Source organism: Dyella sp. BiH032, from assembly GCF_031954525.1.
Lineage (GTDB): Bacteria > Pseudomonadota > Gammaproteobacteria > Xanthomonadales > Rhodanobacteraceae > Dyella_D.
In genome coordinates, this window is record NZ_CP134867.1 from 3596975 (window position 1) to 3651054 (window position 54080).

A 54080-nucleotide genomic window follows, 5' to 3' on the forward strand; every position below is an offset into this window, starting at 1 on the left:
CGGTTCGCCGATCTTCATCGGCGTGAGCATCGACCACATCTGCTTCTGGCTGTCTTCCTTGAAGAGGCGCGCATCGCCACCCGGCAGCTTGCCGCCGGCGAGCTGCACGTTCATCCACTTGGCCAGGTCGTGCACGCTGGCGTAGATGCCGCCGGCGCCGGGGTTGTTGACCCAGGCCATCGGCGGCACGGGCTTGAGGTCCTTGAAGTCGAACTTGGCGTGGCCGACGGCCACGTTCATGCCCGGCTTGAGGTAGGTCATGTCGACCAGCGACTCGTCCATGCCCACCGGCTTGAAGATGTGGTCGCGCAGATAGTCCGCATAGCTCTGGCCGGAAGCTTCCTCGATCACCAGCGTGGCCACGGCGAACAGGATGTTGTCGTAGGCGTAGGCGCTGCGGAAGCTGGTGGCGAGCGGCACCTCGCGCAGGCGCTGCACCACTTCCTTGGTGGTGTACTTCGTCGGCGGCCAGTACAGCAGGTCACCCGCGCCCAGGCCCAGGCCGCTGCGGTGCGCGAGCAGGTCGCGGATGCGCATCTCGCGGGTCACGTACGGATCGGACATCTGGAACCAGGGCAGATGGTCGATCACATGATCGTCCATCTTCAGCTTGCCCTGCTCGGCCAGCATCTGCAGCGCGGCGGCGGTAAAGGCCTTGGTGTTGGAAGCGATGGCGAACAGCGTATGCGCGTCGACCGCGCCGGCCTTGCCGGTTTCCTTCGTGCCGAAGCCCTGCTCCAGCACCACCTGGCCGTCCTTCACGATGGCCACGGCGATGCCTGGTACGTCGAACTGCTTGCGCGCGCTGTCCACGTAGGCGGTGAAATCCTGCAGCTGTGCCGGCAGGGCCGGGCTGGCCGACAGCGCCGATTCCGGTGCGGTGTCCTGCAGAGGCGGCTGCGCCCAGATCGGGGCGGCAAAGATCAGCAGCGCGGCGCAGCAGGCCAGGCGCGGGGACAGGACTCGTCGGGACATCGTCGGCTCCAGGTTCTTTGGATTACTTTTTCTGCGAGTCAGAAAAAGTAACGCGGGCAAGGCGAAGCGGCCAACTATCGCGGCAAAGCCACGCGGACGCCAGCGCGGGAAGTCATGCGCCGCCGCAAGGCTCGACGGCTGCGATCCGGCCCGGGATGATGGCCCCTTTGGCCGAGAACCCCGCCGCCGCATGCCTTTCCGACCCGAATGGATCGCCGCTAATGCCCTGGCCCTCTGGGCCCTCGTCCTGCTGCTGGCGCTGCTCGCCGGCGACCTTGCCTGGCGACGCTGTGCCCGCCTGCGCGCGGACGCCGATACCGAAGGCCGCTACGCGCCATGGATGCGCCGCCGCACCGGCATCGCGCTGGTGCTGTCCCTGCTCTCGCTGTTCGGTGGCCTGGCCTATGCGGTGGGCGTAGGCGAACCGGGACAGCTCGCCGCGTTCGACGGTGCGCTAGCCGAGCAGTTGCGCACACACATGTCCAACGCAGCGCTGCGCGCGATCGCCCTCCTCACCCAGCTGGGCGGCACGCCCTGGGTGGCTTCCGCCTCGGTGCTGGTACTGCTGTTGCTGCGCCGCGCATGGCGACTCGCTGCCGTATGGGCGTTCGCGCAGGCCGGCATCCTGCCCCTGGTCAGCGCGATCAAGGCGACGATCCTGCGCCCGCGCCCCCTGCATGACCATGGCTTCGTCACCGAGGCCGGCTGGAGCTTCCCGAGCGGGCACGCGCTCGGCTCGGTGGTGTTCTACGGCATGCTCGCGTATGTCCTGCTGCGCACGCTGCCCGCGCGCTGGCATCGCGCAGTGGTCGCCGGCGCGGTAGCTCTCGTCGTTGCCATCGGCATCAGTCGCATCCTGCTGCAAGTGCACTACTTCAGCGACGTCATGGCCGGCTATGCGGGCGGGCTGCTGTGGCTGCTGCTGTGCATCGGCATCGCCGAGCGGTGGCACCCGCGCGCGGCGGCCTGATCAGCGCACCGCGACGGGCGCGTTCTTGCCGTGCCCATCCAGCCACGGCGCGAGCGAGACCGACCAGATGTTCTCGCTCGCGTTGTCCCAGGCCTGCATGCGCGCGAGATCGCGCTCGGCCTGCTCGCGCGAGCGCGGATAGCTCACGTGCTCGGCGCGGTGGCTGCTGAAATAGAGCGTGCGGCCGTCCGGCCCCAGATGCGATCCCCACGGATCGTCGACATTGATGCCATCGCCGAGATCGACCGGCTCGCCCCACTGCGTCCCTTCGCGGAAGGCGACATAGAGGCGGTCCGGCTTGCCCTTGCCGGCGTAGTTGGCGTCGAACACGATGAACGACTCATCCGGCGCGATCGCCGGATCGAGCTTGTGCGCGGCCGGGTCGCCCAGCGCGACGAGTTCCGGCGGCTGATAGGCGCCGTCGCGGTACTGCGAGCGGTACAGGCGGAAATCGTCGTCATCGCCGGGCCGCTGGAAATACACGCTGCCGTCCGCCGCGACGCTGGGCGCATAGACCCGCGAGCTGCTGTTGACCGCATCCGGCAGCCGCACCGGCTCGCCCCAGCCGTCCTCGCCCTTGCGATCGACGCGCCACAGGTGCCCGCCTGCGCCCGGCATGACCTTGCCGTTGGCCATCACCGCATCCAGCGCCTTGCCGCCGGGCGTGTCGGGACGATTGGAGGTGAAGATGAGGAAGGAGCCATCCGGCGCCATCGCCGGATCGTGGTCGAGCCATTGGCCCGAGAACGGCGCGATCTTCGGCTCCGACCAGGCATGCCCCATCTTGTGCGATTCCAGGATCACCGCGTTGGGCCAGCTGATGCGGTCGAAGAACACCGTATGGCCGTCCGGCGAGAAGGCCACCGAATCCTCGTTGGCCGCTCCGGAAATAACACCGGGCGCAAAGATTTCCGGAGCGGGCTCGTGCGTCTCGGCAGCGGCGGACGCCGCGAAGGAAAGCGAGAGCGACAGCAAGGCGTAAGCGATCGGCTTCATGGGCAGCTCCGGCAGCGCGATGCGCCTGGATACGCCGACGCTTCCGTCGCGGCGCGTGCCTGAAGTCACGACCCGCGTTTCACGGGGGCGCATGGCATGATGGCCCGCCATCGCTCGCTCACGGCCATGCCCACCGACGACCTGTTCAGCCGTGCCAGTCCCCGCTCCGATCGCATCCGCGTCGGCATCGGCGGGTGGAACTACGCTCCCTGGCGCAAGAACTTCTATCCCGACGGCCTGCCGCAGCGCCGCGAACTGGAGTACGCCAGCCGGCATCTGCGCGCGATCGAGATCAACGGGACCTATTACGGCGCGCAGAAGCCCGAGACCTACAAGCGCTGGGCGGCGGAAACGCCGGAGGGCTTCGTGTTCTCGCTGAAGGCACCGCGCTACGTCACTGAAGGCAAGCGCCTGGCCGCCACCGGCAAGGGCATCCACGGTTTCGTGCACGGCGGCCTGGCGGAGATGGGCGACCGTCTCGGCCCGATCCTGTGGCAACTCCCACCGTCACGCCCGTTCGACGCCGACGACCTCGCCGCCTTCCTCGACCTGCTGCCGCGCGAACTCGACGGCACGCCGCTGCGGCACGTGCTGGAAGTGCGCCACCGCAGTTTCGTGAGTGAAGCCTACGTGGCGCTGGCCCGCGAGCACCGCATCCCCACCGTCTACACCGACTCTCCCGATTACCCCAACCTCGCCGACCTCACCGGCGACTTCGCCTACGCCCGCCTGATGCGCAGCGCCGACGATATACCTACCGGCTACGCCGCCGACGCACTGGACACATGGACCGACCGCGCGCGGCAGTGGTCGAACGGCGAAGACTGCGAAGCCCTTCCCCACGCCGCCGCACCGCTTGCGAAAGGCAAGCCACGCGATGTGTTCGTCTATTTCATCAGCGCGGCGAAGCACCGTAACCCTGCGGCGGCAATGGCGTTGCAGGAGCGGGTGGATCGGGGTTGAGAAAAGGTGTGAGAAGCGGCGTGTGGTTGTTGGGCGTTGCGATGGACCGCATCGCTTGTGATGGAAGGTAGATCTTCTTCGTAGATGCGTCGGGGCGAGCACCCGCCCCTCATCCCGCCTTCTCCCCGGAGGGGAGAAGGAGAAGTGCGGTACCGCGGCAAGCAGCCAACGACCACACAAGAGCGAGCGAAGCGACGCTCCGAATGCTCTTGATCTCCCGGGTTCCCTTCGCGGCGGTGAGGGCTGGACGATCAGGCCCGCGAAGCGGGGCGGGGACATGGATGTCCCCGCCTTTTCGATCAGGGCAGGATGCCCTGTCGAAAAGCCCGGCCAGCCCTCAACGCACCCGCAGCAGCGAAGGCTGCGGAGGGCGCCGCGCAGGGGGGCCTTCTTCTTGGTTACTTCTTCTTGGGCAAGCAAGAAGAAGTAACTCGCTCTCCGGCAGGAGAGCGAAACCCTCGCCCCGCACGGGGCGAGACACGGCTGGCGACCACCTCGCACCGGGTCCCGCCCTACGCCGCAATGACGAAACAGACAGCGCGACAGCCAACCGCAACATCAGCGCCAGCGTCCCAAGCTACGACGCCAACTCATCGCGCACCGCCGCCACCAACTCATACGACCGCCGCCTCAACCCATGCTCAAACACATTCGCCGTCACCATCAACTCATCCGGCCGATGCCGCGCGATAAACGCCGCCAAGCCCTCGCGCACCGAACGTGAATCCCCCACCACCGAACACGCCAGCGCGCGTTCCACGCCGAACTTCTCCGTCGGCGTCCAATACGTTTCGATATCGTCGATCGGCGGCGGGATCAACCCTGGCATGCCGCGGCGCAGATTGATGAAGCTCTGCTGCTGCGTGGTGAACAGACGCCGCGCCTCCGCATCGGTTTCCGCCGCCACCACATTGATGCCGAGCATCGCGTGCGGCTTCGCCAACCGGTCCGAAGGCCGAAAATCGCGGCGGTACAGCGCCAGCGCCTCGTCCATCGCGTCCGGCGCGAAATGCGAGGCGAAGGCGTACGGCAGGCCCAGCGCGGCGGCAAGACGCGCGCCGAACAGGCTGGAGCCCAGGATCCACACCGGCACGTCGATGCCCGCTCCGGGCACCGCGCGCACCGGCTGGCCGGGCTGCGCCGGCTCGAAGTACGCCAGCAGTTCCTGCACGTCTTCCGGAAAGGCGTCCGCGCTCTCGTAGTAACGACGCAGGGCACGCGCGGTCGGCTGGTCGGTGCCGGGCGCACGGCCCAGGCCGAGATCGATGCGGCCGGGATACAGCGAAGCCAGCGTGCCGAACTGCTCCGCCACCTGCAGTGGCGCGTGATTGGGCAGCATGATGCCGCCGGCGCCGACGCGGATGGTCGAGGTGCCGCCGGCGATGTGCCCGATCAGCACCGCGGTCGCGGCGCTGGCGATGCCCGGCATGTTGTGGTGCTCGGCCAGCCAGTAGCGGCGATAGCCCAGGCGTTCGGCCAGGCGGGCCAGGTCGAGACTGTTGGCGAAGGCCTGCGCCGGCGTGCTGCCCTGGGTCACCGGCGCCAGATCGAGTACGGAAAAGGGAATCATGGAACGTCCTCGCGGCGAAGCTCCCGATCTGGGGGCGGGCACGGCCTTTCCCACCCTGGCGCGGATGTGCCGGACGTAGCAGTACGGAACATCGGCACGGCGCCGGGCCTACAGTTTTTGCCCGGGTGGCCGATATCCCGTCAGGGGAGACCGCGTCGCGGTCGTGGGGAGAACATGACGATGTCCTGGCTGAGGCGTTTCTTCGCCCCCGCGCCCGCGCGGCCCATGCCGCGGGCTTCCTTCGAGCGCCCGGCGCCGCGGCCGTCCGCTCCGCCTGCCGCATCCGCCTCGCCCACCGAGCCATCGCTCGACGTCCTCGCCGAGCGCTTCCAGCGCTTCATGCTCGGCCTGCCGGACCATCGCGCGGAAGAGAACGCGGGCGAAACCGCCCTGCTGCGCCGGCTGCAGATCGTCGGCGAGCGCTTCGACGTGCGCAGCCTGCCCCGCCTTCCTGCCGTGCTGCCGCAACTGCTGCATGCGCTCAAGAACGACGACGTGGCCGGCGCCGAACTGGCCCGGCTGGTCGGGCGCGACCCGATGCTGGTGGGCGAAGTGATGCGGGTGAGCCGCAGCATCTACTACCGCACGCTGCATTCGATCCAGAGCCTGCAGCACGCGGTGGTCCTGCTCGGCCAGGACGGCCTGCGCCGCGTCGCCACCCAGCACATGATGAAGCCCATCCTGCAGGCCAGCGCCGGCGCGCACGGCCTGGTGGCGGGCCAGCGGCTGTGGGATCACGCGGAACGCTGCGCGCACGCAAGCGCATTCCTCGGCCGGTTCGCCGGCTGCGATCCGTTCGAGGCCTATCTCGCCGGCATCGTGTGCAATACCGGCACGGGCGCGGTGATCCACCTGCTGAGCCTGGAGGACGTCGTCTCGCCGGAAACGCTGAGCCCGATCTTCCTCGATGGCTGCGCCGAACTCGGCGCGCGCCTTACCCTCCGCGCCGCTCGCCACTGGGAGCTGCCCGGTGCGGTGATCCAGGCGCTGCGGGAACATGCCGGCGAGGATGCGTCCGAAACACCCTCCCCGCTTGGCCGGACACTGCAGGTCGCGCACGTCCTGTCCATGGCGCAGCTGCTGAGCGACCACCGCGTGATCGATGCCTGCTCCGATCTCAGCCAGGCCTGGCCGGGGCGTTTCGCGCCCACGCAGATCGCGCGCTGCCAGCAGGACCTGCAGCATCAGTTCGGCGCGGCCACGCGCGCCTGACGGCCGTGGTCAATCCGCGGGCGCTTCCGGATGGCGTTCGAGCCATGCGGCCAGCTCGGCCTTATAGCGGTCCAGCGCTTCCTCGTAGAGATCGTAGACGCAGGGCACGCAGCCTTCGCCGCAGCAGTCGAGGGCATCCGGCTCGACGGGCTTGAGCGGACGCGGGTCGGCGGGAGACGGTCCGGCGCCTCCCGCGGGCTGGCGGCTGTCGTCCCGATCCGTCAAAGGTTCATCCCGGTTTGCGGAAACGGTACACGAACTGGTCCGAGTGGCCGCGGATGGCCTTGTCGAACACTTTGATGTTGTGCGGATCGGCCGGGTTGCGCAGCAGGTCGCTCTCGCCGTCGAAGACGAAGCCAGCCGCTTCCACCTGCTTTTTCACGATGGCCGGATCAATGCGATGCAGCGTCTCGGTGTCGCGCATGCCGGAGCCCGCCTCCGCCACGTGGTCGACGATCACGTACAGGCCGCCCGGCTTGAGCGCGGCGAACACCTGCTTGTTGAGCACCGCCGGATCGATGCTGCCCATGAACTTGTCGGGATAGTCATGGTAGTTCTGCGAAGTGAACACCACGTCCACTGGCTGCGGCACGCTGAACTGGTTGCTCGGCTGCAGCAGCACGCTGACGTTCTTGTAGTGCGGCTGCGCTTCCAGCGCCTTGGACGCCTTGAGGTCGGTATCGGCTTCCTGCGCGTACTCGCTGGGCCATACGGCAAAGACATGCCCCTTGGCACCGACGGCTGCGCTGAATAGGCGGGTGAAATAACCGCCGCCGGGGATCAGGTCGACCACGCGCTGCCCGGTTCCAATCTTCGCGAAGGCCAATAGCTCGCCGCCCTTGCGGCGCGCGTCGATGGCGGCGTCGGCCTTGCGCGCCGGATCGGCAACCGCGGCGGCGATGTTCGCGGGCATCGCGCCGCCCGGTTTCTGGGGTGGGGCGGCACCGGCCGCCAGCGGCCATGCGAGAGCGATCAACGCAGCGAGAACGGTCTTAGGCATGACGGCACTCCGCGGCAGGTCGGGAGCGGCATTGTGCGCCCAAACGCGGCTCCGGGAGCCATGACCTTCGGCATTGCGCGATGGAGATAAACGCGATCAGAACAAATACGGCGGCTCAACCCGGGAGCCGCCAACTTTGCAGTGTCGTGTAATCGGCCTGGCCGACGATGCTGTGGATCAGCGCCAGTTGCTCCACGCGCCACGTCACCGGCCCGACCGGCCGCGGCGGCAGCATGTCGCTGCGGCTGTAGCCGAGCGTGACGTGCGGCGTGAACGTGCGCGACACCTGCCCGCCCTGCCCGGCGCGGATCAGGTGCTCGCGCAACGCCTGCCATAGCTCGCTCAGCGGCCTCGGCACCTCGTCCGAGCGCAGGACGCATGGCGGCTCGCGGCCGCGGAAGGTGGACAGGTTGTCGAGCGTCCAGTCGAAGGCGTGGGCGCGCAGCGCATCGCCGGCCTGCCGCGCGGCGCGCGCGATGTCCTCGCGCAGCATCGGATGGTCGCCCAGGAAATGCAGGGTGGCGTGGTAGCGCGACGGTGCCACCCAGCGCGCGCGGAATCCCGGCGATTCGCGCCTGAGCGCATCGGCGATGCGCGAGAAGGCGTCCCGGGTCGCCTCGTCCGGCATCAGTGCGAAGAACAGGCGATGGACCCGCGTCGGCCCGGCGGGGCCGCCGAGGAGATCCAGCTGAGGCGGGTCGAAGACGTTCGGCATCGTGACGGCAGGTTATAGACAAACGCGAACCTTAGCGCATCGTCGCCGGCAGGGCCCCACATGGCCGTAACAGGAACGCTACGCCACGGTTACCTTGGCCGGCGAACAATGCGATATGCACAGCTCCGAGTGCGCGGTGGCCAGGGCGACTGCCGCGCGCCGCCCGAGCGTACGCCGGATAACGGCGGGAGGTCGCCATGAAAACCCGTTGCGTCTTCAGCACGCCGGACCTGCAAGCCGCGCGTGCCGCCATGCGTGCCGCGCTGGATGCAGGCATCGACGACGAGGACATCTGTTTCGTCGCCCGCGACGACATCGAACTGGCGAAGATTCCCGATCACCGCATGACGGGGCGCACCGACTTCGTCCCTTCCGCCATCCGCGGCGTGGCCTGTGGTGGCGGTGCCGGCCTGCTGCTGGGCCTGCTTGCCGCGGCGGTGCCGCCGCTGGGTGTGACCCTGGCCGGCGCGGGTGCCGCGGCGGTGGCGGGCGCGGCGGTGGGCGGCTGGACGGGCGCGCTGATCGGCAGCGAAGTGCCGGACGTGATCCATCGCAAGTTCGGCGGCGAAATCGCCTCCGGCCACATTCTCGTCGTGCTGGACGGCAGCAAGGAACGGCTCGAACTCGCCGAGCCCGCGGTGGCACGTACCGGTGCCACGCTATTGCCGTTCCACGCCCACACCGCGCTGACGTAACGGCGGGACCGTGCCCCGCTCAGTCGGCCGCCGGCTCCGCGACGCGGTAGCGCCGATGGCGCAGCGTGACCTGCGCGAGCACCAGGGCGATCACCGAGCAGGCGGCGATGCCCGCCAGCATCGGCCGGGCCGTACCGTCGAGGAAACGCCCGACCACGCCGATCACGCACGCCCCCGTGGCGAACTGGATCGTGCCCAGCAGAGCGGAGGCCGTGCCGGCGATCTTGCCGTGGTCTTCCAGCGCCAGCACCGCCGAACTGGGCATCACCAGGCCGAGGAAGCCGTAGCCGACGAACAGCAGCGCCATCATCACGCCCAGGTTGTCCACGCCCGCCACGTTCAGCAGCAGCAGCATCACCATCACCACGCTGTAGCCGACCACGGCGGTGCGCACCAGCCGCGCCAGGCCGTAGCGCGCGCCCAACTTGCCGGTGAACTGCGCGGCGCCGATGAACGACACGGCATTCACCGAGAACGCCAACCCGTACAGCGTGGGCGACAGGCCATAGTGGTCGATCAGCACGAACGACGAATTGGCGAGATAGGCGAAGAAGCTCGCCACGCCGAACGAGCAGATGAAGACCAGCCCCAAGTAATGGCGATCGCGCAGCAGCGTACCGTAGGCGCCCAGCGCGGTGCGCAGGTTGCTGTCCACGCGCGCCTCGCGCGGCCGCGTCTCCTTCAGCGCGGTCGCCGCCAGCACCAGGCCCAGCACGGCGGCGCCGGCCACCGTCCAGAAGATGCCGCGCCAGCTCGCCAGGCGGATCACCAGGCTGCCGGTCAGCGGCGCGAGGATCGGCGACACGCTGAAGACCAGCATCAGCAGCGACATCAGCCGCGCGGCATCGTGGCCCGTATGCATGTCGCGCACGATCGCGCGCGGGATGACCATGCCCGCGCAGGCGCCAAGGCCCTGCACGAAGCGGAAAGCGATCAACGTGTGGATGTCCGATGCCAGCGCGCAGCCGATGCTGCCCAGCGCGAACACCACCAGTCCGAAGTAGATCGGCGCCTTGCGGCCCAGCATGTCCGACACCGGGCCGTATACCAGTTGCCCCACGCCCACCGCGGCGAAGAACGCCATCAGGCTCATCTGCGCGGTGTCCACGTCGGTGCCCAGCGCCTCGCGGATGGTGGGCAGCGCCGGCAGGTACATGTCGATGGCAAAGGGGCCGATGGCCGACAGCAGGCCCAGAATGAGCGCCGCCCCGAAGAACCGGGAATTCATGCGTCTGTTTCCTTGAAATCGAAAAGCGAGGAAGCCGGCGCGCAGCATCGGCGCCAGGCCCGTCCGTTCATCGCAGCGCGATGGCGAGGATGCCGGAGAAAGGACGAATTATTGAACCAACCAGTCTTGAAATACAAGCGCGGCGTTTGACGCGAGGTCGCGCCGCATTGCACGGCGCGACCGGTGCACTTTAGCGGAAGGCGCTCAGCGCCGCGCGGGTCCCTGCCCCGCCAGCGCGGCGCGGATCTCGCGCAGCTTCGCCTTCACCTTCGCCGCGTTCTCCGGGCCCAGGCGCAGCATCAGCTTCTGTCCGGCGGAAAGCTGCTGCAGGGACGGATCGACGAAGCGGTAGTACGTATCGGTGCGCACCAGGGCGACCGGCGGCGTGGCCTGCGGCGCGGCGAGCATGTCGTCGATGGCCACGATCAGGCGGTCGTTGAAGTAGCCATGCGGGTAGCCCAGATCCCGATAGGCCTGCTGGAACAGCGGGTAATAGCGGACGTACCACGCCACCGCCTTCTGCGCGTCCACCGCCTCGACCACGCGAAGGTACGGCGCGTAGCGCTCGGCATTGCGCGGCGACATCTCGATGCCGCCTTCCTGCTCGTCCACGGCGAACGGGCCGCGCGGCGTGCGCAGGGGCAGCAATCGCACGGCCACGCCCTGGCGCGGCAGCGCGTCGATGGTGGCGACGACGTGCGGGATGATCTGTTCGCGCAGCAGCAGCCCGGCTAGATCGCTTCCGCCCAGTTGCGCCAGTTCGTCGGCTACCGTGCCGTCGCTGCCGTCCAGCGCAGGCAGCGGCGCGGTCGAGGCGGATGCGGGTGCCGCGTCCGCGATGGGGTGGCGAATGACCGAAGACGCCACCGCGGGTGCCGCGCCCGTCGCTGAAGAAGCCGGCGCGGACGGCGCGGGTGCGGGTCCCTGCAGCCCCTTGCGCCAGAGATAGACGCCTGCCGCGATCGCCGCCGCTACCACGGCCACCGCCACGATCCAGGCACCGAATGAAGTCTGCCGATCTTTTCTCACCATGCTTTCCTCTTGCACTGCCAACCAGGTTGAGACTGGACGATGGCCGGATGGTTCATCCCGATGCGTGCGCGCTGGCCGCAGTTCCCCCCGTGGCGGCGCCGATGGCGGCCGCAGTAACCTGCAGCCGTCGCGGCAATCCCCCATCGGCCGCGGCGTCCCCCACATCGTTGCTTCGCCCAGGAGGAAGAACATGGCTTTCTCTGTCCGTGCCGAAAGCAGTGCCATCTCCAACATCAACGTCACGCCGCTGGTCGACGTGCTGCTGGTGCTCCTGATCATCTTCATGATCACCGCGCCGGTGGTGACGCACCGCACCCACATCGACCTGCCCTCGCTCGGCGGCAAGCGCAGCGCTCCCCTCGCCGAACCGATCCGCCTGTCGATCCAGGCCGACGGCTCGCTGTACTGGAATGACACGCCCGTCGACGAAGCGCAGCTGGCGACCCAGCTCGCCGTGGCCGGCCAGCGCGCCGAGCCGCCGCGCCTGATCGTGCGGGCCGCGGACGGCGCGGCCTACCAGGCCGTGGCCAGGGTGCTGGCCCAGGCCAAGGCGCAAGGGGTGACCGGCATCGATTTCGAGCAGTAGCCCGGCCCTGGGCCCGGAGGCGAGCGCTGCTCCGGGCCCCGCGCGAAATTTTTCGGCGCGCTTTGTCGATTCCCCGTTTTCCCGCTCGTCGTCTGCATGGAATGCCTCCCGGACGCCGGGATAGGCGTCCTTTCGACTATCCACGACTGAGGACTCAAGCGATGACCACCCGATTCCAGCGCATCACCCCCTTCCTGTGGTTCGACCAGCAGGCCGAGGAAGCGGCCAAGTTCTACGTGTCGCTGTTCGAGAACTCTCGCATCACGCACGTGGCGCGCTACACCAAGGAAGTGGCCCAGGCGGCCGGACGCCAGGAAGGCGACGTGATGACGGTGGCCTTCGAGCTGGACGGGCAAGCCTTCACCGCGATCAACGGCGGGCCGGTTTTCCAGTTCAACGAGTCGATCTCGCTGGTGGTGCATTGCCACTCGCAGCAGGAAATCGACCACTTCTGGAAAGGCCTTTCCGCGGGCGGCGCCGAGAGCCAGTGCGGCTGGCTGAAGGATCGCTACGGCCTGTCCTGGCAGATCGTGCCCGAGGAACTCATCCAGCTGATGACGGGGCCGGAACAGGACAAGGCGGCGCGCGCCATGGGCGCCGTGATGCACATGCAGAAGATCGACCTGGAGCAGATCCGCAAGGCCGCCGCCTGAAGGCGCTCGCGCGGGCGCGGGCGCGCGCGCGCGAAGGCTCTGCGCACCCCGCCTTACTGCGCGTGCACCCAGTGCACGTAGATGCCGTGTTCCTCGTCTTCGGCGCGGGTGCCCTTGCGCCCGTCGGCCACCACGCCCCAGATGCTGCGCAGGCCGGTCGGCGTCATGCGGTCGATGCGTACCTTCTCTTCCTTGGCGATCGGAAACTGGGTCTCCACCACCAGTGCCTGCCCGCGCTCCCATACCAGCAGCGCTGGCCGGCCGCCGCCGGCGCCCCAGCCGATGTGGATCTCCACCTGCTGCGCGCTGAAGCTGCCGCGGTTGTCCAGCGTCCAGCTCTCGGAACGGTCGAGCAGCGCCTTGAGGTCCGGGTCGCTCCAGTCGACCTTGTTGGCGTTCCACTTGGATGGCGGCTTATGGAAGGACATGGCGTGTCACCCCGAAGTCAGTGACGGCGCGCAGCGCGCGCCGGCGTTGGGGCGATTGTGCCGGCTTCGAGGCGTTTTTGGGTGAACGGCGCCGCCGCTTCCGTCACAGCAGCACGAAGCGGTGGGCCGTCAGCGGCGGGGGCAGTTCCATTTCGCCCAGAGCTGCGCGCAGATCGCGCTCGATGAGGCGCGTCATGGCATCCAGCGGCAGGTCGTTGGGTTCGCGCCCGAACGGGTCCTGCAATTCGTCGCTCAATGCGTCCAGGCCGAAGAAGGTGTAGCTGACCAGCAGCACCGGCAGCAGCGTCCACCAACCCAGCGATCCAGCGAACGCGAACGGCAACGCCAGGCAGAACAGATGTGCCGTGCGGTGCAGCAGCAGCGAGTAGGCGAACGGCAGCGGCGTCGCCGCGATGCGTTCGCAGCCGCCCTGCACGTGGCCGATCTCCGTCAGCTGGGCTTCGAGCACCGAGTAATGGATCTCGCCAATGCGCCCTTCGTCCGCCAGCCGGCGGCATTGCAGCCCGATATCCGCCAGCACCGCATCGGTGGGATTGGGCAGGGTCTCCCAAGCGCGCGCCGCGGACCACGCCGCCACGCGCGGTGCGTCGGGCTCGCCGCGCAGGCGCGCGTTCAGCCCATGGGCGAAGCCGCACAGCGAGTAAAGCAGCTGGCGGCGGGTCTCCGCATCGAGCGACGCGGTCTGCCTGGCGAACGAACGGCTGGCGATGATCAGCTGTCCCCAGAGCTTGCGCCCTTCCCACCAGCGCTCATAGCAGGCGCTGTTGCGGAAGCTCATGAAGATGGACAGGGCAATGCCGATCAGAGTGAACGGCGTCGCGCTCAAGGGCGCGAACACCGCAGGACGCCAGCGCGCCAGCCACACCGCACCGACGCTCAGCGCCGCGATCACCACCAGCCGACCGGCAATGCGCGGCAGGATCGAGCCGCGCATCGCGAACAGGATGTCGTAGAGACTCGGGCGCTCGCGCACGATCATGGCGCGCAACGCTCCGCGCGGACATCCGCGCCCACCGGTACGAAGGCGAATGGCAGGCTTCCCGCTTCCGCGATCTCCACCGTCACGTGCGCCAGCTCCTCATGCACCGCCAGGCGTCCGCGCACCGCCGCCGCATTCAGCGGCCGCGCGCTCACCAGGGCCAGGATGCAAGCGTAGCGCCCTTTGCCCACCCGCCACACATGCAGGTCGCTGATAGCGGTATAGGGAAAGTGTTCCGCCACCACCTCGCGCACTTCCTGGACCACCGGCGCGTCCATGTCCGCATCCAGCAGCACCTTCCCGGATTGCCGCAACAGGCCGACCGCCCAGTTCGCCACCAGCGCCGCACCCACGATGCCCATGGCCGGATCGAGCCAGCGCGCGCCGAAGTACTTGCCGCCGAGCAGCGCCAGGATCGCAAGCACCGACGTGGCCGCGTCCGCGATGACGTGCAGGTAGGCCGAACGCAGGTTGATGTCGTGGTGATGGTGGCCGTGCTCGTGGTGGTGCTCGTGATGACGATGCGCACCATGATGACCATGGCCATGATGATCGCGGCCGTGATGATCGTGGGCATGACCGTGGTGGCCATCACGCAACAGCCAGGCGCACAGCAGGTTGACGAACAAGCCGAGGACCGCGATGGCGATCGCCTCGTCGTAGTGGATCGCGCTCGGCGCGAACAACCGCTCTACGGACTGGAACAGCATCAGCGCCGCGACCACCGCCAGCAGCAGCGCGCTGCTGTAGCCGCCCAGCACCTCGATCTTCCAGGTGCCGAAGGCGAAGCGCCGGTCCCCCGCCAGCCGTCGCGCCAGCGCATAGGCGCCCAGCGACAGGCCCAGGGCGAGCGCATGCGAACTCATGTGCCAGCCATCGGCCAGCAGCGCCATCGAATTGAGCAGGTAGCCGCCGGTGATCTCGACCACCATCATCACCGCCGTGATGACGGTGGCGCGCAAGGTGTTCTTTTCCGCGAGGGGATTGCCGTCGTTGAAACGGTGGTCGTGCACGTAGGGGGAGGCGTCGGGGGCGGCGTTCATGGCGACGGGTGGTTTAGGATACCCCCCCATACTATCCAGGCCTGATGGAGGACGCCATGGCACACGTCGCCGGCAACAAGAAGCAACTGGTGGCGCGCGTGCGCCGCATCGGCGGGCAGCTCGCCTCACTGGAGCGCGCCATCGAAGCCGACGAGGACTGCGGCGCGATCCTCCAGCTGGCCGCATCCATCCGCGGCGCCATGCAGGGACTGACCCTCCAGCTGATGGAGGGCCATCTGAAGGAACACGTCGCCGGCACGCGCCAGCGCGACCAGGAGCTGGAACCGGTGCTGGCCGTGCTGCGCGCCTATCTGCGCTGAGCCGTCGGGCGGCTCAGCGCAGATGCAGCCAATGCACCCAGGCGCCGGCTTCGCGGTCCTCGGCGCGAAACCCTTCGCGTCCGTCCGCCACCACGCCCCAGGCGCTGCGTACTTCCTCGCCGGCATAGCGGTCGATGCGCACGTGTTCGCCGACGGGGATCGGAAAGCCGGTCACGACCACCACGGCCTGCTCCCGCTCCCACACCAGCATGGCGGGGCGTCCGGACGAGGCGCCCCAGCCCACGTGCAGCTGCACGTCGCGCGGTTCGAACGTGCCGCGGTTGTCCAGCGTCCAGTCTTCGGTCTTCTTGAGGAGAGCCGCCAGGCGGTCGTCGTCCCAGTCGACGCGGTTGCCGGTCCAGCGGGCGTGCGGCTTGTGCATGGGAAGGTCGGGCTCCGGGCGGTTTCCCGCCCTATCGGCCGCTGCGCCGCTTTCTTTAGCGGCGGATCCGTGACGCGAACCGCAGCGCGGCCCGTATTCAGGCCTTGCGCAGGAAGCAGACCTTGAGCACAAGGCCCTTGATCTTGTCCGAATGACCTTCGATGTGCTCCGGATCGCCCTCGACCAGGCGGATGTTGCGGATCACCGTGCCCTGCTTGAGGGGGATGGAAGATCCCTTCACTTTCAGGTCCTTGATCACCACTACTGAATCGCCGGCCTGCAGCACGTTGCCGTTGACGTCGCGCACCACGGGGGCGTCCTCCTCCGCGGCCACGGCGACCATCGGCCATTCGTGGCCGCAGTCCGGGCAGATGTACTGGCCGCCGTCGGGATAGGTGTTCTCCATGCCGCAGAGCGGGCAGGCGGGGATGTCGGACATGGCGGGATTCCTGCGGTGGACGATCGCCGATTATAGCGGCCGCGCCGCCCCGCCCTTGGCGCGCATATCGTCGCGGCCTTGGCTACCATCGCGCCCAGCCCCGCCGCTGCCATCGCCCGTGCCGAACGCCGAACGCCCCTGGTTCCTTTACCTGATCGAGTGCCGCGGCGGCTCGTACTACGCGGGCATCACCAACGACGTCGATGCCCGCTACCGCGCCCATGCCGAGGGCAAGGGCGCGCGCTACACGCGCTCGCATCCGCCGCTGCGGCTGCTGGGCGCGCGCGCCTATCCGGACCGCGCCGCCGCCTCGCGCGCGGAGTGGGCGATCAAGCAGCTGCCCAAGGGCAAGAAGCTGGCCTTCCTGGACGGCGACGGCGAGGACGCCACCGGAAGCAAGAGGGCCGCCCTGCTTCCGGTCGAAAAGCTCCCCATCGGCGACTGAGGCAAGCCCGGTGAAACGCCCGGCCAGGACGTAGAGCGCGACGCGCCGGCGCTGTGCCCGACCTTCACCAGGACATTGCGACCGGTCTCATCGAGCGCCAGGCGCGCATATCGCTCCGGCTTCACCGGCAACTTGCCGGAGGCGTTCGTCCCGCCCACCGTGGGCAATGTGTTCGCCTGGCCCGAGAAGTCGCGGCGGTCTTCGGTGCCGTCGCGGTGGCGGCGTCCGGCTCGTCGCTAGAGCCACCGATCGACAAGGCGTACGGCAACCCTTGCAGCCGCGACGTCGACGCATTCCGCGCGGGAAATCTCTATCGATTGGAGAAGTCTTATCGCCGTCGCCCGTGCACCCGTACGCGCCTTGACCACCGATAGTTGACATATCCGATAGGAACCACTCCTGTTTTCTTCGGCTGCAGTTTGTACTCCTACGAATTGCATCGACCTGCGCGGATTTCGCCTTGTCGCTGGCCGTGGCGCGTGGAATAACGCCGAGCCACTTCGTCAACGCCGTGCAGTCGCCTTCGCCCTCCCCACGCGCGGCCCAGCCAGGAACGATTACCGATGGCTCGAGCCACACGCTCTCACCTCGCCCTGTTTCCGCGTGCCCTGCTTCCGCTGGCAGCGATATTCGCCACGCATGCCGCTTCCGCCGTGCAGATCAACGACCAACTCCAGCTCGGCGGCGCTTTGCGCGGGCGCCTGGATCACGATGCAAAGCGCGATATCGACGAGGCGGGCTTCGATACGTTGATGCTCAGCGGCGCCTACGACGATGGGCAATGGAGCGCCGCCGCACGCTACCGCTTCTATGGCGAGGCTTTTCCCTATCACTACGTCCGCTTCGGCAAATTGCGTTTCACTGAGTACGCATGGGTCGTCTGGCGCCCCGACGACAACCGGCAGTGGCAGTTCGGCCTGCATCGCGTGCCGTTCGGATTGCAGCCCTTGTACAGCAGCAGCTTCCTGGGAACGCTGGGCAACGTCATCGGCCTGGAAGACGTCTCGATGCTCGGCGTGTCCTACACGCAAGAGTACGAAGCATGGAACCTCCAAGCCGGCTACTACGCGCGCCCCGCGTGGCCGGGACACGGCACCAGCCATGGCACGACCTATTCGGTGGTGATCACGCCGGCGGATCCCCCCGTAGAAGGCGGCAGCCGCGACGAAGAGCGCCACACCGCGGTCGTGCGCATCGCACGCCGCTTCGCCGCACACGGCTGGGAGGGCGAGACCGGCCTGTCGCTCTATCGCGGCCAGCTGCGCCACGTCGACACGGGTCGCAATGGCCTGCGGCATGCCTACGGCGTACACGCCGAAGCCAGGCGCGACCGGTGGGCGATCAAGGCGCAGTTCGCGCGGCAGCAGATGAAGCCGCGGCATGCGGACGGCAGCCAGACCGTCACCGTAGGCGCCTTCGACGGCACCTTCAACCTCGCCGCCCGCGGCAGCCTCTCGGCGATCGACGTCTCTTACGAATGGCCGGAAAACATCACCCGCGGACTCGCCACCCTGAAACCCTTCGTCAGCTACAGCCGCTTCGACAAATCGTCGCCGGGCTTCAAGCCGAGCCAGCGCCTGCTCGCTGGCATGAGCGCGAGCATGGGCCCGGTGTACGTAGCACTGGAATGGCAGATGGGCCGCAATGACCCTTACCTGGGCGGCAGCAGCTACACGCAGAGTCTCGCGCGCGGCGGCTCCGATCGCTGGAGCCGGCAGTTCTACGTCAACGTGGGCTATTACTTCTGATGCGCGCGGCATCCGCCACGCACGGGCCGGAGACCCGCGCATGAAGCGCCGACTGCCTCCGCTCAATGCCTTGAAGGCATTCGAGGCCGCAGCCGGACTGGGCAGCTTCACCCGCGCGGCGGAGCTGCTCAACGTCACGCAGGGCGCGGTGAGCCGGCAGGTGCGCCTGCTGGAAAGCCAGGTCGGCGAACCGCTGCTGATCCGCCATCACCACCATATGGAACTCACCGACGCCGGACGCGTCCTGCTGCGCGCGGTGCAGCAGTCCTTCGACCGCATCGAGTCCGCTGCGCTCGGCATCGCGCGCAAGCAGCATCTGGGCCGGCTGCGCCTCAACGCGCCGCCGACGTTCGCGCGGCGCTGGCTGCTGCCGCGGCTGGGACACTGGCACGAGCGCTGCCCCGACACCGATGTGACCTTGACCAGCCGCGTGGACGACGATCTCGCCACGTCGGCGGTGCTCGACGGAGCCATCCGCTTCGGCAACGGCGAGTGGCCCGAGCTGCGCTGCACGCGCCTCATGCACGAGCAGCATATTGCCGTATGCGCACCCTCGCTCGCGGCACGCCATCTCGGCCAGGTCGATCTGCGCCGCGTCCGCCTGCTGCACGTCCTTTCGGACGAATGGCAGCGCTACATGACCTGGGCGCACTGGCTCGACGCCGCCGGCATCGACGGCGTGGACCTGCGTGGCGGCGACGAGTTCGACCTGCTGGACCTGGCGATCCGCGCCGCCATCGACGGCCTCGGCGCGACGATCGCGGACCGGCGAATGATCGGGCCCGAGCTCGCTACCGGCCGGCTCGTGCAGATCGGCGACGTCGTCGTCCAGGGACACCAGTCCTATTGGCTGGTGACGCGTCCCGACCGCGGCGAGTCGGGTCCGATGGAGGCATTCAAACATTGGCTGGCGAACGAAGCCGCCACCGAGTGAGCGACAGGCGGCGGGCGCATGGGACATGTCCCAGCCATGCCTTTTTCTCATGACAAGGCTGCCAATTAATCGTTTGCGAACGCAGCGCAGCAACGCCAAAGCTTCGCTCCCGATCGCGGCGACGCCGCGCCATTGACCTCTCCGCCACTGCTCAGCCCATGCGTACAGAACCTTTGTTCATCGATGGCGAGTTCGTCGCCGCAGCCACCCACGATCCGATCGAAGTCCGCGATCCGGCGACCGGCAGAGTCGTGGCGCACGTAGCGTCGGCCACGCACGAACAGGCCCGGCGCGCGGTCGTCGCCGCCACGCGGGCGCAGGTCGCCTGGAGCCGGCTACCCTCGATCGAACGCGCCAGGCATTTGCACCGCCTGGTGGATGCACTGGCCACGCGGGCACCCCGCATCGGCGCCACCTTGGCGGTGGAATCCGGCAAGAGCCTGACGGAAGCGACCAACGAAGTGCTCTACGCGGCAGAGGTCACCCGCTACCACGCCGAATGGGCGCGCCGCATCGAAGGCGAAGTGATTCCCAGCGACAGCCGCGACGAGACCATCCTGCTGCAGCGCGAACCCATCGGTGTGGTCGCCTGCCTGATCCCCTTCAACTATCCGGTCTATACCTTGCTGCGCAAAGTCGCCCCGGCCCTGATCACGGGCAATACCGTGGTGGTGCGGCCAAGCGACCACACGCCCCTGTCGGCGCTGGAAATCGCCCGTGCGGCCGTCGACGCCGGCCTGCCGCCCGGCGTACTCAACATCCTGAGCATGCGCCACGACGTGGCCGGAACGCTCTGCACGCATCCGGCGGTGGGCATGATCACGTTGACCGGCAGCGTCGCCGCCGGACGCGCGGTACTGGAGTACTGCAAGGAAAACATTGCCAAACCCTCGCTCGAACTCGGCGGCAAGACGCCGGTGATCGTCGAGCCGGATGCCGACCTGGTGCAAGCCGTCGACGCCATCGTCGCATCCAAGACGACGCACTGCGGCCAGTTGTGCACCGCCGTGGAGCGGGTCTACGCGCACGCGAAAGTCCACGACCGTCTCCTGGCGCTCCTGCGCGAACGTTTCGCGGCCGTGCAGATCGGCGACCGTTCGATGGATCCTTCGCGCATGGGACCGATGGTCAGCGCCGCCGCGCGCGAGGCCATCCATACGCGCGTCATGTATGCCGTCGGCGAAGGCGCCGTGCTGGAAACGGGCGGCGAGCTTCCGGCGGGCCCTGGCTATTTCTATCCGCCCACCCTGCTCAGCGGCTGCCGGCAGGACATGGACATCGTGCGCGAGGAACTCTTCGGCCCGGTGCTGCCCGTGCTGCGCTACGACTCGCTCGACGAGGCGATCGCGCTCGCCAACGACCACCAGTTCGGCCTGTCCTCCGTGCTCTACAGCGAGAGCTACCGCACCGCGCTGCGCGTGGCCAACCGCATCGAAGCCGGCGAGCTCTACGTCAACCGCACGCCGGCCGACCCTTACCAGGGTTTCCATGCCGGCTGGAAGCGCTCGGGCCTCGGCGGCGACGACGGCAAGCACGGCATGCTCGAGTTCACCCAGACGCGGCTCGTGGTCATGAAGCACTGACCGCGCATCGAGGAGCCTTCATGAGATCACCGCAAACGATATCCGTCGCACCGGCGGCTCCTTCCGCCACCCGCCTCCTGCGCTACGCGCAACTCGCGCTGCTCGTCATCGCCGCAGGCGCGATCTACCCCATGCTGTACCTGCGCCAGGTCTACCAGAGCAGCATGCTCGAGGCCCTGCACCTGGACAATGCGCAGCTCGGCGTCCTCTATTCGATCCTCGGCAGCGCGTTCCTGGTCAGCTACCTGCCGAGCGGCTGGCTGGCCGACCGGATCGCGCCGCGCTGGCTCATCAGTTTCTCGCTCGCCGGTACCGGCTCGCTCGGCCTGTGGTACGCCACTTTGCCGGACTACGCGTCCCTGCTGGTCGTGTTCTGCGGTTTCGGTATCACCACCGGCCTCACGTTCTGGGCCTCGCTGCTCAAGCGGGTCAAGCTGCTCGCGACGGAGCACGAACAGGGTCGCTTCTTCGGCGTCCTCGATGGCGGCCGCGGCCTGATCGAAGCGTTGCTAGCCACCGTGGCCATCGCGCTCTTCGCCTACGTCACCGAGCGTCAGGGCGGTAGCCAGGCGGAAGGCTTGCGCGATGTGATCCACCTCTATGCGTACACCTGCCTCGCGCTCGGCGCGGCGCTCGCCCTGGTACCGGATCCGCGCCGGGGCGAACACGACACCGCGAACGACGCGCGGCCCGCCCGTACCAGCCTGCTCGCCGATTTCCGTTTCCTCGCCGGCAAGAAGGAACTGTGGCTGGTCACCGCCATCGTGTTCTGCGGCTTCCACTTCTTCTGGGCCACCTACAGCTTCTCGGCCTATCTCGAACAGGACGGCCTGGGCCTGAGCGCGACTGCCGCGGGAACGATCACCACGATCAAGCTGTGGATGCGCCCGATCGGCGGCATCGGCGGCGGCTGGCTGGGCGACCGCTACGCCAAGCTGGACGTGCTGGCGCTGGCGATGCTCTTCGCCGCGCTCGGCCTGCTCGGCCTCATCGCCCTGCCCGGCCCGGGGCGGATCGGCGTACTGATCGCGCTGGTGGTCTTCATCGGCCTGATGACCTACGCGATCCGCGGACTCTACTGGGCCGTGCTCGACGACTGCGCCATCCCCGCGCGGGTCACCGGGCTGGCCATCGGCATCGTCTCGCTTGCGGGCTACTCGCCGGATGTATTCCTGCCCCTGCTCAACGGCTGGATCACCGAACGCTTCCCGGGCCTGCCCGGCTACCAGATCTATTTCGGCTACGTGGTGGCCGTCGGCCTCCTCGGCGTCGTCGCCGCGCTACTGCTCAAGCGCATGCTCAACCGGAGGCCGTCATGAGGATCGTCTCGCTGGAAACCCATGTGGTCGCCGTACCGCCGCCGCATCTCGGCGGCATGTACTGGCTCTTCGTCACCCTCAAGACCGATGACGGCATCGAGGGTGTGGGCGAGATCTATACCGCCACGTTCCATCCCCGCGCGATGGTGCCGGTCATCGAGGATGTCTTCGAGCGCTATCTGCTCGGACACGATCCGCATCACATCGAGCGCTTCTTCCGCCAGGTCTATTCCAGCGGCTTCACGCAACGTCCGGACCTGACCATGATGGGCGTCGCCAGCGGCCTGGAAATGGCCTGCTGGGACATCGTCGGCAAGGCAGCGGGCAAGCCGGTCTACGAACTGCTGGGCGGACGCGTGCACGAACGGCTGCGTTCCTACACCTATCTCTATCCGGTCAACACGGCGGGCGAGTACGACTACGGCGACCCCGACCTCGCCGCCGAATGCGCCGCGCGCGAAGCGGCGCGCGGCTTCACCGCCGTGAAGTTCGATCCCGCCGGCCCGTATACGGCCTACTCCGGCCACCAGCTGTCGCTGGAAGTGCTGGATCGTTGCGAGACTTTCTGCCGCCGCATCCGCGAGGCCGTGGGATCGCGTGCGGACGTGCTGTTCGGCACGCACGGCCAGATGGTGCCGTCGTCTGCCATCCGGCTTGCGCAGCGCCTGGAGAAATACGATCCGCTGTGGTTCGAAGAACCGGTGCCGCCAGGCCAGGAAGAGGCGATGGCCCGCGTCGCGGACCACACCAGCATTCCCATCGCCGCGGGCGAACGCCTCACCACCAAGTACGAGTTCTTCAGGCTGCTGCAATCCGGCGCGGCATCCATCCTGCAGATGAACGTGGGCCGCTGCGGCGGCCTGCTGGAAGCCAAGAAGATCGCCGGCATGGCCGAGGCGTACTACGCACAGATCGCGCCGCACCTCTACAACGGCCCGATCGGCGCGGCGGCCAGCATCCAGCTGGCGGCATGCAGCCCGAACTTCCTGATCCAGGAAAGCATCGGCAGCTGGAACGGCTTCCACGCCCGCATCCTCAAGCGTCCGCTGCAATGGGAGGACGGCTATATCATCCCGTCGCGCGAACCCGGCCTCGGCGTCGAGCTGGACATGGACGTCGTGCGCGCCCATTCCCCCTACACCGGCGACCGCCTGCACCTGCAGATGGCCGCCGTGCCCGCCGACGTGAGCGATCGCTCGCCCGCGAAAGGCTGAAGGCAAGACGCGCATGAACGAACTCCCTCTCACCCACGACTACGTCGTCGTCGGCGCCGGCTCCGCCGGCTGCATCCTCGCCGCGCGCCTGAGCGAGTCGGGGCGCCATTCGGTACTGCTGCTCGAAGCCGGCGGCGCGGACGACGGTTTCTGGTTCAAGCTGCCCGCCGGTTTCGTGAAGCTCTACTACAACCCCGCCTGCAACTGGATGTACCGCAGCCAGCCGCAGCAACGCCTGGACGGGCGCAGCCTGTACGCGCCGCGCGGCAAGGTGCGCGGCGGTTCCGGCGCGATCAACGCCATGATCTTCGTGCGCGGCCACGCGCAGGACTTCGACGACTGGGCCGCCGCCGGCAATCCGGGCTGGTCGTTCCAGGAGGTACTGCCCTACTTCCGCAAACTGGAAACCCATCCCGCAGGGCATACGGACATCCACGGCGGAGACGGCCCCATCCACGTCACGCCCATGCGCGGGCGCACCCATCCGCTTTGCGACCGCTTCCTGGCCGGCTGCGACGAGCTGGGATATCCGCTCAACGAGGATTTCAACGGCGCGCAACTCGAAGGCGCCGGCATCTACGACATCAATACCCGCGATGGCCAGCGTTGTTCGAGCAGCGCGGCCTACCTCAAGCCGGCGGCGAACCGGCGCAACCTCAGGGTGGAACTGCATGCGCGCGCCGAGCGCATCGTGTTCGACGCGAACAAGCGGGCCATCGGCGTCAGTGTCGAGCAGCGCGGCAGGCGACGGACGTTTCTCGCCGCGCGCGAAGTCATTCTCGCCGCCGGCGCCGTAGACACACCCAAGCTGCTGCAACTGTCCGGCGTGGCCGATCATGACCTGCTGAAGCGCCACGGCATCCAGACCGTGCATCACCTGCCCGCGGTCGGGCGCCGCCTGCAGGATCACCTCTGCGCGAGCTACTACTACCGGGCCCAGGTGCCCACCTTGAACGACGAGCTCGGCACCTGGGCGGGCAAGGCGCGAGCGGGCTTGCGTTATCTGCTCTCGCGCACGGGGCCGCTGTCGGTGAGCGTCAACCAGGCGGGGGGCTTCTTCCGCGGCGACGAGCGGCAGGAACGTCCCAACCTGCAGCTCTACTTCAATCCGCTGTCGTACCAGATCCCCAAGCACGGCACGACCATCCGGCCCGAACCCTATTCCGGCTTCCTGCTGTGCTTCAACCCCTGCCGCCCGACCAGCCGCGGCACGGTGGAAATCGCGTCGGCCCGGCCCGGCGACGCGCCGCGGATCGACCCCAATTACCTCACCACCGAGCACGACGTACGCGAGGCGATCCAGGGCGGGCATCTCGTCCGCCGGATCATGAGCGCGCCGGCCCTGCGCGCCGTGACGGCGGATGAAATCCTGCCCGGCGGCGCGGTGCACGGCGACGAGGCCATGCTGTCGTACTTCCGCCAGAACAGCGGCTCGATCTACCACCTGTGCGGCTCGTGCGCGATGGGCCCGGACCCGGAACGCGCCGTGGTCGACGCCAGCCTGCGCGTGCACGGGCTGGAAGGCCTGCGCATCGCCGATGCGTCGGTGTTTCCCAATGTCACGTCCGGCAATACCAACGCCGCCACCATGATGGTGGCGGAGAAGGCAGCGGAACTGATCCTGCGGGATGCGCGCTGAGCCGAAGGCTCAGCGCATGATGCCGGTATGGCCCAGCGAGTAGCGGCCCGGCTGCGGCCACACGGCCAGGCCGTGCGGCTCGGCGCCGACCTTGATCTTGCGCACCGCACCGGTACTGGTGTCGAACGCATAGACCAGATCGTCATAGCGGCCCGAAAGCCACAGCGTCTTGCCGTCGGCGCTCACGTTGCCCATGTCCGGGCTGCCGCCGCCGGGGATCGGCCAGTTGGCGACCACTTCGCGCGTGGCGAAATCGATTACCGACACACTGCCCTTGTTGATGCCCTTCTTGTTGCCGCGGCGCTCGCCGTGCACGTGGTTGGAACCGCGGTTGGCGACGTACAGCTTGGTGCCGTCGCGACTCGGATACAGACCGTGCGTACCGATGCCCGTCTTGACGAAGCCGATCTTGGTGAAGCTGTCGCCGTCCACCAGGAAGACACCGTCGGCCATCATGTCGGCCACGTAGAACACCTTGCCGTCGGGCGAGACGCGGATGTCCTGCGGCATGCCCTTCTTGTCCAGGTCGAGATAGCCCAGCACCTTGCGGTTGACCATGTCGATCTTGACCAGCTTGCCGCCGAACTCGCAGGTGAAGATGGCGTAGCGGCCGTCGATGGAGAAGTCGGCGTGGTTGATGCCCTTGCACTCCGGCGCATCCAGCTTGCTGCGCAGCTGCATGGTGTGCGCGTCGCGGAAGTCGAGCCGCGCATGCGCCTCGGCCACCACGATGGCCTCCTTGCCGTCCGGGGTGAAGTACATGTTGTACGGGTCGTCCACTTCGACCGCCTTGCCGGTCTTGCCGGTCTTCGGATCGATCGGCGTCAGGCTGCCGTCGCTGCGGCCCTCGGCGTTGTTGGTCACCCACAGCGTCTGCAGGTCCCACGCCGGCACCACGTGCTGCGGGCTGCGGCCTACCGGCAAGGTGTCGATCACCTTATAGGTCGCCGGATCGATCACCGACACCGTGTCCGAACGCAGGTTCGGCACGTAGATGCGCTCCAGCGCGCCCTTCACCGCCGGGCTGAAGTTGCCCGCGCGCGCTTCGGTATACATGTTCGTCGGATTGACCACCGCGGGCATGCCCGCGACGGTCTTCACCGCCGCCTGGGGCGCCGCCAGTGCGGCGGCGGAAAGGCCGAGACCGGCCAGCGCGGCGCTCGCGAGGGTGGCGAGCCGCGGGACGCAACGGGATCGAGACATCATGGGTAGTTCCGTTTTCTTCTTCGAGGGATGAGGGAAAAACCGGTCGCGGTCAGCGGCCGGCCGTGGCCTGGCGGATCGCTTCCACGGTCCGCGCAACGATAGCATCGACGCCGGCCTGGCCGAGCGCGGCACTGGAGCGCCGCGGGTCGCCGCCGAACACGCCGTCGACGGCGCCGAGCTTCGGTCCGTGCTGCAAGGTTTCCAGCCGCACCATTCGCGGCGCCACCGCCAGTTGCAGCGAGGTGTCGGCCAGTCCCGCGTGGGTGCCGATCTCGTCGTCGCGGAAGCCCTGCTTGCGCAGCATCGCGGCGAAGCCATCCGAGCTGGCCTGGTAGTAGGCGGCTGGCAAGACGGCGCGCAGCGGCTTGCCAGCCCAGGCTTTGTCCAGCTGCGCTACCACCCGCTTGAGGTCGCTCTGGTACCCACCGTGATCGCCGAGGAACACCACGTTGCGGAAGCCATGCGCGGCGAAGCTCTGTGCTGCCGAAACCAGCGTCGCCTCGAACGCGGCATCGGGAATGGTGATGGTGCCCGGGAATTTCATATGCCCCTGCGGCGGCGACACCGCGCCCTCCGGCACATAGGCCACGACCGGTGCCACCAGCGCATCGCCGAGGCGTTCCGCGATTTTTTGCGCCAGCCAGGCCGCGCGTGCGTTGTGCTTGCCCAAAGCGATGCCCGGACCGCTCTGCTCGGTACCGCCGATCGGGATGATGATGGTGGTCTTGCCGGCCTGCTGCGCGTCGCGCACCTCGGTCCAGGTCAGCTCTTCCAGCATCACGCTGCGCGGCACCTGGGCGAAACCTGCCTGCGCGGCGGACCACAGGAGGACAGCGGCGAGCGCGCGGCGAAACGGATGCTTCATCGGGAAAAATCGTAGCGGGGGCGGAGGCGCGACACGTTATCACCGCGGCCGCGCTGGAACATGACTGGGATCAGGCGAAACGCGGCAAGTCGACGCGCAACCTTTTAGTTGCATTTAGCCCAACAGGCGGCCTAACATGCAACCTTAAAGTTGCACTTTGTCTTCCCCACCACGGCCACCGGAGGCCCCATGAACGCATCATCGACCGATCGCATCGAACGGCAGGTCCAGCTCAAGGCCTCACGCTCGCGGGTGTGGCAGGCGCTTGCCAACGCCGAGTCCTTCGGCACCTGGTTCGGCGTGAACTTCAAGGGCCAGCGCTTCGTCGCCGGCCAGTACACACGCGGCAACGTCACTTACCCCGGCTACGAGCACGTCGTGCTGGAGGCGCTGGTCGAACGCGTGGAGCCGGAGAGGTATTTCTCCTTCCGCTGGCATCCCTATGCCATCGATCCGAAGGCGGACTACGCGCAGGAGCCGACCACGCTGGTCGAGTTCCTGCTGGAAGAACACGATGGCGGCACCCTGCTGCGCGTGGTGGAATCCGGCTTCGATCGCATTCCCGCCGAGCGCCGCCAAGAGGCCTACCGCATGAACAGCGGCGGCTGGGAAAGCCAGATGGAGAACATCCGCAAGTATGTCGACCCGAGCTAAATCCCGCGAAGCCGCCGCCACCGCGCTGCAACGCACCGCCCCCGTCTTCGCCGCCCTCGGCGACGCCACCCGCCTGCGCCTGGTCGCCCTGCTGTGCGCAGGCGGCGCCATGTCCATCGCCCAACTCACCATCGGCACCGACATCAGCCGCCAAGCCATCACCAAGCACCTGCAGGTACTGGCCGACGCCGGCCTGGTGCGCGATGCGAAGAGCGGACGGGAACGACTGTGGGAGCTGGAACCATCGCGCATCGATGAGGCACGCCGGTCGCTCGATGCGATCGCAGCGCAGTGGGATGCAGCGTTGATGCGGTTGAAGGGGTTCGTGGAGGGGTAGCGCCAGGTGCGCACGGAGTAACGTTTCCGCAAGCCCCCCTCATCCCACCTTCTCTCCCACGGAGACTACCTTCGGGCCGCCCGGAGGGGAGAAGGAGAAGTGCGGTAACGCGGCAAGCAACCAACGACCAAACCAGAGCGAGCGAAGCGACGCTCCGCCATGCTCTTGATCTTCCGGATTCCCTTCGCGGCGGTGAGGGCTGGACGATCAGGCCGCGAAAGGTGGGCAGGGACAGGCGCTCGCCATTGCTGTGATGCATCGGCGCGGCTTCGTTGCAACGCTTTCGCGAGCACCCGCCCCTCATCCCGCCTTCTCCCCGGAGGGGAGAAGGAGAAGTGAATACCGAGGCAAGCAAAAACAAGAGCGAGCGAAGCGACGCTCCGTCGTGCTCTTGATCTCCCGGGTTCCCTTCGCGGCGGTGAGGGCTGGACGATCAGGCCGCCAAAGGCGGGCGGGGACAGGACGTCCCCGCCTTTTCGATTCGGGCATGGATGCCCGATCGAAAAGCCCGGCCAGCCCTCAACGCACCCGGAGCAGCGCAGGCTGCGGAGGGCGCCGCGCAGGGGGCCCTTCTTCTTGGTTACTTCTTCTTGGGCAAGCAAGAAGAAGTAACTCGCTCTCCGGCAGGAGAGCGAAATCCCTCGCCCCGCGAGGGGCGAGACCAGACTAGCGACCACGCTGCGACAATCGAGCGATATTCCTATTGGGTCCCGGCCCACGCCGGAATGACGAGGATGGGAGGACGAGGCGACCCTTCGCGCCCGTTGAGGTTTGCGGGCTACCCCAACCTACGCCACTGCGCGCTACGCACTCCGTCCGGCCCACGCCAGATAACCGCAATGAAAGAGTGCGAAGAAAAAACGCCCGCCAGCGATAACGAACCTGCCTCGCAGCACAACCGCTCCCCACCAAACCCAACCACCCAAACAAACACCCCTCTCCCCACAGGGAGAGGGATGCCCACACACCCTCCTCAGTGCACCTCATCCAAGCCCGGATCACGCGTCACCTTGAACACCTTCACCGGCTGCGGCACCGCATTCAGCTGCAACCGCTGCGTACTCGACTTCGTGCAGGCATTGCCGCCGTTGACGAACACGCCGCCCTGCTCGCACTTCCAGTCGTAGAAATTCTGCAGACCGGCTGCCAGCTGCAGGCTGTAGTCCGTGCTGAGCGCCTTGCCCGGATCGAACGGATGGCCCGCCTCCTCGTTCTGGAACCAGCGCATCCACTCCGGCGAACCCACCGGTGGCGGATTTTGCTGGAAGGTGGGATTCATCGGCGACACCGCGGGACTCTCCGCCGTCATGTGGCAGCTCATGCACGCGCTGACCGGATTGTCCACCGGGCCATTGAGCCGGCCGTTCCAGCCCAGATGCGTCGGCGGCAGCTCCTTGGTGTTCGCGTTGATCGCCGTCTCGCGCAGGTTGGGGTTGATCTTGGTCACCGACGGCTGCGGATTGGTGTACGTGTTGCCGTTGTCCTGCGGGTCGTTGCCCCACATCACGCCCACCGGCACCAGGTTCTCCCAGCTCGGCTTGCCGCTCACCGCACCGTTGTACTGGAACGTGCCGAAGATCCAGCCCGTGCCCGGCACGCGCGTGTCGCGCACGGCGAAATCCATCTGGATCAGTGCCACCTTGCGGATCACGCGATTGTTCGACTTGAACGTATCGGTGATGTACGCGTCCCACTGCACCGGGTTCTGCAGGAACGGCACCTGCGACTGCACGACGTCGGCGAACAGCGCCTTGCACACTACCGTGCCGTTCGGAAAGCTGTTCGGCCTGGAGGTGTAGTGCGGATCGGGGTTCTGCGGGTCCTTCCAGACCTGGCCGAAGGTGTAGCCGCCGAGGTCGTTGTAGATGCCCACCGCGTAGGTCTGGCCGGTGGTCGTCTGCGTCGGCGCCAGTTGCTTGACCTGGATCTGCGCCTCCTTGGTGAGGCCGTGGATGCCTTCGCGGCCGTCCGGCCCGTAGTGCTGCCACGGCGCGTGGTACCAGCGGCGCACCGGGTTCTTCTGCACCACCCAATCGGTCTCCACGTTGCCTTCCAGGCAGTATTTCTTCACTGCATCCACGTACGGACGCCACTTCTCGAAATCGTTCGTCAGCGGCTTCGGCAACTGGCCGAAGAAGGCCGGCGGCGTCGAGTTCGGCATCTGCTTGGGATAGTCCTGGCTCAGCTGGAACAGCTGGCCGGTGTAGTTGGGTGGCTTGTAGCCGAAGTCCGGGAAGGTGCCCGCATTCGCGGCGCCAGCCGCCATCACGAGCGCGGCCAGCGCGCCCCATGTCCTGCCATCGATACGCATGATCTGCTCCCTGTCATGTGAACCCCCTGGGCACGGGCCTTGCGCCCGAGCCTCCGTTTGTCCGGATGCAGCGGCCCCGGACCGGCCTCGTGCCGATCGCTCGCCGGCGACCTGCGTCGCCAGGAAACCTGGGCTGGGAGATGGTGTGGACGTGCCCCCTGTGGCGCCCCCCTGGCGCGGCGGCGGTAAGGTCGCGCCGGGCACGTGGAGGCGGCGTGATGCCGCCGCGCGGGCGAATCGCAGCATCTGCGAACGGACAGCGCTAGCCTGAAGGGGCTCGTGAAGGGCGCGTACCACCCAATCACCGAAGGGGGAAACGTCATGAATCGATCCAACCCGCCTCGCCGGCGGCGCATCCTGTCCGGCCTCCTGCTTGCGCTCGCGCTGCCCGCGGCCAGTCATGCCGCACAGCAGGCCTCCGGCCTGGGCCAGGCCTGGCCGAACGCGCCGGACCTCGGCGCCAGCCCGCGCTGGCACGTCTACGCGTTCGAGCGCGACGGCGTGCGCTTCGTGCAGATCAACGATGCAGCGGGCCGCGTGCTCGGCGCGTTCGCCACGGCCGGCGGGCAATTTCTCGTGCTGCCCATGGGCACTGGCGCCACGCTCACGGTCGACGCAGGCGCCGCGCCGGCCACCGGCGAGACGGTCTACCGCGACGGCAACGTACAGGTAACGGCCACCCCGTCGGCGGACGGCACTCCGCGATTCCGCGCGGCCAGTGCGCCATGCACCGACCCGGTGGAATGCAGCACGCATGTGACGTCGCCCTGACGCCGGACCGCTGACTCCGAACCACTCATTCATGCCCGGCGGCGCCATCGCCGTCGGCATTCACGGCCGCCTCACGCCTTCATCGGCATATGTCCCGCGCCCGGCGCGGGGAGCGCCGGTGCGTGCGGCTGGCTCTTCCGGGGAGGACGTCGATGCGCAAGCTGGTGGCCCTGCTGTGCTTCTGCCTGCTGGCATGCGTGCTGGCCGCGCCGGCGACCGCGCAGAATCCGCCCGGCGCGCTGCGCGCGATTCCCACCGCGGACGGCTACCGGCTCAACGCCTACGTGGCCATCCCCGCCGGCAACGGCCCCTTCCCGCTCGTGGTCATGCCCTCCAGTTGGGGTCTCGGGCTGGCCGAATACGTCGGCATCGCCAACCGGCTCGCCGGTCGCGGCTATGTCGTGGTGAGCTATGCCTCGCGCGGCTTCGGTGCCGGCTGCGCGTTGTCGGCGTCCTGCGGCGCCATCGACATCGCCGGGCCGGCGACGATTGCCGATGTCAGTACGGTGATCGACTGGGCGCTGGCCAACACGCCGTCGGACGCAGGCGCGATCGGCATCTCCGGCATCTCCTACGGCGCGGGCAGCAGCTTGCTGGCGGCGGAACGCGATCCGCGCATCAAGGCCGTCGCCGCGCTCAGCGGATGGGCCAGCCTCGTCGATTCGCTCTACGCCAACCGCACGCCGAGCGCGCAGGGCGTGGCCCTGCTGTCCTTCGCGAGCTATCTCGGCAAGCCGGGCCCGCTGATGCAGCAGGTCAACCAGCGCGTGGCCGCGCTCGATTTCCTCGGCGCGGTGCAGGCGGTACTGCCGGATGCCGACGTACGCAGCCCCGCCGCCGGCGTGGACGCGCTCAACCGCCACGGCGCCGCCGTGCTGCTGGCCAATGCTTATGAGGACAGCCTGTTCGTGCCCGGCCAGCTGGTCGACTTCTACAACCGCCTTACCGTGCCGAAGCGTTTAGTGTTCGCGCACGGCGACCACGCCACCAACGAAATGTTCGGTGCGCTGGGGCTTCCCAACGAGGTCTACGATGCGGTGGACGACTGGTTCGACCGTTACCTCAAAGGCGTGGACAACGGCGTCGATCGCCAACCGCCCGTGCAGCTGAAGACACAGGGCGGCCGCTGGCTCGCGTTCGCCGACTGGAGCGCTGCGCAGGCGAATGCGACGACCTATGCACTGGGCGATCCGCGCTTCGATCTCTTCGCCAACCCGACCACGACTGGCCGTCTTTCCACGGGTAGCGCCAGCACATGGAACTACGCCATCACCGGCGGCTATCCCACCGCCGCCTATTCGGGCCTGATCTTCGTCAGCGGCATCCTCACCGCCTGGCAGGCGCCGCCGGTCGCTTCCCTGCCGCTGGTATCGCGCGCCAACGCAGCGGTGTGGAGCAGCGCGCCGCTGGCCCGTGACGCGACCGTCGCAGGCATGCCTTCCCTGCACATCACCGTGACGCCCGATACGGCGCAGCTCTCGCTCTACGCCTACCTCTACAGCGTCGACGCTTTCGGCGTGGGCCAGCTGATGAGCTGGAAGCCCTACACCTTCGCCGATGCCGTGCCCGGCGTGCCGCGCACTATCGACCTGCGTCTGGAAGCGACCGGCTGGGACGTTCCCGCGGGCCACCGGCTGGCGCTGGTCGTGGGCACGGTCGACCTCCGCTATGCGGGCGTCACGCCACCAGGCAGCCGCGCAGTGTTCAGCTCGCCGGTCTACTCGCCGTCCACCTTGAGCGTGCCGCTGCACTGATCCTCGTACCTCGCGCCTCCACCCCTGTAGGCGCTCTTTCCCGCGTCCGCCGCCACACCGACGGACGCGGTTTTTTTTGCCCGCGCTAGGTCCGCTCCGGCGAAGGTCCGGACATCTCCGGCGCGAGCGAAATGCTGAAGCGCAGGCGGCCGTCTTCCACAAACATGCGCAATTGGCGGTAGCGCACCAGATAGCGGATGCCTACCGCGGCCGCCGCGATGCCGGACAGCGCGCCCAGCCCCAGCGACCACCGCGGCCCCAGCGTGTCGGCCACCCAGCCCACCAGCGGCGCGCCGATCGGCGTGCCGCCGAGCGCGATGGCGAACTGGATGGCGATCACGCGTCCGCGCATCGCCGGGTCCGTGGAAAGCTGCACCAGGCTATTGGTGGACGTGGTGTACATCTGCGCCGCCATACCCACCGCCACCAGCATCACGCCGAACCAGACGTAGGTGGCCATCGATGCAGCGAACACGCAGCCGACGCCGAACCCCAGCGCCGCGCCGATGAGATAGCCCAGCCGCGGCCTCGCCTGCTGTGCGGCAAACAGCGCGCCGGCCACGGAGCCGGCGGCCATCAGCGAGGTGAGCAGGCCGTACTGGTCGGCCTCGCCGTGAAAGGCCTTCACCACCATCGCCGAGATGAAGATCGGGAAGTTCAGGCCGAAGGTGCCGATCAGGAACAACATCAGCAGCACGGCGCGCAGGTCGCGCCGCTGCCAGACGTAGCGGAAGCCCTCCATCAGCGCGCCGGGCCGCCGCTCCGGGCGCAGGCGCGGATGCAGCTCGCGCGGGCGCAGCATGCACAGCGAGACCAGCACCGCCACGTAAGACAAGGCATTCAACAGGAACACCCAGCCGGAACTCATCGTGGCCAGCATCGCGCCGGCCACCGCCGGGCCGATCATGCGCGCGGCGTTGAACGAGGTGGAATTGAGCGCCACCGCGTTGGAGAGGTCTTCCTCGCCCGCCAGTTCCGACACGAAGGTCTGCCGCGCCGGCGCGTCGAATGCCGCCACCGCGCCGAGCAGGCCGGCGAACACGTATACGTGCCACAGCTTCACCCAGCCGGCGAGCGTGAGCAGGCCCAGGCCCAGCGCCAGCGCGCCAATCAACCCTTGCGTGGCGAACAGCAGCTTGCGGCGGTCGAAGTGGTCCGCCGCATAGCCTGTCAACGGCAGCAGCACCAGCTGCGGGCCGAACTGCAGCGCCATGACAATGCCCACCGCGGTGGCGTTCTTTTCGGTGAGCTCGGTGAGCACCAGCCAGTCCTGCGCGGTGCGCTGCATCCAGGTGCCGACGTTGGAGACAAGCCCGCCCGCCGCCCACACGCGGTAGTTGTAATTGCGCAGCGAGCGGAACGCGCCTAGCACCGGCGCGCGCCCGCGGAGACAGCGGCATGGCTCATGCGCGCGCGTCGAGCCGTTCGACGATCTCGCGCACCGTGCCGATCTCGCCCAGGCGCGGGAAGATGCGCGTCACGCTGTTGTCGTGCGCATCGGCATTCGAGTCGGTCATCGCATCGACGGCCAGCGTCACATTGAAACCGCCCTCGTAAGCTTGTCTCGCCGTGGATTCCACGCCGATGCTGGTCGACACGCCGCCGATCACCACCTGGGTGACGCCCTGCGCGCGCAGGTATTCGGCGAGGTCCGTATTCACGAAGGCGCCCCAGCTGCGCTTGCTCACGCGATGATCGCCCGGCTGTGCGTCGAGTTGCGGCATCAGCTCGGCCCAGTCCGCCGGCCGCTCGCCGGCGGGGCGCTGCTGCACGCGGCCCGGCGCGCCGCCGAGTACGTTCACCAGCACCACCGGCAGCCGATGGCGGCGGAACGCGCCGGCCAGTTCGCCGGCGTGCTTCAGCACGTCGTCCACCGAGTGTGCAGTCTTCTGGCTGACGATGCCTTTCTGCATGTCGATGAGGATGAGAGCGGTCTTCTCGTCGATCGCGGTGATGCTCATGGCTGACTCCGTTGCGGGGGACGTAACGGCGCGCCGCGCGGGCGCGCGGGGGGAGAAGGAAGCGGTCAGGGTACGCCGGGTTCCGTCGACGCATCGAGCAGGCGGCGTAGCAATGGCATCGCGGCGGCCAGCTGCGCCTGCTCGCGCTCGTCGAGCTGTTCGCGCAGCACGCGGTCCAGCCAGTCCTCACGCGCCGCGCGGCTGGCGCGCACCAGTTCCATGCAGGCGGGGGTGAGCGTCCATAGCGTCTGCCTGCGGTCGGCCGGGTCCGGAGCGCCGGCCAACAGGCCCAGCGTTTCGAGCGAGGCGACCGTCGCGCCCATCGATTGCGGACGCACGCCTTCGGCATGCGCGAGCGCAGTGACGGTGGACGCGCCTTGCCGCTCGAGCTGGATCAGCACGGACGTCTGCGCCGAGGAGAGCTGGTCGGTGCGGCCCTGCTTGCGCAGGCGTCGCGCGAGTTTGCCGAGCACCACGCGCATTTCCACGGCGAGGGCATGGGTGGCGTCGGTCCGGGAGGGCGAGGCGGGCATGGGGCGGCATCGTAGAGAAAAGGAAGGAAAACTGCAAAGGAAAACTTTGCATCTCGATAGAGTGTCGGTAAAACAGGGCCTTAGCCACGCAGACAGCGGCGCTTTGTTTACTGACGAGATCCACTGGACGGTTTGTCGATCCGCCATCCCGCCATTCGTCGCCTTGGTGAACCCACCCACCCGGAATCCCCATGGCCTTGCAGCTGTACGCCCATCCCTTCTCGTCCTACAGCCAGAAAGTGCTGGTCGCGCTTTACGAAAACGGCACGCCGTTCGAATGGCGCGTGCTTTCGCCGGACCAGCCCGACGCTATCCGGGCCTGGCTGGGCATGTGGCCGGTCAAGCGCTTTCCCGTACTGGTCGACGACGGACGCATGGTCGCGGAGGCCAGCACCATCATCGAGTACCTGGGCCTTCACCATCCCGGCCCGGTGCGCCTGTTGCCCGACGACCCGCGCGAAGCGCTGGAAGTGCGCGCGATGGACCGCTTCTTCGACAACTACATTTCCACGCCGCAGCAGAAAGTGGTGTTCGATGCGATCCGCCCGGAAGGCACGCGCGATGCGTATGGCGTCAAGGAGGCGCGCGAGATGCTCGAGGCTGCGTATGGCTGGCTCGACCAGACCATGGCCGACCGCGAATGGGCGGCCGGCGCACGCTTCTCCCTCGCCGACTGCGGCGCCGCGCCGTTCCTGTTCTACGCGGATTGGACGCATCCGATCGATCCGGCATTCGCCAATGTCATCGCTTACCGCAAACGCCTGCTGGCCCGCCCGTCCTTCGCACGCGCGGTGAACGAGGCGCGCCCCTACCGCCCCTTGTTCCCGCTCGGCGCTCCCGACCGCGACTGATTCTTCCCACCTGTGCAGGAGAAATCACGATGAGTTCCACGCCCCTGATTCCCGCGGCCGAACTGGCCGCACGCGCCGGCGTCGCCAACGCCGGCGAAAGCGCCGAATACCGCAAGGCGCGCACTGCGCTGCTGGCCGAGGAGATCGAGCTGCGCCGGCACATCGAACGCGTGGCCGAACTTCGCCGCGCCCTGCCGCCGGGCCATGCGATCACCGGCGATTACCGCTTCGAAGGCGAACACGGCCCGATCGACTTCGCCGCCCTGTTCGGCGACAAGCAGACCCTGGTCGTCTATGGCTACATGTTCGGCGCCAAGCGCGAACGCCCCTGCCCCATGTGCACCTCGCTGCTCGGCGCCTGGAACGGCGAGGCGCGCGACATCCAGCAACGCGTGGCGCTGGCCGTGGTCGCCGGCGCGCCGCAGGAACGCCTGCAAGCCTTCAAGCGCGAACGCGGCTGGCGCGACCTGCCGCTCTACACCGACCTCAACGGCAACTACACGCGCGACTTCCGCGGCATCACCCCCGACGGCAGCGACATGCCCTCGCTCAACGTGTTCACCCGCCGCGACGGAACGATCCGCCACTTCTGGGGCGAGGAAATGACCATGGCCACCGCCGACCCCGGCCAAGACCCGCGCGGCGCTCCCGACCCCATGCCGATCTGGACACTGCTCGATATGACGCCCGAGGGACGTGGGACGGATTGGTATCCGAAGTTGCAGTACGACTGAGGTGTGGGAGCGCGCGAGCGCGTTGCTTTGTGATTGGAGGCAGCGGCGTCAGGCCACTGCAGCAAGCGAGAGACGACAAGGTTTCGCTCCGTAGGTCCCCTCACCCCGCCCTCTCCCCGGCGGGGAGAGGGAGAAGTGCGGTGCTATCGCCAGAACACCAAGAGCCGACGCTACGCTCCCCGTCCTCTCCGCCTTGGCGCCTCGACGTCCCCTCCACGCACCTCAGTTCCTCTTCGAGTCGCGCGACTGAGCAAAGTGAGAAACCATTGCGTGCTCTGCCATCCCCGCCGCGAGCCTTTGACTTCAGGCCATTTCTCTTTGGTTACTTTCTCTTTGGGCCAGCAAAGAGAAAGTAACTCGGGCGCCGGCAGGCGTCCGACATGCCCGCTGCATAAGCGGCCAGATCGCGGAACCGTAACTTAGTGCGAACCACCAAGAACCAACCTCACAAACAGGCAGGCACCCGACATGCCCGCTGCATAAGCGGCCAGATCACGAAAATCCCCCTGCCAACCCTCTATCTCCAAAACCAAACCCAACAACCACTCACCCCTTCCTCCCCCGATAAGCCCCCGCCGCAGGCACCACCCCCTCCCACCCAAACACACTCCTCCCCCCATACTCCCGCGACCGCCCCCTCTCCTCCGCAATAAACGCCTCCACCGAAGGCCCGGACGCATGCAACTCCAACCGCCGCGCCTGCGCATCCAACCGCCGCAACGCAGCCAACTCTTCGTCCTTGCCCAGCTTCGCCTGCGTCACGGCCGACTTCAGCACCTGGATCGTGTGGTCGTACACGCGCGTCGGCACGGGGAACGGATGGCGGTCCTTGCCGCCGTGGGCCATCGAGAAGCGCGCCGGATCGCTGAAGCGGCACGGCGCGCCGTGCAGCACCTCCGCCACCATGGCGAGTGCGCGCACGGTGCGTGCGCCGATGCCGGGAAGCTGCAGGAGTTCGGTGAAATCCTTGGGGCCGTTTTCCGCCGCTGCTGCAAGGCTGCCATGTAGCCGGCGCAGCACCACGTCGCTGCCGCGCACGTCGTGGTGGTCGGGAAGGATCAGGTGCGGCAGCAGGCCGAGCTGCAGCGGAGCCTGCATGTCTTCAGCCACGGGCGCGGGTGCGGCGCGCTCCAGTTGCCGCCACTCGCGCACGATGCCGTCGGGGCCGACCGTGCGCAGCAGATCCAGCTGCGCCTCGCGTGAAGCCTTTGCGCGCCGGTCGGCGAGATTCACGATCCTTCCCTGCCCCGGCCCGTCCACCGCCGCGTGCGGATCGTCGACGAAGCTGCGCAGGTCCTCGGAAAGCCAGTGATAGCGGCGCGCCTGCCGGCGTTCGCCATTCATGCCCTGCTGCACCACGACCCAGTGACCGTCGTCGGTGACGATGAACCCATGGAGGTAAAGGTCGAAGCCGTCCTGCACGGCGGCGCTGTCCACCTTCGCCACCAATCGGCTCGCCTGCGCCAACGCTGCACCGTCGAAGCCGACGCGTTCGCCGATCGCCACCAGTTCGGCCGGCGTGGCGCGCGAATGCTTGCCGCGACCGCCGCAGACGTGGACGCCCAGCTCACGCTCCAACGGCGCCAGGCCGCGCTTGAGCGCGCCGATGACGCTGGTGGTGATGCCCGACGAATGCCAGTCCATGCCCATCACCGCGCCGAAAGACTGGAACCAGAACGGATGCGCCAGCCGGCGCAGCAGTTCGTCGCGACCATATTCGTGCACGATCGCCTGCGCCATCAGCGCGCCCAGCCGCGTCATGCGGTCGGCCAGCCAGCGCGGCACGCGCCCGCCGTGCAGCGGCAGGTCGGCGCTTCCGGATCGTCGGGTCATGGATGGGTACTCCGGGGCCATGCAGATGCGATCCCGCCGCTTCGCGAAGCGTATGCGTCCATGCGGCTGAAGCGGCGGACGCCCCGGGGACAGGGCCGGGGCGCGGGATCGCGAGAGACTTTATAGGACAGGCTTATCTCACCCCCTGAGACGGGCCGGCCGACGGCAGTGGTACACGCATCGATCGGACGAACTAGCGGAGCCGTCCATACCGAGCTTCATCTCACCGGCGAAAGCTGCCCATCAAGTATCAGAGGTTGGTCGCGGCCCGCCCCTCAGCGCGGCGTCGCGCTTACCCGTTGTGCTGGCCCAAAAAAACAACGCCCGGCCAAAAGCCGGGCGTTGCTGTGTTGGACATGCCCGCTCAGAGCTTGTAGTTCAAGCCGAACATGATCGTGCGACCCCAGGTGGTGTAGTCCAGCGGGCGTCCCACTTCCACGCCGTTCGGCAAGCCGGAAATCTGCTGGGTCTTCTGCGGCGAATTGGTGAGGTTGTTGACCTGCAGCAGGATCGACAGGCCGCTCAGTGCCGTGTGCTCGTCGAAGGCGTAGCCGACCTGCAGGTCGGTCTGCTTATCCGCCAGCACCTTCACGTAGCCGAGCTGGTCGAACAGCGGCACGGTCTCGCCGGTGAACGAGGAACGGTAGCGCTCGGCGACACGCACCGACCAGCCGTACTTCTCGTAGTACAACGCCAGGTTGGCGACCTTGCGCGACAGGCCCGGCAACGTCTTCGGTCCGCCGGGGATCGACGATACCGAGCTTTCCGGGATCGAGCTGTTGGTCAGCGAGAAATTCGCCTGCACGCCGAAGCCATCCAGCGCGTTCGCGACCAGCCCGCCTTCCAGCGCGCCGGACAGTTCGAGACCTTCCATGCGACCGCCGGTGCCGTTCTCGGGCCGCGTGAACGAACCGATCGGGCTGGTCGGCTGCAGCGTGGGGTTGTCGTTGACGAAGCCGGCCTGCTCGAAGTTAAAGTCGAGCACGGTCTTGTTGTAGATGTAGTTCAACAGGTTCTTGTTGAACACGGCCGCCGCCACGTAGCTGGACTTGCCGAAATACTTCTCCCACGACAGGTCGGCGCCTACCGCGATGTACGGCCGCAACTGGGGATTGCCGCCGCTGCCGGACCACAGCACCTGTCCGGCCGCCGGACCTTCGTTGACGCGCGACACCGACGCGGAGCTTGCCACCTTCTCGTCGTCGATGCGCCCGCGCGCCATGGTCTTGGCCAGGCCGAAGCGCAGGTACTGCCCTTCGGCAATCTGCGCCACCAAGTTCAGGCTGGGCAGGAACTTGTTGTACTTGGCTCCGCCCTTGAGCGTGCCCACCAGCGCGTCGCCGTTGGTCTGCAGCGCGGTCGACGATTGATCCGTGCGGACGAATTGCACGCCCACGTTGCCGCGCAGCGGCACGTCGCCCAGGTGTGTGTCGATGTTGAACTTGACGTAGGCGACAGGGACTTTTTCGGTGATCGAATAATTGCGACTCCAATCCGACTGCCCGTTGCGCTGGGTCAGGTAGAACTGGTTGGCCAGCGCGTCCAGCACGTTGTAATTGACGATGCCGGGGATGCCGCCATAGCTCAGCGAGGTCGGCCCGCGCAGATAGGCCGAGCCGATCGGCGCGCCCATCGTGTGGTCATAGGGGCCGTTGCCTGCACCGTCGCCATTGCCGTTGAGCCAGGCGAAGAATACGTCGGCCTGCTTGGTCTTCTTGCGCTCGGAGTACGCCGCGCCCACGTCGACCGTGCTGAAGATCCAGCCCACCGGATGCGAGACCTGGAAGCGCGCGGCCTTGATCGTGTCCTTCTGCTTGTCGAATTCCTCGCGCCCGTTGTAGCCGTAGTTGTCCGGATCCGTGAACACGATATTCGCGGGATTGGCCAAGTCCACGCCCGGCCGGAAGTACGGATAGTCGTCGCCGGTGGGCGTATGGAAGAACACGTCGGTGACCGGATCGCCGGCCAGCCCGCTAAACAGGTAGGCGTCACGCAAGCGCTTCTTCGCCGAGGAGTACGACAGGTCGCCGGTGATGATCCAGCCGTTGCCGAAGTCGTACTGGTGATTCCAGCCGGCCGAGAACAGCTTGTCCTTTTCCTTGCTGTACTCGTTCTGCAGGATCGGCGCGATGTTGCTCATCGTGCCGGAGGTGACGATCGGATACGGCGAGGCCGGCGTGATCCCGACGTCGCTGTACACGGGTATGCCGTTGGAGTTGTACGGGCTGCTCGACCACTGCGCACCGTTCTTGTACTTGCGCTCATTGAACGTCGAGTAATAGAGATCGAGCGTGGTGTGGTAATGCTCACCCGGCGCCCATTCCAGCACGGTCATCAGGCCGTTGCGCAACTGGTTCTCCGACTGCGCGCGCAGCTGCATGCCCTCCTGCGACAGCACGTTGTCCGGCAGCCCCGGCGTATGCGGGCCGCCCCAGTTCTGCTCGATGCCCGCCGAGCCGTTGTTCACGCTCCACCACCACGCCTGGTACTGCTTCTCCTGGATCGGCGAATCCAGCTGCGCGAAGCCGACCGCCACGCCCAGCGTGTGGTCGAAGAACTGGTCGATGTAGGAGAAGCTCGCGCGATGCCCCATGTCGCCCACGCCGGAGCCGGGGTTGAGCTTGTCGCTGGTGGTGTGCTCGCCGCGCAGGTTGATCGCGATGGCGCGCTTGGGCAGGTCCAGCGGCTTGATGCTGTGCAGGTCGACCGTGCCGGAAAGCCCCTGCCCGACGAGGCTGGCATCCGGCGTCTTGTACACGGCTGCGCCGCTGATCAGCTCGGACGGATACTGATCGTACTCCACGCCGCGGTTCTCGCCGATCGTGGCCTGCTCGCGGCCATTGAGCGTGGTGCCGGCGAAGTCCGGCGACAGGCCGCGGATCGAGATCACGTTGGCCCGCCCGTCCGCGCGCTGCGTCGCCAGGCCCGGCAGGCGCGCCAGGCTCTCGGCGATGCTCGCGTCCGGCAGCTTGCCGATGTCCTCCGCCGAGATCGCCTCGATGATGTTGTCGGAGTTCTGCTTGGCCCTGATCGAACTCTCGATGCTGCCGCGGATGCCCGTGACGACCACTTCCTGCAGGTTGCTCACCTGGCCCGGTGCGGGCTTTTTGCCGGCATCGGTGGTCTGTCCGCTCTGCGCGGACGGCGGCGGCGCATCCGCCGCCTTCGGCGTGGCCGGCTGCGTCTCCTGCGCGGCGGCGGTGCCGGACATCAGCAGCGCAGCCATGCATGCCGCGGCGAGCGGCCGGCGAGCGATGGCGAACCCATACCGCTTCCGCGGTTCGAGGCCTTGATTCATGACTCCCTTCCTCCCTCTTTTGAGTGGCGCTCCCCTGGGCGCCGGCAGGCAAACACGCAGCCCTGGCAGGTCATCGCGAGATGCCCGCTTCTTTACTGGCGCGTGCCCGTGATTCGCGCGGAGGATGAGTGCACAGCCCTTGCCACGTCATTCCGCGGCGCAACAAGTTGCTGTCGAAAGGTTCAGGAGAGTGAAAACGGCGGGTAGAGCGTGTGGAAAAAGAATCAGCCCGCAAAGCGCACATCGTTCGCGTCGACCACCGCCATCCGCGTGCCGAAGGTCTGCAGCCGTTCCAGCACCCAGTTGTGGTGCGCCGTGATCTGCGCGGCCGCCAGGACATCGTTGTCCACCGTGGAGTGCGCATCGCCCGCCAGCGTCACGTGATAGCCCAGCGCCAGCGCCCGGCGCACCGTGGTGTCGATGCAGAAATCGCTCTGCAAGCCACAGATGACCAGGTGGTCGGTGCCGTGCTGCTGGAGCAGCTGGCTCAGCTCCGTCTCGTAGAACGAATCCGGCGTCGTCTTGCGGACCCGGGGGTCGTCCGGCTGCTGGTGGAGCCCTTCCGCCAGCTGCCAGCCCGGCGTTCCGAAGACCAGATCGCCCTCGGCCTCCTCGTGCTGGATCAGCACCACCGGCACCCACGCCGCGCGGGCGCGATCGATCAGCCCATTCACGCGCTGCAGCACGCGGCCGATGTCGTGCGCGGCCCATTCGCCGGCGCACAGGGCCTGCTGCATGTCGATGACCAGTAGAGCAGATGTCATGGGAGCGTACCGGCGGGACTGAGCCTGGATCATAGCTCCCGCGACGCGGGCCGCGGTGCGCCTGCGGAACCGCGTATCGCTAAAGAATTTGATAGCCCGCCTTCGGCCCCGTCGGGCCTACTGCGTCCGCCCATTCACGCAGAGAGCGGAACATGAAACGGACAACGGCCATACGCGCAGCACTCGCCTTCGCCTGCCTCGGATGCGCCGGGCCATGGGCGACCGCCAGCGCCTCGGACCACCTCGACACCCCATCGGTGATCGGCGACCCTCGCGCCGACATCGGCGATCTCTACGCCTGGACCTCGCCCGACGGCAAACGGCTGAACCTGGTGATGGATGTCGTCGGCCACACCTTCTCGGACAAGCTCGATTACGTCTTCCACGTCGACAGCGGCAAGCATTTCGGCCACACCACGGCCAGCACCACCATCCTGTGCCGCTTCCACTCAGGCACCGACGTCACCTGCACTGCCGGCGCGGAAACGGCCAAGGGCGATCCCAGCGATCCCAAAGGCCTGGTCAGCGAGCATGCGCGCTTCCGCGTCTTCGCCGGCCCGCGCGACGATCCGTTCTTCAACAACGTCAAAGGCACGCGCGCCGCCTATGACAAGGCCCTGGCCGCACTCAACGCCGGCACGCGGACGGATGCCGCCGGCTGCCCGGCCTTCGACGCCGCCACGGTGCGGACCATCGCGGACGAATGGCGCCATACGCAGGGCGGTGCGCCAAAAAACCTGCTCGCCGGCTGGACCACCTCGGCCATCGTGGTCTCGGTGGACCTCGACCTGGTGAGCCACGGCGGACCGCTGCTCGGCGTGTGGTCGGCCACGCAGGGCCCCAAGCGGCAAATCGACCGCGCCGGACGGCCGCTCACCGGCAACGCGCTGCTCGGCACGCTCGCGCCGGAGGAGATCAGCGACGCCTTCAAGGAGACCTACAACATGGCCACGCCGGCCGATGGCGCGAAGTTCGTCGACGAGATCGCGACGAACCTCGGCCTGTACGACGGTTTCGACGGCCGTTGCGGCAACCAGTGGCTGGCCGATGCCAAGGCGCCCGCCAATCGCCGTTATCACGCGCTCGCCGCGCTGCTGGCCGACGATCGCCTGTGGGTGAACAGCGCTTCGGCCACCTGCACGCAGTTCTTCGCGGTGGAGCGCGCGGCCCTCGGCGGCAAGCGTGAATTGGCACAGGATTGCGGCGGACGCACGCCCAGCTACAGCGCCGCGAACGTCTACCGCTCGATGCTGGTCGACGGCACGACCGACAGCGTCAGCGATGGCCTCGTGCGTGACGAACGCGAGCCTTCGGACAGCGTCTTCCCCTTCCTCGCCGCCCCCGAGACCTCCCCGGCGGCCGCGGGAGCCTACCAGTGAGCATGGAGCATGCACGCAGCGTGCGAGGCCCGGCGACCATCGTCGCCGCCCTCGCCCTGCTCGCCGGTTCGTTTCCGGCACAAGCGCACACGGGCACGGGCCTTGCCGGCGGCTTCTTCGCCGGCTTCGTCCATCCGCTGTCCGGCCCGGACCACTTGCTGGCGATGGTCTCGGTGGGCCTGTGGGGTGCGTTTCTCGGGCGCCCGCTGGTGCATGTCCTGCCCGTGGTGTTTCCCGCGATGATGGTCGGCGGCGCGATGTTGGGTATGTACGGCGCGGTCCTGCCGTCGATCGAGGACGGCATTGCGCTGTCGGTGCTGGTCCTGGGCCTGTGCATCGCCTTCGCCTGGAAGGCGCCGGTATGGATGGCCATCGCGGTGGTCGCCTTCTTCGCGCTGTTCCATGGTTATGCGCACGGCCGCGAACTGCCCGCCGCAGCGGACCCGGTGGGCTATAGCACCGGCTTCGTCCTGGCGACGGGCCTGCTGCATGTCGCGGGCATCGCCCTGGGGTTGCTGCAGACGCGTCCGCTCGGTGTGCTGGCGACACGCTGCCTCGGCGGCCTGATCGGTGCGGCGGGGCTGTATTTCCTGGTCGGAGCGGCCGCATGAGAGGCGGCGTGCTCGCGGCAGCCCTGTTGTGCGCGGCGCTCGGCATAGCGCTGGCGTTCGCGCCGGCACGTTCGCGACCGGCATGCCTCGTGCTGCTGATGGTGTCTTCTGCAACCGCCTTCGCGCTGGGCGCGCCAGCCAGCCTCAGCGGTGCCGTGTTCCTCGTTGGATGGCTCAGCGTGATGGCCTGCGCAGCCTCGGTGCATCTACCGAAAGGCCTTCCCGCCGCCCTGGCGATCCTGCTTTCCATCGATGCGGGCCTGTGCGCAGGGTCGCTGATCGCGCTCGAAGGCCGCGGACTCGACCTGCCGCTGGCGTGGTGCGGCGCAGGCACGCTGGCGCTATCCGCGCTGGCCGTGCGCTGGCGGCTGGCGATCGCCGCAAAGGTCGCATCGAGCTGGCTGATCGCCATCGCGGTGCTCGCGGCTGCACTTCCCTACCTGCCCGTCACGCCGGGCTACCTGCCGGATCATCTCGAATGAACATGTCCGCGTGCCTAGCCGGCGCATTCCTCGCACTCGCCGCCCTGCCCGCGACGGCGCACGACTTCTGGCTGCAGCCGGCACCGTATTGGACTGCGCCATCCATGCCCGTGGCACTCACCCTGCAGGTCGGGCACGGCCCTTACCGTCAGCGCTCGCCCATTCCCGCGCGCCGTATCGCGCGTTTCCAGGCCATGGCGCCGGACGGCAGTGTCACGGATCTGCGCGCGCGCCTGCACTTGGGCGCAAGCAGCGACGCGGACACGGCGCTGGCCATGCCCGGCACGCACGTGCTGGCGCTGGAAACCGACAACCGCGCGTTGACATCCCTTCCGGCGCTGCGTTTCAACGATTACCTGCGCGCGGAAGGGCTCACGCCGGCCCTGGACGAACGCGAACGCACGCATCGCACCGACCGCGACGGCGCTGAGCGCTACAGCCGGCATGCGAAGGCGCTGGTGCAGGTCGGCCCCTCCGCGAGCACGGCTGCCTCAACGGTGACCCGGCCGCTGGGCATGGCGCTGGAGATCGTGCCCGAGCGCAATCCCTATGCCCTGCCGCATGCGGATGCCCTGCCCGTGCGCGTGCTGTACCGGGGACAGGCCCTGCCGGGTGCCCTGGTCAAGCTCACCCGGCTGGAGCACGACGAGGTACCGGTGGAAACGCACCGGACCGACGCTGCGGGGCGCGCGACCTTCACCGTGCCGGCACAGGGCAGCTGGCTGCTCAACGTGATCTGGACCCGCCCCTTGCCGGCGGACGACGACGTGGACTTCGAGACCGACTTCGCCAGCCTGGCCTTCGGCTATCCCGCGCCGCCTTGACCGGGCAGCGTGTCTCCGATCCGGCTATCCTCCGCTCATGTCCGCCTTCCACGTCGACAGCTGGCTGAGCACCGACACCGTGGCCTTGCGCAACGTGCGCTGCAACGGTGCCTGCCGGCATCGCAGCGCCGAAGAGTGCGCCTCGTCGACCAGCCTGGTGTTTCCCTACCGCGGCGTGTACGTGCGCCATGTCGGCAGCGACCAGTCGGTGGCCGATGCCAACCACATGTTGTTCTTCAATGCGGGCGAGGGCTATCAGGTCAGCCACCCGGTGAACGGCGGCGACGCCTGCCTTTCCGTTGCGCTGCCCGACGCGATGCTGGAGGAACTGGCGCCGCGCGCGATGCTGCGCCAGGGCGGCGACAAGGTCGGTTTCAACCGACAGTCGCAGCCGATCGATCCGCGCGCGCAGGCATTGGTGGCGCTGCTGCGCCACAACCTGGAACGCGACAGCATCGAGGCCTTGGAAGCCGAAGCGCTTCTGCTCACCCTGGTCGGTCGCGGCCTGGGCCCGCGCAGCTCGCGCGAGTTGGCCGCCACGCACGCGCGCCGGCGCCTCGCCGATCGCGTGAAAGTGCTGCTCGCCAGCGACCTGTCGCGGCGCTGGACGCTCGCCGACATCGGCGCGGAGATGGGTTGTTCGCCGGTGTATCTGACGCAGGTCTTCCGCCAGGTGGAAGGCGTGCCGCTGTATCGCTATCACCTGCACCTGCGCCTGGCCCGTGCGCTGGACCTGGTTCCGCGCTGCGAAGATCTCTCCGCGCTCGCCGCGGACCTCGGCTTCTCCAGCCACAGTCACTTCGCCAACGCGTTCCGCCAGGCCTACGGCCGCACGCCGACCGCGTTCAAGCAGGCAACCTGATCCGCCTTCATGCAAACGGGCCGCCCGCAGACGGCCCGGCGCCGCATGAGAGCGGACTTCAATGCCCCGGCACGGTGGAGGCCTGCGCCTCCCGCAGCTTCACCGCGCATTCCTCGCAGCACACTTCGACGGTCTTGCCGCCGATCGTCACCTGGATCGCGTTGCCGTCGAGTTCGTAGTCGCAGGCGGCGCAGGTTGAGTTGGACATGATCTGATCCTCTGATTGAACCCGGTATCCGGGCAAGTCCAGTAAGCCAGCCGCGCCGCGGGTGGGCTGTCAGATTCTTTAGCGACCCGGCGCTAGTCGGCGCACCAGCCTTGCATCGCGCGGCCGCCGTCGACTTCTTGCCAGCATCCATCCAAGGGTTCCTCGCGCTGGCAGGTTCCGTTGACGGCCGTGCCGGGCGGCAGCAGCGATCTGGCGTTGAGGCAACGCCCTTCGCAATCGGTCTTGTCTGTGCAGACCTTGCCGCCATCGGGCAACGGCCGCACGCATGCCGGCGAGCCGAACATGCCGATGCTGCCCACGTGACCGCCTTTCGCGCGGCAGGCATGCTCGTCGATGCCGGCCCGGGCCTCCCTGCGCGCGGCCTGAGCGCTGCTCTCCATGCGCGCCGGATCGTCGGCGCGGCAACCACAAAGGCACAGCGCCATGGCTATCGCAATGCATCCAGCGCGCATTGGCGCCTTCATCCGCCGGCTCCGGAGCGCCATTCGCGGATGGCATTCAACTGATCTTCCGCCGGCACGATGTCGCCCGCGCGCTCCATCGGAAGCTTGCGGCGCACGATGTCGTACCAGACCTCGTCCTCTTCGCATTCCACGCCCAGGTGAAGCAGGTCGAGCACACCGACGAACTCGAAGTGCACCATCGCGCCGTCATTGTTGGCATAGCTATGCTGGCCGGCATCGCCGCGGCGGCGAGCCTCTGCCAATGCACCCCAGGCATCGGCGGCGCGCAGGACGAGGATGCGCTCCTCGCACGTGCGCATCGTGTTGGAGCCGGAGGCGTCCTCGACGCGAAACTGGAAAAGCAATTTCGCGGCGAAGCGGAAAATGGACGTTCCGTTGGATTCCATCTGTGTCACTCCCTGACCTGTGCCGTCATGCTTCGTCTTGCCACAGCACCACCCGGGTGGCCTGCAGCGGTGCCTTCGGCGAAGCCCCATCGAATGTCGCCACGCCAGGAAACCGCGATTCCAGCGCGTTGATGACGGAAAGGAAACCCTCATCCGTTTCGCAAATGGACAGGAGGCGGCCGCTGCGATCCGCCAACACGACGTGCAACCTGTCGCTAGTGAGCGCATCGACGTTGCGCGCCTCGATCCTGCAAACCTCGCGCAGATCGATGCTCTTGCGCCAGAACCATCCTGCCTTGCGTATCAGCCGGTCCGCTTCCAGGACCACCCTGGTCCGGTCATGCATCGCCCATCCCCCGCGATCGGCGTTCAACCGTTCCTGGTCCGGCCGCCCTTTCGCCGGGCGGCTTTCACCCTCTCTTCCATCTGCACCTTGTACGCACCCATCAATGCCGGTAGCAGTCCGGGGAAGCGTTCGTTGATTTCCGCGCAACGCGTGGTGTTGCGCATTTCCACGCCATGGCGCTCGCTGCGGATCAGCCCGGCCTCGCGCAGCGCGCGGAAATGCTGGGACAGCGTAGACTTTGGAATCTCGCGGTTTTCCAGCTGCAGGAACGCCGAACAATTGTTGCCGCGCTCGCTACTGGCCAGCCCGGCATAGATGGCTGCCCGCACCGGGTCGGCCAGCGCGTGGAGGATGCCCTCCACGGTGACGTCGTCGATCGATGGGTGAACGAGGGGTCTCATGGGCGGCCATCTTACCAGCCCTTGACTTGGAGTTCGTTAGTTCATATGTTGCGAACTATCGAATTTCTGAACCGGGCAGTTCGCCCTTCCCCCACTGACAGGAAATCCGTCATGAGCAAGCTCAAAGGCAAAGTCGCGCTGGTCACCGGCGCCTCCAAGGGCATCGGCGCCGGCATCGCCAAGGCGCTCGCCGCCGAAGGCGCCGCCGTCGTCGTCAACTACGCGTCCAGCAAGGCCGGCGCGGACGCCGTGGTCGAGGAGATCACCAAGGCCGGCGGCAAGGCCGTCGCCGTCAAGGGCGACGTCGCCAAGGCCGCCGACGCGCAGGCCATCGCCGACGCCGCCGTCAAGGAATTCGGCCGGCTGGACATTCTGGTGAACAACTCCGGCGTGTACGAGTTCTCCCCGCTGGAGCAGATCACCGAGGAGCATTTCCGCAAGCAGTTCGACGTGAACGTGCTGGGCCTGCTGCTGACCACCCAGGCCGCGGCCAAGCACATGGGCCAGGGCGGCAGCGTCATCAACATCGGTTCGCTGGTGACCCGCATCGTGCCGCCAGCCAGCGCGGTCTACTCCGGCACCAAAGGCGCGGTGGACGCCATTACCGGCGTGCTGTCCCGCGAGCTGGGCCCGCGCCAGATCCGCGTCAATGCGCTCAATCCCGGCATGGTGGAAACCGAAGGCACCCACACCGCCGGCTTCATCGGCTCGGACTTCCATAAGGAAGCGGTCGCCCACACTCCGCTGGGCCGCATCGGCCAGCCGCAGGACATCGCTTCGATCGCGGTCTTCCTCGCTTCCGACGACTCGTACTGGCTGACCGGCGAGAAGCTCTACGCCGGCGGCGGCGTCCGCTGAGCGAGTACTCGCACATTGCCCCTCTTCCTCGCGGGAGAGGGGCAATGCTCGAAGATCGACGCCGCGGCCCGGTTGCTCAACCGTGAGATACCCAAGGCATCCACGCGTACCCTTTGCCCTCTCGCCGCACCCGGCCGACACCGGGGAACGGCGCATGCGCCGCCGCCAACCAGTCGCCGCGTTCCGCCGCTTCGGCAAGCAGACGCTCCCGCGCATCGCTGGCACGCGACGGCTCGCTGTCGTAGCGGATGGCTAGCCGCGGCTCGGCCAACTGCAGCGGTGCTACGTGCAGTACATCGCCACAGACGATCAGGCGCCCCTCTCCGCTCTCCATGGAGAATCCGGCGTGGCCCGCCGTATGGCCTTCCAGCGCCACCGCGTGGATCCCGGGTACCGGTTCGTCGCCGGGTGCGAATGTGCGGAAGTGATCGGCGGCGACATAAGGCTCGATGGATGCGTTGGCTCCATCGAACGTAGCGCGCACGCTTTCATCGACGAGCGCCTTGCGGGCACCGTCACGCCAGAATGCCGCCTCGCGCGCGTCGGCCCAGACGGTCGCAGCGGGAAAAACCATGTGCCCCGCACGCGCGATGCCGCCGACGTGGTCTGGGTGGAGATGCGTGAGCAGTACCGTGTCGACCTTTTCGGGCCCATATCCCGCGGTGCGCAGGGCGATCTCCAATCGCCCCAGACCGGGGCCCTGCAAGTCGCCCGCACCGGCGTCCACCAGCACTAAGGCTTCGCCCATCTCGATCAGGAAGGCGTTGACCGCGCTACGCACCACCGCCGGAAGGCCGGCTCGTGCCAGCGAATGGCTGACATGGCCCGGACGCTCCCCGATCAACAGCCGCTCCGCCGGCAAGTCGAAATCGCCGTCCGAAAGCGCAACCAGCTTGATGTTGCCCAGCTCGATCGGGACAAAGCAGTGGCGCGCCGACGCACCAGCGACGGCATGGCGAAGGGTGGCAGGCGGGCACATGGCGGTTCCTCGTCACAGGGAGGAGCCCAGCATGGAGGGCACGCCACGCTGCGAACACTTAGGAAAACGTACCGGGGCCGTTCATGCCTGTAAGGGTGCCGAGCCTGGTCAGCCAGCGAGACATTGCACGGCGAGGTTCGCCATCGCGCGCAGGCGATCCATCCGCCTCAGGTCCTGGTGATATCCCATCCAGACGTCACGTCCGGGCGGCGCTTCGCCCAGATCCAATTCGCGCAGGCCTGGCATGTTCTCGCCGATCGGACGCGGCAACACGGCGATCCCCATCCCACGTGCGCACAACCGTGCCTGCACTTCGCGGCTGTTGGTGGTGAGCACCGTCCGTGCCCGCGGCAGGCGCTGGCACAGCCACGGCACGTCCGGGTAACTCAGACGGGACGTATCCATGACCAGCAGTGCCGCGCCTTCGCCATTGGCCGCGGGCTCCAAGGCGTCGCTGGCCACGTATGCCGCGTAAGGCACCCGCATAAGTCTGCGCTGCACGATGTCGGCTTCATCGAATGGCACCACGCGGAACACGATATCCGCCTCGCGCCGCGACAGGTCGAACAGCCGCGTGCCGGCGATCATCTCGGGCACGATATGTGGATGTTGGCGGCCTAATGCCTGCAGCACGGGCGGCAGAACGTAGGCCGCAAACCATGCGGGCGAGGAGATGCGCAGCACGCCTTCGGGCCGCTCGTCCTCGCCGGCCAGGCGTCGTTGCATCGCCAGCGCGCTCGCCTCCATGTCCTCCGCCAGGCGCAGCACCGCTTCGCCGGCTTCGGTCAGCACGGCACCCTCGTTATGGCGCTGGAATAGCACCTGCCCTGTCGCCGCCTCCAAGGCACGCAGCCTTCGTCCTACGGTGGGATGGCTGATGCCCAGGGCGCGCGCGGCCGCGCCGAGCGATCGCTGGCGCGCCACTGCGAGAAAGATCCGTACGTCGCTCCATTCCATAGACGCATACCCGTCATTCGAGGCGGCAATGTGCGGCATGGCCGATGGCGAAGCAATGCCGGCCGCGCGCGCCCGCCGTTCAGGACTGCGCTTTCGGCCACCACCAGAACCACAGCAGATGCCGGTCCGGTCGCCGCTTCCGGGCCGTGCCGATGGCGAAGTCGCCGTCGCCGCGAAGCATCGCTTCGACTGATGCGCGCACCTCCCTCATCCGCGCCTCGCCCAGGACGCACTCCAGCACATCGCCATCCGCCACCAGACTCCAATCCTCGTGATCCTGCGCGTAGCGCAGCCGCCACCTCGCCGGAGCGATGACTGGCGTGTCGCGATGGTTCGGCACGCGCAGGATGGCCGGCGTCGGATGCATGACCTTCAGGGTCCGATAGAGCGAAACGTCGTTCACTTCGGTCAGTAGGTCGATCAGCGCCAGCAGCGAACGCCCGCCGTCCGCATCCGCGGTGACGTGCCAGCCATCGAAGCCACGGGCGTTGCCGGTATATCGCCACACCGACACGGTGCCGTGCTGCTTCCAGTGAACGAGCGCCGCTGTCTTCGCCTGGCGCGTTGGCATGCCCTGCTCCATCGATTCCCCCTTGCCGGATCGCCCAGGCGTGCACGCACGCCATGCATCCAGTCATCCCCCACCACGATACCCGACGAAGGATGGACCGGCCCGGGGCCTCGGCGCGTCGCCGGCATGACATGCCAACCTGAAGTGGTCATATCGAAAGATCAAAAAGTGGCTATTTCGGCGAACCACTTCGGCGCGTAGTTTGCGCTCACACACCCCGAACTCAAAGGATCCGCCATGCAAGCGCCGGTGAGGATACTGCTCAGCTCCGCCATCGCCATCACCATCGCCCTCGGGCTCGCGCTCGCACCCGCATGGGCCGGCGAGACCTCGGTTCCCGCGCCGGCGTTCGCCGATGGCAGCCATGATTTCGATTTCAATCTCGGTACGTGGCACACGCACATCCGGCGCCTGAAGCAGCCGCTATCCGGACACGCCGACTGGGACGAGATGCGCGGCACCGTCACGGTGAATCCGATCTGGGGCGGCAAGGCGCAAGTCGAGGAAATCGAAGCGGATGGCGAAGCAGGACGCTTCGAAGGCATGACGGTGTTCCTCTACGATCCGGACGCCCGTCAATGGCGCCAGTACTTTGCCGACAGCAACGACGGCACGCTGGAAACACCATCGGTCGGCCGCTTCGCGCACGATCGCGGCGAGTTCTACAGCCAGGAGCTGTATCGGGGCCGCGCCGTGCTGGTGCGCGGCGTATGGACGGTAACCTCGCCGAATACGCACCGCTATGAGCAGGCGTACTCCGAGGACGGCGGCAAGACCTGGGAGGCGAACTTCATCGCCGATCTCGCGCGCGTCAAGCCGGGCGAAGCTGTTACCGCAATGAAGCCCGTCGCCGACACGCCGGGGCAGCACGACTTCGACTGGCAGCTTGGCCAGTGGGACATCCACATGTCGCGCCTCGAACACCCACTTGCGAACCGCAACGACTGGACCACGCTCGAAGGCAGCGTGCGTGTGCGCAAGCTGTGGAACGGCCGCGCCAACCTCGCCGAGATCGACAGCCGGGGCCCGTCCGGCCGCCTGGAGTTTCTCTCGCTGCGCCTGTTCGACCCCAAGGCGCACCAGTGGAGCCTGAACTTCGTCAGCAGCAACCGAGGTGTGTTCAGCGCGCCGATGATCGGCGCCTTCGCCAATGGGCGCGGCGATTTCTACGACCAGGAGCCCTACGAGGGCAAAGCGATCCTGGCGCGCTTTTCGTTCCTCGAACTTGCGCACGGCTCGAACCGCGACGAGCAGGCGTTCTCCGCGGACGGCGGCAAGACCTGGGAAGTGGATTGGGTCAATACATCGAAACGAACGTCTGCCGCGGCGGAGAAAAACGCGTTCGCCGCACGCGCGCCGCATTGGCCGTAAGTCGCACCGACACCACGCCATCCCTCGCATGGAAGAAGGACGCGACGCGCGGAGCATCATTGCCCGCGCAACGAGCCTGGCCACCGCTCGAACTCCTACAACTCGACCGCGCGTAGGCGTTCGCTGCAAGCCCGCGCTGGCTCGGCGCAAACATCATGTCTGCGTGACGGCGATGGGCTACATTGCGCCCACCCACCCACGCCAGAGGTCGTCATGTCCGCATCCCCGCCCGAAGGACTGCCCCGCTATCGCCTGCTCACCGGCAAGGACGACGCCAGCTTCTGTCGCCGCGTCTCCGAGGCGCTCGACATGGGCTACGTGCTGTACGGCTCGCCGGCGGCCACCTTCAACGGCGACCACGTCGTCGTCGCGCAGGCCATTGTCTGGCCCGAGCGCGAT

The 54080-nt window shown here is 67.6% G+C and carries 58 protein-coding genes (2 of these 58 running past the window's edge); 28 read left to right on the plus strand and 30 right to left on the minus strand.

The annotated features are described in order from the left end of the window. Positions 1–975, minus strand: the 5' portion of a protein-coding gene (locus tag RKE25_RS15795) for a serine hydrolase (protein ID WP_311839049.1). The gene continues 672 nt to the left of window position 1, outside the view; only the first 975 of its 1647 coding nucleotides appear in the window; its start codon is at positions 973–975; its stop codon lies off the left edge, out of view. Between the two features lie 190 nt (positions 976–1165). On the opposite strand from RKE25_RS15795, the gene RKE25_RS15800 reads away from it, so the two are divergent. Continuing rightward, the gene (locus RKE25_RS15800) at positions 1166–1945 is read left to right on the plus strand and encodes a phosphatase PAP2 family protein (RefSeq protein ID WP_311839050.1); all 780 of its coding nucleotides are present in this window, start codon (positions 1166–1168) and stop codon (positions 1943–1945) included. On the opposite strand, the gene RKE25_RS15805 is transcribed toward RKE25_RS15800, so the two are convergent. Continuing rightward, positions 1946–2941, minus strand: coding sequence for a hypothetical protein (locus RKE25_RS15805; RefSeq protein WP_311839051.1), 996 nt, complete (start codon positions 2939–2941; stop codon positions 1946–1948). 126 nt (positions 2942–3067) lie between these two features. On the opposite strand from RKE25_RS15805, the gene RKE25_RS15810 reads away from it, so the two are divergent. Then, positions 3068–3904 carry a DUF72 domain-containing protein gene (locus tag RKE25_RS15810; RefSeq protein ID WP_311842411.1) on the plus strand — a complete coding sequence of 279 codons (837 nt, stop codon included), beginning with the start codon at positions 3068–3070 and terminating at the stop codon, positions 3902–3904. Between the two features lie 577 nt (positions 3905–4481). Here RKE25_RS15810 and RKE25_RS15815 read toward each other — a convergent pair. After that, positions 4482–5474: an LLM class flavin-dependent oxidoreductase gene (locus RKE25_RS15815; protein WP_311839052.1), complete on the minus strand. Its 993-nt coding sequence runs from the start codon at positions 5472–5474 to the stop codon at positions 4482–4484. Between the two features lie 180 nt (positions 5475–5654). On the opposite strand from RKE25_RS15815, the gene RKE25_RS15820 reads away from it, so the two are divergent. Then, positions 5655–6686, plus strand: coding sequence for an HDOD domain-containing protein (locus RKE25_RS15820; RefSeq protein WP_311839053.1), 1032 nt, complete (start codon positions 5655–5657; stop codon positions 6684–6686). 9 nt (positions 6687–6695) lie between these two features. On the opposite strand, the gene RKE25_RS15825 is transcribed toward RKE25_RS15820, so the two are convergent. The 3 genes from RKE25_RS15825 to thpR form a co-directional block, all read right to left on the minus strand. Beyond that, a complete protein-coding gene (locus tag RKE25_RS15825) occupies positions 6696–6911 on the minus strand; it encodes an oxidoreductase-like domain-containing protein (protein ID WP_311839054.1) in 216 nt (71 codons plus the stop codon). Positions 6912–6915: 4 nt separating this feature from the next. Then, positions 6916–7686, minus strand: a complete 771-nt coding sequence (locus RKE25_RS15830) for a methyltransferase (RefSeq protein WP_311839055.1) — start codon at positions 7684–7686, stop codon at positions 6916–6918. Between the two features lie 115 nt (positions 7687–7801). Continuing rightward, the gene (gene thpR, locus RKE25_RS15835; RefSeq protein WP_311839056.1) at positions 7802–8401 is read right to left on the minus strand and encodes an RNA 2',3'-cyclic phosphodiesterase; all 600 of its coding nucleotides are present in this window, start codon (positions 8399–8401) and stop codon (positions 7802–7804) included. 197 nt (positions 8402–8598) lie between these two features. Between thpR and RKE25_RS15840 the strand changes: the two genes are divergently transcribed. Then, positions 8599–9096, plus strand: coding sequence for a hypothetical protein (locus RKE25_RS15840; protein ID WP_311839057.1), 498 nt, complete (start codon positions 8599–8601; stop codon positions 9094–9096). 19 nt (positions 9097–9115) lie between these two features. On the opposite strand, the gene RKE25_RS15845 is transcribed toward RKE25_RS15840, so the two are convergent. After that, positions 9116–10324: a multidrug effflux MFS transporter gene (locus RKE25_RS15845; protein WP_311839058.1), complete on the minus strand. Its 1209-nt coding sequence runs from the start codon at positions 10322–10324 to the stop codon at positions 9116–9118. Positions 10325–10528: 204 nt separating this feature from the next. Then, a complete protein-coding gene (locus RKE25_RS15850; RefSeq protein ID WP_311839059.1) occupies positions 10529–11356 on the minus strand; it encodes a DUF3014 domain-containing protein in 828 nt (275 codons plus the stop codon). 190 nt (positions 11357–11546) lie between these two features. On the opposite strand from RKE25_RS15850, the gene RKE25_RS15855 reads away from it, so the two are divergent. Together RKE25_RS15855 and RKE25_RS15860 are read left to right on the plus strand one after the other, a co-directional pair. Next, positions 11547–11942 carry a biopolymer transporter ExbD gene (locus RKE25_RS15855; protein WP_311839060.1) on the plus strand — a complete coding sequence of 132 codons (396 nt, stop codon included), beginning with the start codon at positions 11547–11549 and terminating at the stop codon, positions 11940–11942. A gap of 161 nt (positions 11943–12103) precedes the next feature. Beyond that, complete coding sequence (locus tag RKE25_RS15860; RefSeq protein ID WP_311839061.1) at positions 12104–12595, plus strand: VOC family protein; 492 nt, start codon at positions 12104–12106, stop codon at positions 12593–12595. Positions 12596–12648: 53 nt separating this feature from the next. Here RKE25_RS15860 and RKE25_RS15865 read toward each other — a convergent pair whose 3' ends face one another. The 3 genes from RKE25_RS15865 to dmeF all read right to left on the minus strand — a co-directional run bounded on the left by RKE25_RS15865 (position 12649) and on the right by dmeF (position 15066). Further along, positions 12649–13023, minus strand: a complete 375-nt coding sequence (locus RKE25_RS15865) for a hypothetical protein (protein ID WP_311839062.1) — start codon at positions 13021–13023, stop codon at positions 12649–12651. 103 nt (positions 13024–13126) lie between these two features. Further along, positions 13127–14023, minus strand: coding sequence for a bestrophin family protein (locus RKE25_RS15870; RefSeq protein WP_311839063.1), 897 nt, complete (start codon positions 14021–14023; stop codon positions 13127–13129). Then, positions 14020–15066, minus strand: a complete 1047-nt coding sequence (dmeF, locus tag RKE25_RS15875; RefSeq protein ID WP_311839064.1) for a CDF family Co(II)/Ni(II) efflux transporter DmeF — start codon at positions 15064–15066, stop codon at positions 14020–14022. Before dmeF ends, RKE25_RS15870 begins: the two co-directional genes overlap by 4 nt. Before the next feature lie 56 nt (positions 15067–15122). On the opposite strand from dmeF, the gene RKE25_RS15880 reads away from it, so the two are divergent. After that, on the plus strand, positions 15123–15386 hold the full coding sequence (locus RKE25_RS15880) for a metal/formaldehyde-sensitive transcriptional repressor (RefSeq protein WP_311839065.1): 264 nt from the start codon (positions 15123–15125) through the stop codon (positions 15384–15386). Between the two features lie 13 nt (positions 15387–15399). On the opposite strand, the gene RKE25_RS15885 is transcribed toward RKE25_RS15880, so the two are convergent. Both RKE25_RS15885 and RKE25_RS15890 read right to left on the minus strand, forming a co-directional pair. Continuing rightward, positions 15400–15768 carry a hypothetical protein gene (locus RKE25_RS15885; RefSeq protein WP_311839066.1) on the minus strand — a complete coding sequence of 123 codons (369 nt, stop codon included), beginning with the start codon at positions 15766–15768 and terminating at the stop codon, positions 15400–15402. Positions 15769–15865: 97 nt separating this feature from the next. Next, positions 15866–16207 (minus strand): zinc ribbon domain-containing protein YjdM, encoded by a 342-nt coding sequence (locus RKE25_RS15890; protein WP_311839067.1) that lies wholly within the window; start codon positions 16205–16207, stop codon positions 15866–15868. 118 nt (positions 16208–16325) lie between these two features. Between RKE25_RS15890 and RKE25_RS15895 the strand changes: the two genes are divergently transcribed. The 7 genes from RKE25_RS15895 to RKE25_RS15925 all read left to right on the plus strand — a co-directional run bounded on the left by RKE25_RS15895 (position 16326) and on the right by RKE25_RS15925 (position 25089). Further along, positions 16326–16652, plus strand: coding sequence for a GIY-YIG nuclease family protein (locus RKE25_RS15895; protein ID WP_311839068.1), 327 nt, complete (start codon positions 16326–16328; stop codon positions 16650–16652). A gap of 563 nt (positions 16653–17215) precedes the next feature. After that, positions 17216–18400, plus strand: a complete 1185-nt coding sequence (locus tag RKE25_RS15900) for a hypothetical protein (RefSeq protein WP_311839069.1) — start codon at positions 17216–17218, stop codon at positions 18398–18400. Positions 18401–18440: 40 nt separating this feature from the next. Beyond that, complete coding sequence (locus RKE25_RS15905) at positions 18441–19334, plus strand: LysR substrate-binding domain-containing protein (RefSeq protein ID WP_311839070.1); 894 nt, start codon at positions 18441–18443, stop codon at positions 19332–19334. Positions 19335–19492: 158 nt separating this feature from the next. Further along, on the plus strand, positions 19493–20917 hold the full coding sequence (gene aldA / locus RKE25_RS15910; protein WP_311839071.1) for an aldehyde dehydrogenase: 1425 nt from the start codon (positions 19493–19495) through the stop codon (positions 20915–20917). 20 nt (positions 20918–20937) lie between these two features. Further along, on the plus strand, positions 20938–22236 hold the full coding sequence (locus RKE25_RS15915; RefSeq protein ID WP_311839072.1) for an MFS transporter: 1299 nt from the start codon (positions 20938–20940) through the stop codon (positions 22234–22236). Continuing rightward, positions 22233–23450, plus strand: a complete 1218-nt coding sequence (locus RKE25_RS15920; protein WP_311839073.1) for a mandelate racemase/muconate lactonizing enzyme family protein — start codon at positions 22233–22235, stop codon at positions 23448–23450. Before RKE25_RS15915 ends, RKE25_RS15920 begins: the two co-directional genes overlap by 4 nt. A gap of 13 nt (positions 23451–23463) precedes the next feature. Further along, entirely contained in the window at positions 23464–25089 is a 1626-nt protein-coding gene (locus tag RKE25_RS15925) for a GMC family oxidoreductase N-terminal domain-containing protein (RefSeq protein WP_311839074.1), read from the plus strand. Between the two features lie 9 nt (positions 25090–25098). Here RKE25_RS15925 and RKE25_RS15930 read toward each other — a convergent pair whose 3' ends face one another. Both RKE25_RS15930 and RKE25_RS15935 read right to left on the minus strand, forming a co-directional pair. Next, the gene (locus tag RKE25_RS15930) at positions 25099–26295 is read right to left on the minus strand and encodes a YncE family protein (RefSeq protein ID WP_311839075.1); all 1197 of its coding nucleotides are present in this window, start codon (positions 26293–26295) and stop codon (positions 25099–25101) included. Positions 26296–26344: 49 nt separating this feature from the next. After that, on the minus strand, positions 26345–27160 hold the full coding sequence (locus tag RKE25_RS15935) for a creatininase family protein (RefSeq protein WP_311839076.1): 816 nt from the start codon (positions 27158–27160) through the stop codon (positions 26345–26347). Between the two features lie 189 nt (positions 27161–27349). Between RKE25_RS15935 and RKE25_RS15940 the strand changes: the two genes are divergently transcribed. Both RKE25_RS15940 and RKE25_RS15945 read left to right on the plus strand, forming a co-directional pair. After that, on the plus strand, positions 27350–27814 hold the full coding sequence (locus RKE25_RS15940; RefSeq protein ID WP_311839077.1) for an SRPBCC family protein: 465 nt from the start codon (positions 27350–27352) through the stop codon (positions 27812–27814). Next, on the plus strand, positions 27798–28151 hold the full coding sequence (locus RKE25_RS15945) for a metalloregulator ArsR/SmtB family transcription factor (RefSeq protein WP_311839078.1): 354 nt from the start codon (positions 27798–27800) through the stop codon (positions 28149–28151). The genes RKE25_RS15940 and RKE25_RS15945 overlap by 17 nt, the downstream gene beginning before the upstream one ends. A gap of 973 nt (positions 28152–29124) precedes the next feature. Here the strand turns inward: RKE25_RS15945 and RKE25_RS15950 are convergent. Beyond that, positions 29125–30462 (minus strand): hypothetical protein, encoded by a 1338-nt coding sequence (locus tag RKE25_RS15950; RefSeq protein WP_311839079.1) that lies wholly within the window; start codon positions 30460–30462, stop codon positions 29125–29127. Positions 30463–30783: 321 nt separating this feature from the next. Here RKE25_RS15950 and RKE25_RS15955 point away from each other — a divergent pair, with 321 nt between their 5' ends. Together RKE25_RS15955 and RKE25_RS15960 are read left to right on the plus strand one after the other, a co-directional pair. Then, complete coding sequence (locus tag RKE25_RS15955) at positions 30784–31233, plus strand: hypothetical protein (protein ID WP_311839080.1); 450 nt, start codon at positions 30784–30786, stop codon at positions 31231–31233. Between the two features lie 152 nt (positions 31234–31385). After that, the gene (locus tag RKE25_RS15960) at positions 31386–32987 is read left to right on the plus strand and encodes a CocE/NonD family hydrolase (RefSeq protein WP_311839081.1); all 1602 of its coding nucleotides are present in this window, start codon (positions 31386–31388) and stop codon (positions 32985–32987) included. A gap of 85 nt (positions 32988–33072) precedes the next feature. On the opposite strand, the gene RKE25_RS15965 is transcribed toward RKE25_RS15960, so the two are convergent. The 3 genes from RKE25_RS15965 to RKE25_RS15975 all read right to left on the minus strand — a co-directional run bounded on the left by RKE25_RS15965 (position 33073) and on the right by RKE25_RS15975 (position 35481). Then, positions 33073–34359, minus strand: a complete 1287-nt coding sequence (locus RKE25_RS15965) for an MFS transporter (RefSeq protein WP_311839082.1) — start codon at positions 34357–34359, stop codon at positions 33073–33075. A gap of 31 nt (positions 34360–34390) precedes the next feature. Further along, positions 34391–34948, minus strand: a complete 558-nt coding sequence (locus tag RKE25_RS15970; protein ID WP_311839083.1) for an isochorismatase family protein — start codon at positions 34946–34948, stop codon at positions 34391–34393. 65 nt (positions 34949–35013) lie between these two features. Next, positions 35014–35481 (minus strand): MarR family transcriptional regulator, encoded by a 468-nt coding sequence (locus RKE25_RS15975; RefSeq protein ID WP_311839084.1) that lies wholly within the window; start codon positions 35479–35481, stop codon positions 35014–35016. A gap of 191 nt (positions 35482–35672) precedes the next feature. Here RKE25_RS15975 and RKE25_RS15980 point away from each other — a divergent pair, with 191 nt between their 5' ends. Next, positions 35673–36332: a glutathione S-transferase family protein gene (locus tag RKE25_RS15980; RefSeq protein WP_311839085.1), complete on the plus strand. Its 660-nt coding sequence runs from the start codon at positions 35673–35675 to the stop codon at positions 36330–36332. A 29-nt stretch (positions 36333–36361) separates the two neighbouring features. Continuing rightward, entirely contained in the window at positions 36362–37066 is a 705-nt protein-coding gene (locus tag RKE25_RS15985) for a DUF899 family protein (RefSeq protein WP_311839086.1), read from the plus strand. Positions 37067–37612: 546 nt separating this feature from the next. Here RKE25_RS15985 and RKE25_RS15990 read toward each other — a convergent pair. The 3 genes from RKE25_RS15990 to RKE25_RS16000 form a co-directional block, all read right to left on the minus strand. Then, positions 37613–38899 carry a DUF763 domain-containing protein gene (locus RKE25_RS15990; RefSeq protein ID WP_311839087.1) on the minus strand — a complete coding sequence of 429 codons (1287 nt, stop codon included), beginning with the start codon at positions 38897–38899 and terminating at the stop codon, positions 37613–37615. Positions 38900–39263: 364 nt separating this feature from the next. Further along, positions 39264–42197, minus strand: coding sequence for a TonB-dependent receptor (locus RKE25_RS15995; RefSeq protein WP_311839088.1), 2934 nt, complete (start codon positions 42195–42197; stop codon positions 39264–39266). A gap of 224 nt (positions 42198–42421) precedes the next feature. Then, a complete protein-coding gene (locus RKE25_RS16000) occupies positions 42422–42961 on the minus strand; it encodes a cysteine hydrolase family protein (protein ID WP_311839089.1) in 540 nt (179 codons plus the stop codon). 152 nt (positions 42962–43113) lie between these two features. On the opposite strand from RKE25_RS16000, the gene RKE25_RS16005 reads away from it, so the two are divergent. Genes RKE25_RS16005 through RKE25_RS16025 form a run of 5 tightly spaced genes read left to right on the plus strand, consistent with a single transcriptional unit; the run spans position 43114 to position 47119 of the window. Next, positions 43114–44340, plus strand: coding sequence for a DUF4331 family protein (locus RKE25_RS16005; protein WP_311839090.1), 1227 nt, complete (start codon positions 43114–43116; stop codon positions 44338–44340). 2 nt (positions 44341–44342) lie between these two features. Further along, positions 44343–44951 carry a HupE/UreJ family protein gene (locus RKE25_RS16010; RefSeq protein ID WP_311842412.1) on the plus strand — a complete coding sequence of 203 codons (609 nt, stop codon included), beginning with the start codon at positions 44343–44345 and terminating at the stop codon, positions 44949–44951. Then, on the plus strand, positions 44948–45433 hold the full coding sequence (locus RKE25_RS16015; protein ID WP_311839091.1) for a hypothetical protein: 486 nt from the start codon (positions 44948–44950) through the stop codon (positions 45431–45433). The genes RKE25_RS16010 and RKE25_RS16015 overlap by 4 nt, the downstream gene beginning before the upstream one ends. Continuing rightward, positions 45430–46257 carry a DUF4198 domain-containing protein gene (locus RKE25_RS16020; RefSeq protein WP_311839092.1) on the plus strand — a complete coding sequence of 276 codons (828 nt, stop codon included), beginning with the start codon at positions 45430–45432 and terminating at the stop codon, positions 46255–46257. Before RKE25_RS16015 ends, RKE25_RS16020 begins: the two co-directional genes overlap by 4 nt. A gap of 37 nt (positions 46258–46294) precedes the next feature. Then, positions 46295–47119, plus strand: coding sequence for an AraC family transcriptional regulator (locus tag RKE25_RS16025; RefSeq protein WP_311839093.1), 825 nt, complete (start codon positions 46295–46297; stop codon positions 47117–47119). A 58-nt stretch (positions 47120–47177) separates the two neighbouring features. Here the strand turns inward: RKE25_RS16025 and RKE25_RS16030 are convergent, their stop codons facing one another. From RKE25_RS16030 to RKE25_RS16050, 5 genes are all read right to left on the minus strand, one after another. Further along, entirely contained in the window at positions 47178–47327 is a 150-nt protein-coding gene (locus RKE25_RS16030; RefSeq protein ID WP_311839094.1) for a hypothetical protein, read from the minus strand. 92 nt (positions 47328–47419) lie between these two features. Beyond that, positions 47420–47728 (minus strand): hypothetical protein, encoded by a 309-nt coding sequence (locus RKE25_RS16035; RefSeq protein ID WP_311839095.1) that lies wholly within the window; start codon positions 47726–47728, stop codon positions 47420–47422. 80 nt (positions 47729–47808) lie between these two features. Continuing rightward, positions 47809–48198 (minus strand): DUF4288 domain-containing protein, encoded by a 390-nt coding sequence (locus tag RKE25_RS16040; protein WP_311839096.1) that lies wholly within the window; start codon positions 48196–48198, stop codon positions 47809–47811. A 25-nt stretch (positions 48199–48223) separates the two neighbouring features. Continuing rightward, entirely contained in the window at positions 48224–48571 is a 348-nt protein-coding gene (locus RKE25_RS16045; protein ID WP_311839097.1) for a hypothetical protein, read from the minus strand. Continuing rightward, positions 48568–48945 carry a helix-turn-helix domain-containing protein gene (locus RKE25_RS16050; RefSeq protein ID WP_311839098.1) on the minus strand — a complete coding sequence of 126 codons (378 nt, stop codon included), beginning with the start codon at positions 48943–48945 and terminating at the stop codon, positions 48568–48570. Before RKE25_RS16050 ends, RKE25_RS16045 begins: the two co-directional genes overlap by 4 nt. Before the next feature lie 111 nt (positions 48946–49056). Between RKE25_RS16050 and RKE25_RS16055 the strand changes: the two genes are divergently transcribed. After that, positions 49057–49803 carry a glucose 1-dehydrogenase gene (locus RKE25_RS16055; protein ID WP_311839099.1) on the plus strand — a complete coding sequence of 249 codons (747 nt, stop codon included), beginning with the start codon at positions 49057–49059 and terminating at the stop codon, positions 49801–49803. 76 nt (positions 49804–49879) lie between these two features. On the opposite strand, the gene RKE25_RS16060 is transcribed toward RKE25_RS16055, so the two are convergent. From RKE25_RS16060 to RKE25_RS16070, 3 genes are all read right to left on the minus strand, one after another. Then, positions 49880–50782, minus strand: a complete 903-nt coding sequence (locus RKE25_RS16060; protein WP_311839100.1) for an MBL fold metallo-hydrolase — start codon at positions 50780–50782, stop codon at positions 49880–49882. A 108-nt stretch (positions 50783–50890) separates the two neighbouring features. After that, positions 50891–51739, minus strand: coding sequence for a LysR family transcriptional regulator (locus RKE25_RS16065; protein ID WP_311839101.1), 849 nt, complete (start codon positions 51737–51739; stop codon positions 50891–50893). A 79-nt stretch (positions 51740–51818) separates the two neighbouring features. Continuing rightward, the gene (locus RKE25_RS16070; RefSeq protein ID WP_311839102.1) at positions 51819–52310 is read right to left on the minus strand and encodes a hypothetical protein; all 492 of its coding nucleotides are present in this window, start codon (positions 52308–52310) and stop codon (positions 51819–51821) included. Positions 52311–52547: 237 nt separating this feature from the next. Here RKE25_RS16070 and RKE25_RS16075 point away from each other — a divergent pair, with 237 nt between their 5' ends. Next, positions 52548–53681: a hypothetical protein gene (locus RKE25_RS16075; protein WP_311839103.1), complete on the plus strand. Its 1134-nt coding sequence runs from the start codon at positions 52548–52550 to the stop codon at positions 53679–53681. A gap of 213 nt (positions 53682–53894) precedes the next feature. Then, positions 53895–54080: the 5' portion of a DUF1737 domain-containing protein gene (locus tag RKE25_RS16080; RefSeq protein ID WP_311839104.1), read on the plus strand. The gene runs 3 nt beyond the window's last position; the window shows 186 of its 189 coding nt (coding positions 1–186); it begins with the start codon at positions 53895–53897; the stop codon falls past the right edge of the window.

Bases quoted from the DNA above. Each gene is read 5' to 3' on its own strand.
- RKE25_RS16040 (WP_311839096.1), bottom strand. From the start codon at position 48,198: ATGGAATCCAACGGAACGTCCATTTTCCGCTTCGCCGCGAAATTGCTT.
- RKE25_RS15935 (WP_311839076.1), bottom strand. From the start codon at position 27,160: ATGAAGCATCCGTTTCGCCGCGCGCTCGCCGCTGTCCTCCTGTGGTCC.
- RKE25_RS15815 (WP_311839052.1), bottom strand. From the start codon at position 5,474: ATGATTCCCTTTTCCGTACTCGATCTGGCGCCGGTGACCCAGGGCAGC.
- RKE25_RS15885 (WP_311839066.1), bottom strand. From the start codon at position 15,768: ATGCACAAGCCGCACGCCCGCTGGACCGGCAACCGCGTCGACTGGGAC.
- RKE25_RS16025 (WP_311839093.1), top strand. From the start codon at position 46,295: ATGTCCGCCTTCCACGTCGACAGCTGGCTGAGCACCGACACCGTGGCC.
- RKE25_RS16020 (WP_311839092.1), top strand. From the start codon at position 45,430: ATGAACATGTCCGCGTGCCTAGCCGGCGCATTCCTCGCACTCGCCGCC.
- RKE25_RS15940 (WP_311839077.1), top strand. From the start codon at position 27,350: ATGAACGCATCATCGACCGATCGCATCGAACGGCAGGTCCAGCTCAAG.
- RKE25_RS16060 (WP_311839100.1), bottom strand. From the start codon at position 50,782: ATGTGCCCGCCTGCCACCCTTCGCCATGCCGTCGCTGGTGCGTCGGCG.
- RKE25_RS15800 (WP_311839050.1), top strand. From the start codon at position 1,166: ATGCCTTTCCGACCCGAATGGATCGCCGCTAATGCCCTGGCCCTCTGG.
- RKE25_RS15990 (WP_311839087.1), bottom strand. From the start codon at position 38,899: ATGACCCGACGATCCGGAAGCGCCGACCTGCCGCTGCACGGCGGGCGC.
- RKE25_RS15830 (WP_311839055.1), bottom strand. From the start codon at position 7,686: ATGCCTAAGACCGTTCTCGCTGCGTTGATCGCTCTCGCATGGCCGCTG.
- RKE25_RS15925 (WP_311839074.1), top strand. From the start codon at position 23,464: ATGAACGAACTCCCTCTCACCCACGACTACGTCGTCGTCGGCGCCGGC.
- RKE25_RS16055 (WP_311839099.1), top strand. From the start codon at position 49,057: ATGAGCAAGCTCAAAGGCAAAGTCGCGCTGGTCACCGGCGCCTCCAAG.
- RKE25_RS16030 (WP_311839094.1), bottom strand. From the start codon at position 47,327: ATGTCCAACTCAACCTGCGCCGCCTGCGACTACGAACTCGACGGCAAC.
- RKE25_RS15865 (WP_311839062.1), bottom strand. From the start codon at position 13,023: ATGTCCTTCCATAAGCCGCCATCCAAGTGGAACGCCAACAAGGTCGAC.
- RKE25_RS15980 (WP_311839085.1), top strand. From the start codon at position 35,673: ATGGCCTTGCAGCTGTACGCCCATCCCTTCTCGTCCTACAGCCAGAAA.
- thpR (WP_311839056.1), bottom strand. From the start codon at position 8,401: ATGCCGAACGTCTTCGACCCGCCTCAGCTGGATCTCCTCGGCGGCCCC.
- RKE25_RS15970 (WP_311839083.1), bottom strand. From the start codon at position 34,948: ATGAGCATCACCGCGATCGACGAGAAGACCGCTCTCATCCTCATCGAC.
- RKE25_RS16010 (WP_311842412.1), top strand. From the start codon at position 44,343: ATGGAGCATGCACGCAGCGTGCGAGGCCCGGCGACCATCGTCGCCGCC.
- RKE25_RS15820 (WP_311839053.1), top strand. From the start codon at position 5,655: ATGTCCTGGCTGAGGCGTTTCTTCGCCCCCGCGCCCGCGCGGCCCATG.
- RKE25_RS16000 (WP_311839089.1), bottom strand. From the start codon at position 42,961: ATGACATCTGCTCTACTGGTCATCGACATGCAGCAGGCCCTGTGCGCC.
- RKE25_RS15975 (WP_311839084.1), bottom strand. From the start codon at position 35,481: ATGCCCGCCTCGCCCTCCCGGACCGACGCCACCCATGCCCTCGCCGTG.
- RKE25_RS16065 (WP_311839101.1), bottom strand. From the start codon at position 51,739: ATGGAATGGAGCGACGTACGGATCTTTCTCGCAGTGGCGCGCCAGCGA.
- RKE25_RS15810 (WP_311842411.1), top strand. From the start codon at position 3,068: ATGCCCACCGACGACCTGTTCAGCCGTGCCAGTCCCCGCTCCGATCGC.
- RKE25_RS15840 (WP_311839057.1), top strand. From the start codon at position 8,599: ATGAAAACCCGTTGCGTCTTCAGCACGCCGGACCTGCAAGCCGCGCGT.
- RKE25_RS15960 (WP_311839081.1), top strand. From the start codon at position 31,386: ATGCGCAAGCTGGTGGCCCTGCTGTGCTTCTGCCTGCTGGCATGCGTG.
- RKE25_RS15855 (WP_311839060.1), top strand. From the start codon at position 11,547: ATGGCTTTCTCTGTCCGTGCCGAAAGCAGTGCCATCTCCAACATCAAC.
- RKE25_RS16035 (WP_311839095.1), bottom strand. From the start codon at position 47,728: ATGGAGAGCAGCGCTCAGGCCGCGCGCAGGGAGGCCCGGGCCGGCATC.
- RKE25_RS15930 (WP_311839075.1), bottom strand. From the start codon at position 26,295: ATGATGTCTCGATCCCGTTGCGTCCCGCGGCTCGCCACCCTCGCGAGC.
- RKE25_RS15995 (WP_311839088.1), bottom strand. From the start codon at position 42,197: ATGAATCAAGGCCTCGAACCGCGGAAGCGGTATGGGTTCGCCATCGCT.
- RKE25_RS15945 (WP_311839078.1), top strand. From the start codon at position 27,798: ATGTCGACCCGAGCTAAATCCCGCGAAGCCGCCGCCACCGCGCTGCAA.
- RKE25_RS16075 (WP_311839103.1), top strand. From the start codon at position 52,548: ATGCAAGCGCCGGTGAGGATACTGCTCAGCTCCGCCATCGCCATCACC.
- RKE25_RS15920 (WP_311839073.1), top strand. From the start codon at position 22,233: ATGAGGATCGTCTCGCTGGAAACCCATGTGGTCGCCGTACCGCCGCCG.
- RKE25_RS15900 (WP_311839069.1), top strand. From the start codon at position 17,216: ATGGCTCGAGCCACACGCTCTCACCTCGCCCTGTTTCCGCGTGCCCTG.
- RKE25_RS15985 (WP_311839086.1), top strand. From the start codon at position 36,362: ATGAGTTCCACGCCCCTGATTCCCGCGGCCGAACTGGCCGCACGCGCC.
- aldA (WP_311839071.1), top strand. From the start codon at position 19,493: ATGCGTACAGAACCTTTGTTCATCGATGGCGAGTTCGTCGCCGCAGCC.
- RKE25_RS15845 (WP_311839058.1), bottom strand. From the start codon at position 10,324: ATGAATTCCCGGTTCTTCGGGGCGGCGCTCATTCTGGGCCTGCTGTCG.
- dmeF (WP_311839064.1), bottom strand. From the start codon at position 15,066: ATGAACGCCGCCCCCGACGCCTCCCCCTACGTGCACGACCACCGTTTC.
- RKE25_RS15890 (WP_311839067.1), bottom strand. From the start codon at position 16,207: ATGTCCGACATCCCCGCCTGCCCGCTCTGCGGCATGGAGAACACCTAT.
- RKE25_RS15805 (WP_311839051.1), bottom strand. From the start codon at position 2,941: ATGAAGCCGATCGCTTACGCCTTGCTGTCGCTCTCGCTTTCCTTCGCG.
- RKE25_RS15915 (WP_311839072.1), top strand. From the start codon at position 20,938: ATGAGATCACCGCAAACGATATCCGTCGCACCGGCGGCTCCTTCCGCC.
- RKE25_RS15860 (WP_311839061.1), top strand. From the start codon at position 12,104: ATGACCACCCGATTCCAGCGCATCACCCCCTTCCTGTGGTTCGACCAG.
- RKE25_RS16070 (WP_311839102.1), bottom strand. From the start codon at position 52,310: ATGCCAACGCGCCAGGCGAAGACAGCGGCGCTCGTTCACTGGAAGCAG.
- RKE25_RS16015 (WP_311839091.1), top strand. From the start codon at position 44,948: ATGAGAGGCGGCGTGCTCGCGGCAGCCCTGTTGTGCGCGGCGCTCGGC.
- RKE25_RS15955 (WP_311839080.1), top strand. From the start codon at position 30,784: ATGAATCGATCCAACCCGCCTCGCCGGCGGCGCATCCTGTCCGGCCTC.
- RKE25_RS15850 (WP_311839059.1), bottom strand. From the start codon at position 11,356: ATGGTGAGAAAAGATCGGCAGACTTCATTCGGTGCCTGGATCGTGGCG.
- RKE25_RS15880 (WP_311839065.1), top strand. From the start codon at position 15,123: ATGGCACACGTCGCCGGCAACAAGAAGCAACTGGTGGCGCGCGTGCGC.
- RKE25_RS16050 (WP_311839098.1), bottom strand. From the start codon at position 48,945: ATGAGACCCCTCGTTCACCCATCGATCGACGACGTCACCGTGGAGGGC.
- RKE25_RS16005 (WP_311839090.1), top strand. From the start codon at position 43,114: ATGAAACGGACAACGGCCATACGCGCAGCACTCGCCTTCGCCTGCCTC.
- RKE25_RS15905 (WP_311839070.1), top strand. From the start codon at position 18,441: ATGAAGCGCCGACTGCCTCCGCTCAATGCCTTGAAGGCATTCGAGGCC.
- RKE25_RS15870 (WP_311839063.1), bottom strand. From the start codon at position 14,023: ATGATCGTGCGCGAGCGCCCGAGTCTCTACGACATCCTGTTCGCGATG.
- RKE25_RS15950 (WP_311839079.1), bottom strand. From the start codon at position 30,462: ATGCGTATCGATGGCAGGACATGGGGCGCGCTGGCCGCGCTCGTGATG.